This window comes from Saccharicrinis carchari, from assembly GCF_900182605.1.
Taxonomy (GTDB): Bacteria; Bacteroidota; Bacteroidia; order Bacteroidales; family Marinilabiliaceae; genus Saccharicrinis; species Saccharicrinis carchari.
The window spans coordinates 1-57671 of record NZ_FXTB01000011.1; the positions used below are offsets into that span (position 1 = coordinate 1).

48 protein-coding genes (1 of these 48 running past the window's edge) are annotated in these 57671 nt (G+C 41.6%); 23 read left to right on the plus strand and 25 right to left on the minus strand.

Features of this window, described 5'->3' with window-relative positions; genetic code table 11:
• Positions 1–1306: 1306 nt before the first annotated feature.
• The 3 genes from FN809_RS15525 to FN809_RS15535 form a co-directional block, all read right to left on the minus strand.
• A complete protein-coding gene (locus FN809_RS15525; RefSeq protein WP_142534450.1) occupies positions 1307–1762 on the minus strand; it encodes a hypothetical protein in 456 nt (151 codons plus the stop codon).
• Between the two features lie 170 nt (positions 1763–1932).
• Entirely contained in the window at positions 1933–2931 is a 999-nt protein-coding gene (locus tag FN809_RS15530; RefSeq protein ID WP_142534451.1) for a glycosyltransferase, read from the minus strand.
• Between the two features lie 99 nt (positions 2932–3030).
• Complete coding sequence (locus FN809_RS15535; RefSeq protein WP_142534452.1) at positions 3031–3810, minus strand: radical SAM protein; 780 nt, start codon at positions 3808–3810, stop codon at positions 3031–3033.
• A gap of 223 nt (positions 3811–4033) precedes the next feature.
• On the opposite strand from FN809_RS15535, the gene FN809_RS15540 reads away from it, so the two are divergent.
• The 5 genes from FN809_RS15540 (at position 4034) to FN809_RS15560 (ending at position 8297) form a co-directional block, all read left to right on the plus strand.
• Positions 4034–5170: a DNA polymerase III subunit gene (locus tag FN809_RS15540; RefSeq protein WP_142534453.1), complete on the plus strand. Its 1137-nt coding sequence runs from the start codon at positions 4034–4036 to the stop codon at positions 5168–5170.
• A 38-nt stretch (positions 5171–5208) separates the two neighbouring features.
• A complete protein-coding gene (locus FN809_RS15545) occupies positions 5209–6390 on the plus strand; it encodes a PSP1 domain-containing protein (RefSeq protein ID WP_142534454.1) in 1182 nt (393 codons plus the stop codon).
• Complete coding sequence (locus tag FN809_RS15550; protein WP_142534455.1) at positions 6377–6856, plus strand: gliding motility lipoprotein GldH; 480 nt, start codon at positions 6377–6379, stop codon at positions 6854–6856. Before FN809_RS15545 ends, FN809_RS15550 begins: the two co-directional genes overlap by 14 nt.
• A gap of 330 nt (positions 6857–7186) precedes the next feature.
• On the plus strand, positions 7187–7975 hold the full coding sequence (gene trmB, locus FN809_RS15555) for a tRNA (guanosine(46)-N7)-methyltransferase TrmB (RefSeq protein ID WP_142534456.1): 789 nt from the start codon (positions 7187–7189) through the stop codon (positions 7973–7975).
• A complete protein-coding gene (locus FN809_RS15560; RefSeq protein WP_142534457.1) occupies positions 7962–8297 on the plus strand; it encodes an MGMT family protein in 336 nt (111 codons plus the stop codon). Before trmB ends, FN809_RS15560 begins: the two co-directional genes overlap by 14 nt.
• A 165-nt stretch (positions 8298–8462) precedes the next feature.
• On the opposite strand, the gene tal is transcribed toward FN809_RS15560, so the two are convergent.
• The 4 genes from tal to accC all read right to left on the minus strand — a co-directional run bounded on the left by tal (position 8463) and on the right by accC (position 13102).
• Positions 8463–9425 carry a transaldolase gene (gene tal / locus FN809_RS15565; RefSeq protein ID WP_142534458.1) on the minus strand — a complete coding sequence of 321 codons (963 nt, stop codon included), beginning with the start codon at positions 9423–9425 and terminating at the stop codon, positions 8463–8465.
• Between the two features lie 61 nt (positions 9426–9486).
• Complete coding sequence (locus FN809_RS15570; protein WP_142534459.1) at positions 9487–11022, minus strand: acyl-CoA carboxylase subunit beta; 1536 nt, start codon at positions 11020–11022, stop codon at positions 9487–9489.
• Between the two features lie 48 nt (positions 11023–11070).
• A complete protein-coding gene (locus FN809_RS15575; RefSeq protein ID WP_142534460.1) occupies positions 11071–11586 on the minus strand; it encodes a biotin/lipoyl-containing protein in 516 nt (171 codons plus the stop codon).
• Between the two features lie 10 nt (positions 11587–11596).
• Positions 11597–13102, minus strand: a complete 1506-nt coding sequence (accC, locus tag FN809_RS15580; RefSeq protein ID WP_142534461.1) for an acetyl-CoA carboxylase biotin carboxylase subunit — start codon at positions 13100–13102, stop codon at positions 11597–11599.
• Between the two features lie 232 nt (positions 13103–13334).
• Between accC and FN809_RS15585 the strand changes: the two genes are divergently transcribed.
• The 4 genes from FN809_RS15585 (at position 13335) to FN809_RS17795 (ending at position 16180) form a co-directional block, all read left to right on the plus strand.
• Positions 13335–13841: a ferritin gene (locus tag FN809_RS15585; RefSeq protein WP_142534462.1), complete on the plus strand. Its 507-nt coding sequence runs from the start codon at positions 13335–13337 to the stop codon at positions 13839–13841.
• 311 nt (positions 13842–14152) lie between these two features.
• Positions 14153–14635 (plus strand): PaaI family thioesterase, encoded by a 483-nt coding sequence (locus FN809_RS15590; RefSeq protein WP_142534463.1) that lies wholly within the window; start codon positions 14153–14155, stop codon positions 14633–14635.
• Positions 14636–14641: 6 nt separating this feature from the next.
• Complete coding sequence (locus FN809_RS15595; RefSeq protein WP_142534464.1) at positions 14642–15922, plus strand: voltage-gated chloride channel family protein; 1281 nt, start codon at positions 14642–14644, stop codon at positions 15920–15922.
• 99 nt (positions 15923–16021) lie between these two features.
• Positions 16022–16180, plus strand: coding sequence for a hypothetical protein (locus tag FN809_RS17795; RefSeq protein WP_185957584.1), 159 nt, complete (start codon positions 16022–16024; stop codon positions 16178–16180).
• Between the two features lie 187 nt (positions 16181–16367).
• On the opposite strand, the gene FN809_RS15600 is transcribed toward FN809_RS17795, so the two are convergent.
• Both FN809_RS15600 and FN809_RS15605 read right to left on the minus strand, forming a co-directional pair.
• Positions 16368–17519, minus strand: coding sequence for a DUF4831 family protein (locus FN809_RS15600; RefSeq protein WP_142534465.1), 1152 nt, complete (start codon positions 17517–17519; stop codon positions 16368–16370).
• Between the two features lie 141 nt (positions 17520–17660).
• Positions 17661–19178 carry an NAD(P)H-hydrate dehydratase gene (locus tag FN809_RS15605; RefSeq protein ID WP_142534466.1) on the minus strand — a complete coding sequence of 506 codons (1518 nt, stop codon included), beginning with the start codon at positions 19176–19178 and terminating at the stop codon, positions 17661–17663.
• Positions 19179–19362: 184 nt separating this feature from the next.
• On the opposite strand from FN809_RS15605, the gene FN809_RS15610 reads away from it, so the two are divergent.
• The gene (locus FN809_RS15610; protein ID WP_142534467.1) at positions 19363–20883 is read left to right on the plus strand and encodes a peptide MFS transporter; all 1521 of its coding nucleotides are present in this window, start codon (positions 19363–19365) and stop codon (positions 20881–20883) included.
• Positions 20884–21014: 131 nt separating this feature from the next.
• On the opposite strand, the gene FN809_RS15615 is transcribed toward FN809_RS15610, so the two are convergent.
• The gene (locus FN809_RS15615) at positions 21015–21731 is read right to left on the minus strand and encodes a YebC/PmpR family DNA-binding transcriptional regulator (protein ID WP_142534468.1); all 717 of its coding nucleotides are present in this window, start codon (positions 21729–21731) and stop codon (positions 21015–21017) included.
• Between the two features lie 142 nt (positions 21732–21873).
• Between FN809_RS15615 and FN809_RS15620 the strand changes: the two genes are divergently transcribed.
• Both FN809_RS15620 and FN809_RS15625 read left to right on the plus strand, forming a co-directional pair.
• Positions 21874–23100, plus strand: coding sequence for an MFS transporter (locus FN809_RS15620; RefSeq protein ID WP_142534469.1), 1227 nt, complete (start codon positions 21874–21876; stop codon positions 23098–23100).
• A gap of 246 nt (positions 23101–23346) precedes the next feature.
• Positions 23347–24135 (plus strand): lysophospholipid acyltransferase family protein, encoded by a 789-nt coding sequence (locus FN809_RS15625; RefSeq protein WP_142534470.1) that lies wholly within the window; start codon positions 23347–23349, stop codon positions 24133–24135.
• A 33-nt stretch (positions 24136–24168) separates the two neighbouring features.
• Here FN809_RS15625 and FN809_RS15630 read toward each other — a convergent pair whose 3' ends face one another.
• The 4 genes from FN809_RS15630 to hpt form a co-directional block, all read right to left on the minus strand.
• Positions 24169–26004, minus strand: coding sequence for a MutS-related protein (locus FN809_RS15630; RefSeq protein WP_142534471.1), 1836 nt, complete (start codon positions 26002–26004; stop codon positions 24169–24171).
• A complete protein-coding gene (obgE, locus tag FN809_RS15635; protein WP_142534472.1) occupies positions 25962–26972 on the minus strand; it encodes a GTPase ObgE in 1011 nt (336 codons plus the stop codon). Before obgE ends, FN809_RS15630 begins: the two co-directional genes overlap by 43 nt.
• A 74-nt stretch (positions 26973–27046) precedes the next feature.
• Positions 27047–27619, minus strand: a complete 573-nt coding sequence (locus FN809_RS15640; protein ID WP_142534473.1) for an adenylate kinase — start codon at positions 27617–27619, stop codon at positions 27047–27049.
• A gap of 16 nt (positions 27620–27635) precedes the next feature.
• Entirely contained in the window at positions 27636–28172 is a 537-nt protein-coding gene (gene hpt, locus FN809_RS15645) for a hypoxanthine phosphoribosyltransferase (protein ID WP_142534474.1), read from the minus strand.
• Positions 28173–28604: 432 nt separating this feature from the next.
• On the opposite strand from hpt, the gene purE reads away from it, so the two are divergent.
• The 3 genes from purE to FN809_RS15660 all read left to right on the plus strand — a co-directional run bounded on the left by purE (position 28605) and on the right by FN809_RS15660 (position 32065).
• Complete coding sequence (purE, locus tag FN809_RS15650) at positions 28605–29111, plus strand: 5-(carboxyamino)imidazole ribonucleotide mutase (protein ID WP_142534475.1); 507 nt, start codon at positions 28605–28607, stop codon at positions 29109–29111.
• 120 nt (positions 29112–29231) lie between these two features.
• Positions 29232–30050 (plus strand): hypothetical protein, encoded by an 819-nt coding sequence (locus FN809_RS15655; RefSeq protein ID WP_142534476.1) that lies wholly within the window; start codon positions 29232–29234, stop codon positions 30048–30050.
• Positions 30047–32065 carry a ComEA family DNA-binding protein gene (locus FN809_RS15660; RefSeq protein ID WP_142534477.1) on the plus strand — a complete coding sequence of 673 codons (2019 nt, stop codon included), beginning with the start codon at positions 30047–30049 and terminating at the stop codon, positions 32063–32065. The genes FN809_RS15655 and FN809_RS15660 overlap by 4 nt, the downstream gene beginning before the upstream one ends.
• A 156-nt stretch (positions 32066–32221) precedes the next feature.
• Here the strand turns inward: FN809_RS15660 and recQ are convergent, their stop codons facing one another.
• The 6 genes from recQ to FN809_RS15690 form a co-directional block, all read right to left on the minus strand.
• Positions 32222–34402, minus strand: a complete 2181-nt coding sequence (gene recQ / locus FN809_RS15665; protein ID WP_142534478.1) for a DNA helicase RecQ — start codon at positions 34400–34402, stop codon at positions 32222–32224.
• 160 nt (positions 34403–34562) lie between these two features.
• Positions 34563–35237, minus strand: a complete 675-nt coding sequence (locus FN809_RS15670; RefSeq protein ID WP_142534479.1) for an SIR2 family NAD-dependent protein deacylase — start codon at positions 35235–35237, stop codon at positions 34563–34565.
• 150 nt (positions 35238–35387) lie between these two features.
• Positions 35388–35993: a phosphatase PAP2 family protein gene (locus FN809_RS15675; protein ID WP_142534480.1), complete on the minus strand. Its 606-nt coding sequence runs from the start codon at positions 35991–35993 to the stop codon at positions 35388–35390.
• A gap of 23 nt (positions 35994–36016) precedes the next feature.
• Positions 36017–37468, minus strand: a complete 1452-nt coding sequence (gene rpoN, locus FN809_RS15680) for an RNA polymerase factor sigma-54 (protein WP_142534481.1) — start codon at positions 37466–37468, stop codon at positions 36017–36019.
• A gap of 368 nt (positions 37469–37836) precedes the next feature.
• Entirely contained in the window at positions 37837–39276 is a 1440-nt protein-coding gene (gene asnS / locus FN809_RS15685; protein WP_142534575.1) for an asparagine--tRNA ligase, read from the minus strand.
• A gap of 90 nt (positions 39277–39366) precedes the next feature.
• Positions 39367–39981, minus strand: coding sequence for an NUDIX hydrolase (locus FN809_RS15690; protein WP_185957586.1), 615 nt, complete (start codon positions 39979–39981; stop codon positions 39367–39369).
• 7 nt (positions 39982–39988) lie between these two features.
• Here FN809_RS15690 and pyrE point away from each other — a divergent pair, with 7 nt between their 5' ends.
• Together pyrE and FN809_RS15700 are read left to right on the plus strand one after the other, a co-directional pair.
• Positions 39989–40621: an orotate phosphoribosyltransferase gene (pyrE, locus tag FN809_RS15695; RefSeq protein ID WP_142534483.1), complete on the plus strand. Its 633-nt coding sequence runs from the start codon at positions 39989–39991 to the stop codon at positions 40619–40621.
• A gap of 126 nt (positions 40622–40747) precedes the next feature.
• Positions 40748–41155, plus strand: coding sequence for an SRPBCC family protein (locus FN809_RS15700; protein WP_142534484.1), 408 nt, complete (start codon positions 40748–40750; stop codon positions 41153–41155).
• On the opposite strand, the gene FN809_RS15705 is transcribed toward FN809_RS15700, so the two are convergent.
• Complete coding sequence (locus FN809_RS15705) at positions 41152–41904, minus strand: biotin--[acetyl-CoA-carboxylase] ligase (protein ID WP_142534485.1); 753 nt, start codon at positions 41902–41904, stop codon at positions 41152–41154. The two genes, FN809_RS15700 and FN809_RS15705, sit on opposite strands and share 4 nt — an antisense overlap.
• A gap of 165 nt (positions 41905–42069) precedes the next feature.
• On the opposite strand from FN809_RS15705, the gene rsfS reads away from it, so the two are divergent.
• From rsfS to FN809_RS15720, 3 genes are read left to right on the plus strand one after another with little or no spacing between them, the layout of a single operon-like run.
• Complete coding sequence (rsfS, locus tag FN809_RS15710; RefSeq protein WP_142534486.1) at positions 42070–42444, plus strand: ribosome silencing factor; 375 nt, start codon at positions 42070–42072, stop codon at positions 42442–42444.
• 22 nt (positions 42445–42466) lie between these two features.
• Positions 42467–44542, plus strand: coding sequence for an ATP-dependent zinc metalloprotease FtsH (gene ftsH, locus FN809_RS15715; RefSeq protein ID WP_142534487.1), 2076 nt, complete (start codon positions 42467–42469; stop codon positions 44540–44542).
• On the plus strand, positions 44543–45355 hold the full coding sequence (locus tag FN809_RS15720; protein ID WP_142534488.1) for a phosphatidate cytidylyltransferase: 813 nt from the start codon (positions 44543–44545) through the stop codon (positions 45353–45355).
• Between the two features lie 76 nt (positions 45356–45431).
• Here FN809_RS15720 and ilvC read toward each other — a convergent pair whose 3' ends face one another.
• The 4 genes from ilvC to FN809_RS15740 all read right to left on the minus strand — a co-directional run bounded on the left by ilvC (position 45432) and on the right by FN809_RS15740 (position 53066).
• Positions 45432–46907, minus strand: coding sequence for a ketol-acid reductoisomerase (gene ilvC, locus FN809_RS15725; protein ID WP_142534489.1), 1476 nt, complete (start codon positions 46905–46907; stop codon positions 45432–45434).
• 501 nt (positions 46908–47408) lie between these two features.
• Positions 47409–49232 carry a PAS domain S-box protein gene (locus FN809_RS15730; RefSeq protein WP_185957587.1) on the minus strand — a complete coding sequence of 608 codons (1824 nt, stop codon included), beginning with the start codon at positions 49230–49232 and terminating at the stop codon, positions 47409–47411.
• A 5-nt stretch (positions 49233–49237) separates the two neighbouring features.
• Entirely contained in the window at positions 49238–50407 is a 1170-nt protein-coding gene (locus FN809_RS15735; protein ID WP_142534491.1) for a hybrid sensor histidine kinase/response regulator, read from the minus strand.
• A 16-nt stretch (positions 50408–50423) separates the two neighbouring features.
• Complete coding sequence (locus tag FN809_RS15740) at positions 50424–53066, minus strand: PAS domain-containing hybrid sensor histidine kinase/response regulator (RefSeq protein ID WP_185957588.1); 2643 nt, start codon at positions 53064–53066, stop codon at positions 50424–50426.
• Between the two features lie 200 nt (positions 53067–53266).
• Between FN809_RS15740 and FN809_RS15745 the strand changes: the two genes are divergently transcribed.
• From FN809_RS15745 to mutL, 3 genes are all read left to right on the plus strand, one after another.
• On the plus strand, positions 53267–56131 hold the full coding sequence (locus FN809_RS15745) for an alpha/beta hydrolase family protein (RefSeq protein WP_142534493.1): 2865 nt from the start codon (positions 53267–53269) through the stop codon (positions 56129–56131).
• A gap of 191 nt (positions 56132–56322) precedes the next feature.
• On the plus strand, positions 56323–56643 hold the full coding sequence (locus tag FN809_RS15750) for a hypothetical protein (RefSeq protein ID WP_142534494.1): 321 nt from the start codon (positions 56323–56325) through the stop codon (positions 56641–56643).
• Between the two features lie 203 nt (positions 56644–56846).
• Positions 56847–57671: the 5' portion of a DNA mismatch repair endonuclease MutL gene (mutL, locus tag FN809_RS15755; protein WP_142534495.1), read on the plus strand. It continues 1095 nt past the right edge of the window; only the first 825 of its 1920 coding nucleotides appear in the window; its start codon is at positions 56847–56849; the stop codon falls past the right edge of the window.

The window sequence follows — 57671 nt, forward strand, 5'->3', positions numbered from 1 at the left end:
ATTCTTTACAAGAGTTTTGCTCAAAGAATCACTCTACTTTTTTTTCCTTTTGTGCATTCCAATATTTTCAAAGAACTTTTGTGTCAGTGAACAGTTAACATCTGACTTCTTTTTATTTCGTCTTGAGCCGTGGCCCAGTTCTAAATCTTGTTATTCGCTTTAAACACTTGCGTTCCTCCGTTGGACTTTAGCATCTTCTTTTCTTAAAAAAAGTAATGCTTCCCATCCGGGGGATGCTCTGAGCTATTTCATTAAATCAGCTCCGTTTTAAGCGGCTGCAAAGATAACACTTTTAAATTTTAAGTTCCAAATGTTTTTTGAAATAATTTGAAGTTTATTTTTCTTACCTCTTTTACGCCAAAAAAAATACCGCCATAAAACGGTTTTGGTTCTCTCAATATGTTGTTATAACTGCTTTTTAACGCGCTGCTCCCTTAGAACTTCTCATCTTCTTATGTTGCAAAAAAGTGAGGCATTTTTTAGGGAGCGAAACAGACTCGTTAACCCATCGTGTTTCCCAAAAGCGGATGCAAAAGAACTGCTTTATTTTTAAACCTCCAAATATTAATCGCAAGTTTTTTTTAAGCAGACAAGCAAGATAACACTTAAAAGCTAAACGACCAAATGGTTAGCCTAAGAAAAAAAATATTTGCCGGAATTGAGCGACGAGACATTAGGGATTAGAGGTTAGGGATTAGAGGTTGGAAGTTAGAAGTTGGAAGTAAGAAGTTAGAAGTTAGAAGCTAGAGGTTGGAAGTTAGAAGTTAGAATTTAGGGGATTAGAGGTTGGAGCTTTGACTTTTGCAAATATGAATACACCCGACAGCGTAAGGTAGGGTTAGCAGACCGGAACCTCATTGCGTTAGGGATTGCAGCGGAAATCCTTTTTGTGTGGTACGAGCAAAAAGATTATAGCGGAAAGCCCGACCCGACAGCACAAACCGCAATTTTAAAAGAAATATTGCACGGAGGGGAACGCCCAGCGTTTCTATTTTCAGTATGCCGGGTTATTACTGCAATTAGAGGTGTACTTTGTATTTGCCAGCTATCGTGGGCGAGCGATGAGGAAAAGTCATGGGCTTGTTTTTAAGCCAAAACTAGCGTTCCAAGGTAATGCACTTGTAGAAATATGCTTTTTGTAGTTAAAGCAGCTTACTGCTACAATGGCTTACCACCAGTATAAAAAATATGCCTACAGGGTTTTAGCAGCACAAAAAAAGTACAGTTACGTTCAAACAAAGTGCAAGTACAACAGCCGGTTGGCTCTCTATAATATATAGTAATTTTTGTTAATACACCTTACTAACTATGCCATTTTCTGGGGTGCAAGTTTTCTAATGATTGGCGCCTTCATGTGCGTCCGGACTTTTGTTAATGATGTTTGGTTTGCTTCCTTATTTATACGGGGATAATTTAAAAAAGTCTCATAAAACTTAACTTGCTCAAAGTAGTTCAATTTTATTTTTGGGGGTGTAGTAAGGTAGGTTTTTATCCAAAAATTAATGGGCTGACCTGTATTTAGCATTTGTAAACCTTTAATTTTGTAAAAGTAATCCATGGCCATCTCGTTGCTCAATCTGTTGTTGGTAAAACTATGAATGCTTTGCAACACCTGTGCTTTATTTACTTGCTTATGTGTAAATAATACCTTTTCAACTTCGGGCAATGCTTTTTTTTCGGCTATTAACCTAAGGATGTGTTTATGGAATAACAACAAAGCGCATATTGTTGCAACTACCAAAACAATAATTATATATGTCATTTCTTTGTTTTTAGGAGTTATACAGGGCAAAAACCCATTGTGTCAATTTTACCTTATTTTACGGTAAATGGTTATATCTATTTGATGAATACTCCTTAAAACGAAGCCCAGCCTGAAAAGTTACACTTATATGCACAATCCTATTGATGCCCTTTAAAAGCAAGCGTAAGCTACAAATAATTAATCAACTGCACTTTTACATCTGTTTGATTGATTGTAAGGTGTTTATGGGTTAAATGTAGGGCCAGATACTCCTGTTCGGTTTGACCGGGAGTAGGAATAAGGATTGCTTTGCTTTTAAAATATTCCAAATCCATGATGGAGCTATAGCCTGAGCGGCAGATGACTGTGTGTGCTTTTTTTAAAATTGCCCGAAGCTCTAAAGTATCCAAATGAGGTACCGAGGTGATGTTTCCAACTGTTGTGTATTGTTTTCTTTCTGAGGGTTTTCCCTGAACAATAAGGGCAGATGCATGGCTGTGCGAAAGTACCGCCCTCAATTCCTCCTCCAGCTCACTGCGTAAAGGTTCAGGACCAGATAGTACAGCAACTACCTTAAAGCTGCGGTCTGTACTCACCTGTTTAGCCTGTGCAAATCGGCTGAGTGGGCCAATAAAAGTTGTATTGCGTGGCAATGCGTACTTATGACTTAAATCGCCACTGAGGGAGTTCTGCCTATCGGCATAATCAGGCACCCAGCAAGTATCAAAACGTGCAACGGCCATTTTAATGAGCAGATGAACCGGATATTCTAATATTTTTAAGGCTTTGGGTAATTTTAGCATCAATTGATGCGTTACAAAAATCGATTTTATCTTTTTATTCCACAGCCCATACCTGTTGTCAGCTATTACCACATCTATGGCTGTACACTTTATTAGGCGTTTTAGAATGCAGTGCTCGCGGAAGGATGAGTATATCATTTTTGGCACCAAGCCCAAAAGACTCCAGCATATGGTCTTGTGTCCCAGACGCACTTCAACATCGGGGATGCTAACCGTTTGCAAATCCGGAAACTCATTTGACATGAGGCGAAGTGCGTCCCCATCCCCCCCCAGAATAACCTTATTCCCTTGCTTTAACAAATCGTTAACTACGGGTATCATTCTGCTGGCATGTCCCAAGCCCCAATTTAAGGGGCAAACCAAATATTTTAGCTGTTTTTTCAATACAACTCAGTCCTAATTTTTTTCTTCGATATTCTGAAAAAATATGGCAGCTTATTCGAGCGTAGGTACTAACTATTTTTAGCCCATTCCTCAATCCAATTAACCGGATACTTGCGTAGGAATACCTAACTCCTCAACCTTACGGGCAATTTGCTTGAGCACTTGTAACGGAACTTTAATTAATCCTTCTACAGGCGTGTCGCGCTCAATTGTGTATATCATCACACTCTTAGGCCTTATATCTTTTAACAAATTAAGCCAGGGGTCAACATTTTCGTTGGTGGTATTATCCACTTCGCGACCATTATAATGCCCTTGAACAAACATGGTTTGTATTATCAGCTGTCCGTCAAACTTGCGTAGGTTGTCCACCAGCCCACTTAAGGTAAAAGCCGACTGTGGTTTATCCAGCAAACGAATTGTTTCTTCAAGTCCGGAGTCCAATTTAAGAATATTGTCGTCCACTTTTTTCAGTGCCTCAAAAACTGATGGTTTGTGGGTCATGGTAGCATTAGAAAGGACGGCTATTCGGGCCTGCGGAGAATAGGAGTTACGCAGGGCTATGGTATCCTCGATGATAGCAGCAAAATCTTTGTGGATAGTAGGCTCCCCATTGCCCGCAAAAGTAATCACATTGGGTGCTTTGCCCTTACGTTGCATATCCTTTAGCACTTTCTCCAATTCGTACTTTACCTCTTCGCGCTTGGGCATTTGAGGTATGGCTGCGGCATGGTCGCCATTAAAGCCACATTCGCAATAAATGCAATCGTAGGTACATATTTTTTTGTTAACGGGTAGTAAATTCACTCCCAACGAAACACCCAGCCGGCGACTTTTTACCGGCCCAAATATTATTTTATCGAAAAGGAAAGTTGACATGCTATTTTAATTTTTAAAACACAAAGGTACGCTAAAAGTTAAAAGCCACACCTTGTATAATGTGGTTTTCTTTATAAATCATTACCTCGGCCAAGCTCCAAAAAAGTAGCTTTTCCCTTTTTTGAGATTAGCCTGCCGTAAAGCACAGGGCGTATTATGGATAGTTTATATCTTTAGCTATTTTATTATCTTTGGCAGATTTCAAAATTAACGGAGCAGATAAATGTTGTTTAAACAAGTTGTAGGACAGGAAGATACAAAACGGAGGCTCCTGCGGATGGTGCAGGAAAACCGGGTGAGCCATTCCTTACTGTTTACAGGCCCCGAGGGCAACGGAAAATTGGCATTGGCCATTGCTTTTGCCCAATATTTAAATTGCCTGAACCCCACAGAAACTGATTCGTGTGGCGCATGTTCGTCCTGTAAAAAATATGCTAAACTGGTACACCCCGACCTTCATTTTGTATTCCCCGTTATTAAAAGCAATTCGGCAAGCAACCCGGTAAGCGATACTTTTATTGCGCCATGGCGGCAACTGGTCAATCAATCGCCCTATTTTGACTTACCCACCTGGCTAAACTGCATACGCAAAGAAGGCGACAATAAACAGGGCGCCATCTTTACAGCTGAAAGCTCGGAGATTATCCGCAAGTTAAGTCTTAAAACTTTTGAAGGCAGGCACAAAGTGATGATTGTATGGCTGCCCGAAAAAATGAATGATACCACCTCCAACAAGCTGCTTAAAATACTGGAGGAACCTTCGCATGGTACTGTTTTTATACTGGTTTCGAACAAGCCGGACGATATGATAGGTACCATTCTCTCACGTACCCAGCAATTAAAAATACCCGCCTTCGAACAAGTCGATATAGAAAACTACCTGATTGACAAATTCGATATTTCGCAGAAAGAAGCAGTGGGGGCTGCAAAAGTGGCCAATGGCAATCTGATTTATGGACGCCAGCAAGTAGAGATGAGCGAAGAGAACGAGTTTTTCTTTGATCGATTTATTACCATGATGCGGCACAGCTACAGTCGCAAAGTAAGCGACCTGCTCAAATGGGTAGAAGAAATGAGTCGCCAGCCGCGAGAAAGACAGCGTAATTTTTTAAATTACGCCATTAACATGATACGCGAAAATTATATCATGAACTTTAAACAAGATGATATTGTTTATCTCACTCCTCATCAACTGGAGTGGTCGAAAAAATTTTCGCCTTTTATTAATGATAAAAATGCGATGACGATTGCCGAAGATTTTGCTTTGGCCGACTCGCACATAGGACAGAACGGGAACAGCAAAATTGTCCTGTTCGATTTGGGGCTCAAATTGATCATTTCGATTAAGGAGGGCAATTAATATATACGCAAGGCTATGGCCTTTTAAAAAAAGTAAAAATGGAAGAAGTACAGTCAAAGTGTAGCACATGCTCTGACCGGTGCGGCAAATTAGATGTTTTTGATTGGTTGGCCGATTTACCCGACAGTGGCAATGTTTCAGATATAGTAGAAGTTCAGTTTAAAAACACACGCAAAGGTTATTACAGAAACAGCAATGGATTACACCTGCTAAAAGGCGATGTGGTGGCCGTGGAAGCCTCACCGGGTCACGATATTGGAACGGTAGCCTGCACCGGAGAAATTGCCGTGATGCAAATGAAGAAAAATCGTTTAAACATAAAGGACTACGAATTTTTTAGAGTGTACAGGCATGCCCGACCAGTTGATTTTGAAAAATGGGAAGAGGCAAAGAAACTGGAGCACGAAACAATGATTGAGAGCCGTCGTATTTCCCTGAACCTCAACCTAAATATGAAGATTGGGGATGTGGAATACCAGGGCGATAAAACCAAGGCCATTTTTTATTATATCGCCGACGAAAGGGTGGATTTTCGTCAACTGATAAAGGTACTGGCCGACAGGTTTAAAGTACGTATTGAAATGCGCCAAATAGGTGCGCGGCAAGAGGCAGGCCGTATAGGAGGTATAGGCCCTTGCGGTCGCGAACTCTGCTGCTCTACATGGATCACTAATTTTGTTTCGGTAACCACTAATGCAGCGCGTTACCAGGAAATATCGCTGAACCCTCAAAAATTAGCTGGACAATGCGGAAAGCTGAAGTGCTGCTTAAACTATGAGCTGGACGCTTACATCGATGCCCAAAAAGATTTTCCGCGTACAAACATCCCACTCGAAACAAAGGACAGTACTTATTATCATTTTAAAACTGATATATTTAAGCGATTGATGTGGTATTCCACTGACAGACACATGGCTGCTAACCTTACAGAGCTTTCGGTAGATCGTGTTAAAGAGGTGATACGTTTAAACCGCAAAGCAACAAAACCCGAAACATTATTGGATAAGAAGGTAAATGCAGCACTTAAAGAGACGAAAGCTTTAGATTACGAGAATGTGGTGGGCGAAGATAGCATATCGCGCTTTGATGAACCAAAAAAGCAAGGGGATAACAGAAACAGGAAAAAACGTAAAAAAAAGTCAAACACCAGAAATACCAGTAGAAACAACCCCAGGAATAATCCCAGAAATAAAAATAGGGACAACAATGCAAAAAATTAATTTAGCGATATTCTGCGCATTTATTTCGCTGACAGGCCTGTTATCGTGCGGGCCAAACATGGTTTACGAAAATACCGTACCCCTACCACCAACGGGATGGCATAAGGATACCGTGGCGGTTTTTAAAAGTAATGTTACCGATTTAAATAAGTCCTATCATCTATTGCTGGAGGTTGAAAATACCGATGCCTATAGCTATAGCAACATATGGTTTTTTGTAGACGCCATTTCGCCATCGGGACATGTACAACGCGATACAGTAGATTGCCCACTGGCAAATGATGCCGGACAATGGTATGGTAAAAACAGTTGGGGGTCAAAAGTATTCTCGAGCATGCACCCTTATAAACTGAACATACGTTTTCCGGAAACCGGCGTGTACAAGTATTACGTGGTACAAGGGATGCGTGATACTGTTTTATCAGGTGTGGCCGGTGTAGGTATAAAAATGATGGAGGTGGAATAACAATGGAATGCTAACAGTTGAATCATTGCTGTTGACAAACAGGGAAGGCATTTGACTAATCAGTTAATACAAGTTGGTTAGTGAGTGGATACGCTTACAATAAATCCACCTCCTCCAATGTTTTCGCGGTAAGCTTCTCCACCTTCGTATCGCAATTACTTCAAGGATCCGGGCCATACACTTGCACCAGAGCATATCAAAGAAGGTAGTGGTTGCGAAGCGGCAGCGTGAGTTATATACTATCAGCCGGGGTGGTTTAATTGATATAAATTTCTCAATAAACAATTATGATTTTCTAATTGTGTTATTTTCTAAACTTTAAAATAAAAAATGGGTAAAAACAAACTATATAAGTTTGCGAAGTTAGAAACTTACGCACATGTATTTCAGGCTAAATTTGATGAGGCCAACAGGGAAGACTTTTATTTGAAAGGCAAATGGAACAAGTCCTTCTTTAAAAACGACAACCCTATTGTGCTTGAGCTGGGCTGTGGGAAAGGTGAATATACGGTAGGGATGGGCGAATTGTTTCCCGACAAAAATTTTATTGGTATAGATATAAAAGGTGCCCGAATTTATACCGGAGCCACCCAGGCTTTAAAAAAAGGCATGGACAATGTGGCCTTTATTCGAGCTAAAATTGAATTGATTACTTCCTTTTTTGCCCAGGGCGAAATTGATGAAATCTGGATTACCTTTCCCGATCCGCAAATGAAGAAAACGCGTAAGCGTTTAACTTCGGTTCGCTTCCTGAATTATTACAGGCAACTGCTACAACCCGGTGGCATTATCCACCTTAAAACCGACAGTAAGTTTTTATACACCTACAGCAATGCGGTAGTTAAAGAGAACGGACTAAAGGAAGAAGTAAACACAACAGATTTATACAATAGTGATGCAGTAGATAAAGTGCTGGCCATTAAAACATTTTACGAGTCGCAGTTCCACGAACAAGGCATCCCCATTAAGTACATTCGCTTTTCCATCCCCCCGGGAAAAGAATTAATCGAACCCGATATCGAAATTGAGTTCGACGAGTACAGAAGTTATAACCGGGGAAGTAAAATGCCGGAAGAAGCTAAGACCCCAAAAGCTAACAGCCCCTATGGTGGAAGGTGATTTTTTTAAGCAAGTACATCAGGTGGTCCAACTAATTCCTTACGGCCGAGTAACATCGTACGGAGCCATCGCCAGCTACCTGGGATCGGCCGGAGCAGCCCGGATGGTGGGTTGGGCCTTGCACAAAAGTGGTGCTTCGGCCAAACCTATCCCTGCCCACCGCGTACTCAACCGGAATGGGCTGCTAAGCGGCAAGGCAGCCTTCCCCGGCGAAAACATCATGCAGCAATTGCTTGAAAGTGAAGGGCTTACCGTCGTAAATAATCAGGTGAAGGATTTTGAAAAATATTTTTGGGATCCAAAGGAACTGGATGACTTGTAAGTGCTTATCAAGCTATGCGGTACGAGGTCATATTTACGAAATCCCTGTAAAAAACGAATCGTTATTAAGTTATTAAAATTGCCGATATGGCCACATTCGCCCCTCACCAGTTGGTTCACAGCAGATAACTCTTACCACAAAAATCATCTTATCAAAAAATACAACCTAAATCTCCAACATCTCTTTAATCCTATTTTCGAGCTTAAGCGTATCCGCTGCAAAGTTCCGGATGCCCTCTGCCAGTTTTTCGGTGGCCATGGCATCTTCGTTCATCATCCACCTAAAGCGGAGCTCGTTCATCTCTATTTTTTTTATTTCCTTTTTTTGTGCAGCTGCAACTGAAAGCTTTTCGGAAACAGGTGAGGAACAGTCCTCCAACTGCTTCATTAAATGGGGAGAAATAGTTAACAAGTCGCAACCAGCCACCTCAAGTATTTCGCCAATATTTCGGAAGCTGGCTCCCATCACTTCAGTATCGTAGGCAAATTTTTTGTAGTAGTTGTATATTTCCGTAAGCGACAAAACACCCGGATCGTCCTTGGGTTCGATATGATCAAGGCCCCTTTCTTTTTTATACCAATCGTAAATCCTCCCTACAAATGGGGATATGAGCTGTACCCCTACCTGGGCACATGCTACGGCTTGTGCCAAACTGAACAGAAGCGTGAGGTTGCAATGTATGCCCTCCTTTTCAAGCTCACCGGCGGCTAGGATCCCCTCCCAGGTGGAGGCTAACTTCACCAGTACCTTGCTTCGGGGTATACCCCCAATCTCATACAGGTCAATTATCTCGCGTGCCTTTGCTATGCTACCCTCCGTATCAAAGCTTAATCTGGCATCCACTTCGGTAGATACCCTTCCCGGAACAATCTTTAATATCTCTGTGCCAAAGTTAACGGCAACCTTATCCATAGCAAGGCTAAGCTGTTGATCGGGCACATCGGCCTTATTTTGCGCATATTTAACGGCTTCGCTTATTAAAGGCCGATATTGAGAAATGCCGGTTGCTTTAAGAATGAGTGATGGGTTGGTAGTAGCGTCCTGGGGTTTAAACGATTTCATGCTTTCAAAATCACTGGTATCGGCTACTACCGTGGTCATTTTTTTTAGCTGTTCCAATGCATTCATGTTATAATACTTTATTGGGTAGAGATGAATGATAATTATATGGCTACCCTAAATATACGTATTATAACGGCATGTTACCATGTTTTTTAGGTGGATTTGCTTCACTTTTATTTTGCGTCATATCCAAAGCCTGTATGACTTTTTTACGGGTTTCGCGCGGCATAATTATTTCGTCTATATAACCCAATTCGGCAGCCCGATAAGGATTGGCAAAATTCTCTCTGTAATCCTCCACCTTTTGGGCTCTTTCCTCTTTGGCCTCATTCCGAAAAATTATATTTACTGCTCCCTCGGGTCCCATAACGGCAATTTCGGCCGTGGGAAAAGCCAGGTTAACATCAGCCATCAAATGCTTGCTCGACATTACATCATAAGCTCCTCCATAGGCTTTACGGGTAATCACCGTTATTTTAGGCACGGTTGCTTCGGCATAGGCATACAATAGCTTGGCACCGTGTTTAATAATACCACCATGCTCTTGCGTTATGCCGGGTAAAAACCCGGGTACATCCACAAAGGTAACCACAGGGATATTAAACGAATCGCAAAAACGCACAAAACGTGCTGCCTTTACACTGGAATCAATATCGAGCACTCCTGCCAAAAAAGCCGGCTGGTTGGCCACAATACCTACCGATCGACCGTTGAAACGAGCAAATCCGGTAATCATATTTTTTGAGTAAAGTGGCATCACCTCAAAAAAATGCCTGTCGTCCACCACGGCGGTTATTAGCTCCAGCATGTTGTATGCTTTGCTGGAATCCGAAGGAATCAATTCCTGAAGCTTCTCTTCCTCCCTGTCGCTTTTATCACCGGTAGGCACAATAGGCGTTTCTTCCATGTTATTGCTGGGAAGAAAGCTGAGCAACTCACGTATCATTAAAAGGGTATGTTCGTCATCATCACCCACAAAGTGGGCTACACCGCTTTTTGCGTTGTGGGTTACCGCCCCACCCAGACTTTCCTTGCTCACATCTTCGTGTGTAACGGTTTTTATAACCTCAGGCCCGGTAACAAACATGTAACTCGAGTTTTGCACCATAAAAATAAAATCGGTTAGGGCAGGTGAGTACACGGCTCCGCCTGCGCAGGGCCCCATAATGGCCGATATTTGGGGTATTACGCCCGAAGCTTTCACGTTAAGATAAAAAATGTCGCCGTAGCCCGCCAAGCTTTGCACTCCTTCCTGAATCCTGGCACCCCCGGAATCGTTAAGACCAATTAGCGGGGCACCCATCTTGAGGGCCAGCTGATGAACCTTTATAATTTTTTTGGCATTGGTAATGCTCAACGACCCACCAAAAACGGTAAAATCCTGAGCAAAAACGTACACCAAACGCCCATCCACTTTTCCGTATCCACTCACTACACCATCGCCGGGTATATGCTGTTTTTCCATACCAAAGTTAACACATCTATGGGTTATCATCTTGTCCAGCTCAACAAAGGTACCCCGATCCAAGAAAACGGCTATGCGCTCCCGTGCAGTAAGTTTGCCTGCACTATGCTGTTTATCGGTTCGCGATTTTCCGCCTCCCTGCTCTGCCGCTCTGTTTTTATCTTCATACAGTTTATATTTATCCTTTAATGATTGCATGATGTTATTTTATAGGTTGAACAAACTTTAGCGGTATTAATGCTCGTATTATTCTTGCGGGTCAATTTCCACCAGCGTTATGCCGCCATCTACGGTATCGCCCTCCGCAACATTAATTTTACGCACTATGCCCGATATAGGCGCTTTAAATTCGCTTTCCATTTTCATGGCCGAAACTACAAGAGCGGTATCTCCCTCATTTATAAAGCTGCCCACACTAACCATAATGCGTACAATGCGGCCCGGCATAGGCGAAATAATCTCCCGATCGCTGCTTTTAGCATTATTGCGCGAAGCCACGTTATACCGGGTAGAAGGGTCGATGACCTCCACTTTAAACTGATCGTTACGGGTATTCACTTTGTAATGGTTGGGGTGATTGTCCTCAATCATCTCCAGATTGATAGAAGTTCCATTGTGCAGTATAGAATAAACCGACGACTCAACCTGCAACACATCAAGGCTATACGCTTTACCATCGATAAGCACATGGTAAATACAGCCTTCTTGTTTTAGTACCTCAATTTTTACTTTTCTGTCTTTAACTTTTAATTCTAAAGGCATAAGGGGATATTTAAAATCTAAGCATATTTCTTTTTTTACCGAATTCTTTCCATGGCGACGGCTTATTGGTCACGTTGTCGCGCACTTTATATTCCTGCTTTTTCATAAAGTCCAGGTAAGCTACAAACATGGCAATATCCTGCGATTCGTAATCGCATGGTTCCTCTATATGCAGATATGGCTTGTTTTTTTCGATAAAGTGCGTATCGTAGGTACCATTTCTGAAATCCGGGGTTTCCATAATCTTTTCCAAAAAGGGGATGGATGTTTTTACGCCGGTAATTTTGTATTCGTACAACGCCCTTTTCATCCGGTCGATAGCTTCGTTGCGTGTTTTAGCCCAAATGATAAGCTTGGATATCATGGGGTCGTAGAAGATAGGAATTTCATATCCTTTATAAACGTAACCGTCTGTTCGCACCCCCAAGCCCAAGGGTTCTGTAATATGCTTTATCACGCCCGGGTTAGGCATAAAGTTATTTTTCGGATCTTCGGCATAAATACGGCACTCAATAGCATGACCATGCATAAGCACCTGATCCTGTGTATAACTTAGCGGATTGCCATCGGCTATCCTTATTTGCTCCTTTACGATATCAATACCAGTTACTCGCTCTGTAATGGGATGCTCCACCTGCAAGCGGGTGTTCATCTCCAAAAAGTAGAAATTATGCTTATCGTCTACCAAAAACTCAATGGTTCCGGCACCTACGTAGTTAACCGATTGGGCAGCTTTAATGGCATACTGACCCATTTTAAGTCGCAGCTCGGGGGTCATGTGGGGCGATGGCGTTTCCTCCACCACTTTTTGATGCCTCCGTTGCACGGAACACTCGCGTTCAAAGAGATGGATGGTATTGCCATATTGGTCGGCTAAAATCTGAAACTCGATATGGTGGGGTGATTCGATGTATTTTTCGATGTAAACCGTGTCGTTACCAAACGAAGACAAGGCTTCGGATTGGGCCATATCGAAGGAGGACTGAAGTTGCGACTCGTCCGTTACCAACCGCATACCTTTACCGCCACCACCGGCCGACGCTTTTATCATAATGGGATAACCAATCTCTTTGGCAACAGAAGTTAAATCCTTGGTCTTTGACAACGGCTTTTCGGTTCCGGGAACAACAGGCACACCGGAACGCTGCATTAGTTTACGGGCTGTAACTTTATCTCCCATATCCAGAATGGCCTGGGGCCCCGGGCCTATAAAAATGATTCCCATACCCAAAACTTCCCGGGCAAAATCTGCGTTTTCGGATAAAAACCCGTAACCCGGATGTATGGCGTCAGCCTTGGTTTCCTTTGCTACCTTTAAAATAGCATCTATTTTTAAATAGCTTTCGTTTGAAGGCGAGGCACCAATACAATAGGCTTCATCCGCATATCTTACGTGCATAGAAGTACGGTCGGCTTCGGAAAATACCGCCACGGATCTAATACCCATTTCGCGGCACGATCGCATAATACGCACTGCTATTTCGCCCCGGTTGGCCACTAAAATTTTTTTAATCATCCAATTGATTTTTTACGACCGTTTAATATATGAACTTATTTTTAAAATTAAATACTTACAAGTCTTTTAATATGTATCATTTCGAATATTCCCTATCGCCGAAGTAGTAAAAACTAAACCAAATGATATATAAATAGTTCAGGTTAAATACTAATTCTGTTTGATTATGCATTCTAAATGAATTATCGTAAATTTGAAATTCAGAATAAAAATAATCGTAAAAACAATAGTTATGTTAAAAAAAACGGTAGAAGATAGTTTAGTAAAACAAATAGAGAAAGAAGCCTATTCCTCCAACTTGTATTTGTCGATGGCATCGTGGGCCGAAACCAACGGATTCGAGGGAGTATCGAAGTGGATGTATGCCCAGGCAGAAGAAGAGAAGATGCACATGCTCAAGTTTATGAAGTATGTAAACGAAAGAGGCGGAAAAGCTGTTATTCCAGCCATAAAGCAACCACCTACAAATTATAAAAACGTACAAGAAGTTTTTGAGCAAACTTTAGAGCACGAACGTTATGTTACCGCAAGTATCAACGAAATTGTAGGCGTGTGCCTCGACGAGAAGGACTTTACAACCCATAATTGGATACAATGGTTTGTGAATGAACAAACGGAGGAAGAAGCTTCGGTTATGGCCATTATTGACAAACTTAAGCTACTCGATGGACATAACCTATACATGTTCGATCGCGATATTGTAGGTATGAGAGGTGATGTGCCGGCCAGCCAGGAATAGACGGCGTTAGGCATACGAAGTGTCGGTGTTGGCTAATCCGTATGTGAGAGGCAAACAGCGATGGCTTTTCTCCCTCCTATTCGAGTGCGGGATGCGGATAGATCGTTCTCAGTAACCAAATACAAAAAGCCGGAAAGGAGAATGTTCTCTTTTTCGGTTTTTACTTTATTTAAGAGAAAAACGTTTACTGTTCGCATGATTAATTTGGCACAAGCTGAAATAATAAAGTCGCAGCATTTGCCCTGCCATATGCAGGAGGATTATGAATTAAAATAAGTCCATACATCAGCGTTCGGCTAACCTTAAAAAATATGAAAAAAATTGTCAATCCATTCGTCAACAATCCGCAACATCAACATAAATGTTTCGGTTGTTCCCCCCAAAACCCCATTGGCTTACAGTTAGAATTTTGGGATGCAGGAGAAGAAATAATAGCAAAATGGCTACCCAAAAAACAATTTGAAGGATATATGAACGTGGTGCACGGTGGCATACAGGCCACGCTGCACGACGAAATAGCCAGTTGGGTGGTTTATACCAAGTGCCAGACTATGGGGGTTACTTCCAATATGGAAGTTCAGTACAAAAAGCCGTTGATGATAAGTGGTGAAGAGATAACCATAAAAGCACGCTTAGAAAGTCCCAACCGCAGGTTGGTTAAGATAAATACCCTTATTCAGGATTATCAAGGTACCGTTTGCTCCATTGCAACGGTCACGTATTTTTTGCTTTCGCAGCAAAAAGCCAAAATGGAATACAACTATCCCGGTATTGAAGCGTTTTACGAAAAATAATTTTTAATGGGTTTTAAAAATCGCTTCAGGCAAAACATACCTCAAGGAATTGTTCCCTCGGCTTTGTACCTTGGCAAATGGATATTGCTGTGCGGTTTAGTGGGTTTGCTGGCTGGTTCGGCATCTGCCATATTTTTAATTGCCTTGGAGTGGGCCACCGATTTCAGAGAGCATAACATTTGGATAATCGCTTTGTTGCCCTTGGGTGGGCTCGCGATAGGTATGACCTACTATTATTTGGGACAATCCGTAGTGAAAGGTAACAACCAAATATTGGAAGAATTCCATAGCCCCAAAAAAATCATCCCCTTAAAAATGGCTCCATTGGTGTTGTTTAGCACGGTAGCTACACATATATTTGGTGGTTCGGCCGGACGAGAGGGGACAGCCATACAAATGGGGGGTGCTATTGCCGACCAGTTTACGAAGATATTCAGGTTAAATTCTTCTGACAGAAAAATACTATTAATTACCGGTGTTAGTGCCGGCTTTGCCTCCATATTTGGCACCCCTTTGGCAGGTGCCGTATTTGCCTTAGAAGTTTTTGTGGTAGGGAGGATGCGTTACGATGCGATTGTACCCAGTTTTTTGGCAGCCATTTTTGCCAACGAGGCAGCACAGCTATGGCCCATACATCATACCACTTATTCCATCCCTGTTGTACCAGATTTATGGGCTCCTCAGCTTTTATGGGCTTTACTGGCAGGCATATGCTTTGGATTGGCCGGCATGTTGTTTTCCAATGCTACCCATTTTTGGGGCGCTCTTTTTAAAAGAACAATTAAATACCCCCCCTTTCGTCCTTTGCTTGGCGGAATAGTAATTGCTTTAGCTGTTTGGGCGGTGGGAACTCGTTGGATTGGACTGGGTATTCCGGTCATCGTGGAATCATTTAACCATCAATTGCCTTTCAGCGATTTTCTACTCAAAATATTGTTCACCGCTTTTACGCTGGGTGCCGGTTTTAAAGGAGGTGAAGTAACGCCCTTATTTTTTACCGGTGCCACACTGGGCAGTGCGCTGGCACTATTTATTCCTCTGCCTGTGGCGCTGCTTGCAGGCATGGGTTTTGTAGCCGTTTTTTCGGGGGCAACCAATACGCCTATCGCTTGCACTTTAATGGGTATTGAACTATTTGGAGCCGACGCCGGCGTGTTTATAGGTATAGCCTGCGTTACGGCTTACCTCTTTTCGGGGCATACCGGTATTTACGGCGAGCAAATTATCGGAAGCCCTAAAAGCCTATTATTCGGTTCCGACAAAGGAAAAAAAATAAATGAATTGTAAAAACATAAGGTAGCACCCCTACCCACCTGAGTAGTTATTATAAGAATAAACCACACCATAGTGGCTTAGTGCGTGGTATTGCGTTAACTAATATAAGGAATGCACAATAAAATTTATGCACAACGCTTCCTAATCATGTGGTTTGTACATGTAACAGGCAATTTTTTAAAAATATTCGATGAGGACGAAGCGCCTATTAAGGGGGCACCTACCTTATCGAACCCAGCTACATACTTTAAAAGGTACTATCCCTTATAAAAACCCGCGCTTATATTATACCAGACAAGCTCCATGTGTAAACATCTCCCACATACCTATTGTTAACGAAGCCGCTGCCTCCTTTGATTCCGAATCGAAAAACGGATATTGAATTTCTTAAAATAACTTATGGCAGGCCGCACCATTGCTTTGCCTACCATGCGCAACGCCCTATTGCGGATACCGTTTACTGCTTACTACCCACTGAAATGAGTGCTCCCGTAACCGGTGAAACATCAATCACAACACCTTCTTTTTCGAGGATAGACGGCGGCATGGAAACCACTTGACCATATTGCGCCAAAGCAACTTTTTGGGAAGCTATGGTGATGTTTCTATCTACAATATGCACTGTACCCCATGATGGCACTGTATAAAACAAGCCGTTTCTAACCGCATCTTTTGAAGGTTCGGCTTGTGTGCTTTTAGGATTCTCCTTTTGTGCTATATCGAGTTTTAAATAAATAGGTGTTCCGGTTATATCCATGGCATCTACCAACCCTTTTTGTTTGTTAAGACGGCACAATACATGGTTGGCATAACTACTTTGTATATCGGGGGTAAGTTCAAAACGTTGTGTTTGGATCGTCGAAATTGTTTTACCACTAAAAAGAGATACAAAATCCTTTTCTTGTTTTTCGATCTCCTTCAGGATAGTTTTGTAAGCCTCCCCATCGGGTGGCAAGTTCTCCAACTCACCCGATAGCAATTCTATCCGGCTTGTACGCAACTTATAAACCATATTTGCGGCTTCCTGCGCCATGGCAGCCGAAGAAGTTTTATACAACAAATCTTCATTTAATGCCACGTTATCAAAATTAATATCGGCCAGCATAGGAACTGCCGGATTCTTAATCTCGGGAAGCTTTGTGGTGAACACCGGGGCATTGTTAATACCTGTTAGCACGCCTTCAGGGTTTAAATTAAACTGGTGTGCCGAGGTGTTACCTGTAGCAATCACACTAAACCGCTTGCTCTCATCGGCTTTGCCGGATGTACTTATACGTACCTCTTTAATAATCCACTCCTCACTATCTTCGGCAATAGCCTTATCCAAGTTTAAAAAGCGCTGCGAATAGCGATAATAAGGACCCGCTTTCATAATGCGCTTTTCCATAACAATATCCACCTGTATAACAGTTTTTGGAAGCATGTACATGAGTGATTGACCGTCATCCGCCACCAGAGTGGCCGGTTTGACATCTACCGCTACCGATCCTCTTTTTTGCGAAAACAGTGCCGATGACACGCAAAGGCTAAGTATCAGGCCAAAAATCAATCTTTTGGAATTATTCATTTCTATGTTTTTTAGTGTTTTATCAAAAAGGTATATAATCATTGTTTGTTATTTTACTCTTTAACAGCACGTTGTGCTACTTTATTATCTTCACGCTATTCGCTCAATACTATACGTTATACCTACTACGCTGCAATTCTAACTATTCGCTTTACGCTCACTGTTTTTCGTTCTCTTTACACTTCACCCAATCTTTTTAAACGCAGCTCCCAGGCAACTTATTATATCCAAAGCGGTCATCGACTCTGTCGATTCCTTCTTCAAAGCCAGGTCACCTGCTTTGCCATGAAGATAAACACCAACAACAGCAGCTTCTTCAGGACTATAATTTTGAGCCAATAGCCCTGTAATAATACCTGTCAATGCATCACCACTACCAGCTGTGGCCATCCCCGGATTACCCGTTGTGTTAAAATAGCATGTGCCATTGGGTGTACAAGTTACCGTATATGCCCCCTTTAAAACGGTAAACACTTGATATTGCTGACAGAACTTTTTCAAGCGACTGAGTTTATCCATATCGTTATTCCACACACCAACCAGCCGCTCAAACTCCTTTGGATGTGGGGTGAGAATGGCATTTTCAGGCACTTTCCCGAGTAAGTGCTTGTTTTCGCTCAATATATTTAACCCGTCGGCATCAATTACAAGTGCCTGACTGTTCATATTATCGAGCATAGTTTCAAAAGCCAATACCGTGTTTCTTTTTTTGTTTAAGCCGGGGCCGATTCCAATAGCACTAAAAGTATTTAAATCCGGAAATTCGGTAAAAAACATGTCGGAGCGATCGATGCTGGTCATGGCCTCAGGAACGGCACTTTGTATAATCCCATAACCCCAATGCGGAACATGAGCGGTAAGCAGGCCAACACCTGAACGTAAACAAGCTTTGGAAGCAATAATAGAAGCTCCCATTTTACCATAAGATCCGGCAATGAGCAAGGCATGCCCATAATTTCCTTTATGACTATGCAAAGGTCGTTTTTTACGGAGCTTTTTGATTTGCTTTTTACTTACCACGTAATGTGAACAAGGCTGCTCCCGAATAAAATTTCGCGCCAGGCCAATATCTAGCACATGCCATTGCCCTACATGGCAACCGCTCTCGGGCATAAAGAACGACAGCTTTGGCATTTGGAAGCTTAGGGTAGTATGGGCGCGGATAATTGAATTTCCTTGTGCGCTGTTTTTATCGTACTCGGCAAACAAACCTGATGGAATATCAATGGAAACAACCTTATTGGGCAACTCATTTATCGCATCCACCACTGATTTGTACAAGCCTTCTAAGGGGCGGCTTAACCCCGAACCAAACAAAGCATCAACAATAATGGCATCTTTTTTAATTTGGCCAAAATCAACTTCGCCTATCTTCTTAACCGTGCTCAGACAAGTAGGATTTGTTTTTAGCAGTCGGTCTAAATTGATAGATGCATCGGCACTTAGTTTAACGGAAGTTTTTACCAGAATCACTTTTACTGTGTATGCAAAATCGTCCAATACTCTGGCAACAGCTAATCCATCGCCACCATTATTTCCCGTTCCGACAAAAATACAGAACCGTTTGTTATAAAACTTTTCCATCAACTCACTAGCAACATGTTGGGCAGCGCGCTCCATTAAGTCGATGGATGATATAGGTTCGTGTTGGATGGTATATTGGTCGAGATCCCTGATTTGCTGAGGTGCTAATATTTTCATTTTATACAAACAAATACGTTATCAATTAATAAATTACCGAAATAAAAAACCATTAAAATAGCGAACATGAGAAAAAACACTATAATTGATGTCTCGTTTTTTTTACATTTGTGGCAATATCACAAATATAGCGAACAATAAGGTTTCAAACATAAACAATATACAATAATTAGAACTATTAGAGATGAGTAACGAAGACAGAGGATTTTTTGGTCACCCCATGGGACTGTCCACTCTTTTTGCCACCGAAATGTGGGAGCGATTCAGTTATTATGGCATGCGTGCCTTATTAGTGCTTTTTTTAACCGCCTCATTGGCCAATGGAGGCTTTGGGCTCGACAGGGAAGAAGCTTTTACCATTTACGGGATATTTACCGGATTAGTATTTGTTACCCCCATGCTGGGTGGCATTTTAGCCGATAAGTTTTTCGGACAGCGAATGACCATTTACATGGGTGGTTTGACTATGGCTGTAGGACAATTTATGCTGTCGGCAGCAGCTATTGGAGGCGACAACCTGGAATCACGTCAATTTTGGTTTTACGCCGGACTGGGGGTGCTCATTCTGGGTAACGGTTTCTTTAAGCCCAACATTTCGACCATGGTGGGCGACCTGTACGATAACAACGATCCCCGCAAAGATGGTGGTTTTACCATATTTTACATGGGTATTAATTTAGGCGCATTTATCGCTCCCTTTGTAGCGGGATATCTGGGCGAGAAAATTAGTTGGGAATATGGTTATCTGGCCTCAGGCGTAGGAATGCTTATTGGTGTTTTATGGCTGATATTACGTTCCGAAAAAACATTGGGACATATTGGTCTGCCACCCAAATCAGATAAGAACCGTACGCATCTAAAGGGAATAGAATGGGGCCAGGTGATTGCTGTAACTGCTGTATTGATATTCGGAACTATTGGCTTTATGCAAGGATGGGCAGCCCTGTCTGAAGGTGCACAAAGCACCATACCTAAGGTGGTAGGTATTGTTGGTGGTCTTTATTTGGTCATATCAATCTTCCGTGGAACCAAAGGTCGCGACCAATGGGAACGTGTAGCCGTTATCCTGGTTCTGGCCTTTTTCAACATCTTTTTTTGGGTGGGCTTTGAGCAGGCCGGTACTACCTTTAATCTTTTTGCAGACGAAAATACCGACCGGATGATCGGTAGCTTCGAGATACCCGCTTCGTGGTTTCAATCCATCAATGCCATCTTTATTGTTATTCTGGCACCTCTGTTTTCTATACTTTGGTTAAAGTTAGATAAGTTTAAATTGAACCCTAAAACACCATTTAAGTTTGGGTGGGGTATGCTGTTGCTCTCCGTTGGAGCCGCCGTTATGGCTGTGGCCGATACCATCTCCAAGGGTAGCGGTACAATGACATTGGTATCGCCATTATGGCTAACTCTTGTTTACCTGATCTTTACCATGGGCGAACTTTGCATATCGCCTATTGGCTTATCGATGGTTACCAAATTGGCTCCTCCTAAGTTGGTTTCAACGCTCATGGGTGTATGGATGTTCTCTTTTGCAGCCGGTAACTTTGGCGCCTCTCAAATGGAAACCCTCTCTAAATCGATGGAAGTTAGCATAGGGCAACCTGTAAACGTATTTTGGTTTGTATCGGCAATTACCGGTATAGCTACCGTATTGTTATTTATTCTGGCTCCCTGGATTAGCAGGATGATGCACGGAATTAAGTAATGACCATTCTCATTGAAATAAAAAAAGCCCGCCAAATAAATTTGGTGGGCTTTTTTTATGATTAGGTTCTACTCAACAAGGTCAATCAACCCTGCACCGAATACAGGTATATCTCACCTATTAAGCACTTTCTACAATCCCGCAACGGTATGATAAATATTAGTTACGTCTTCGTCTTCCTCAAACTTGGCCAACATTTTTTCAAACACCACGGTTTCCTCCTCGTTTAGTTCTTTGGTAGTAGTAGGTATTCTTTCAAATTCGGAGCTGATAATTTCAAAATCGTTGTCTTCCAAATAAGATTGGATGGAGCCATAGCTTTCAAAGGCGCCATAAATAATTATTTTGCCGTCTTCCTCAAATATTTCGTTTGCTCCTGCATCAATCATATCCAGTTCCAGCTCCTCCAGGTCAATTCCTTCCTTGGCCTCTACCTTAAAATGGCACTGATGCTCAAACATATACTCAACACTTCCGGTAGTACCCAGAGATCCTCCGGCTTTGTTAAAATAGCTACGTACCGCCCCTACCGTACGCGTGTTGTTATTAGTGGTTGTTTCAACCATTACGGCAACACCAAAGGGTCCGTAACCTTCGTAAACTACTTCCTTCCAGTCGTCATGGTTTTTTTCGGTAGCCTTTTTTATGGCCCGCTCCACATTGTCCTTGGGCATGTTGGCCGCTTTGGCATTCTGGATTAACATCCTTAAACGCGGATTGGCTTCCGGATCAGATCCACCGTCTTTTACTGCTACAGTGATTTGTCGTCCTAACTTGGTAAATGTTTTTGCCATGCTTGCCCATCTTTTGAGCTTTGTGGCCTTACGGTATTCAAATGCGCGTCCCATTATTTTGTTTTTTTGCTCACAATTTTATGAGGTCACAAATTTATCATTCCTATGCAAAAAAATCAATAATGCTCAAAGAATAATTTAATGAAACTAAAACGATAGTAAGTTTGTACTGTATTTATATCTTTATGCATCTATTATGAAAAACAAATTAAAATGGCTACCCCTTTTTATCACCAATTTCGCCGGTGTTTTAAACGATAACTTGTTAAAAACGCTTATCGGATTCGTGTGTGTACTGTGGATTGGCCCGGACAGTAAAGCCACTTTAGTTTCTGCTGCTGCTGCATTATTGGTGCTTCCTTACATCTTTTTATCGCCATGGGCGGGCAAATTGGCCAGGGAACATCCCAAAGCTACCATAATTAAAGCGGCCAAACTGGCCGAAATACCCATCATGACGCTGGCTGCTTTAGGATTTATAACCAGCAACATATATGTAGTAATGGGTGCCATGTTTTTAATGGGCGTTCAAAGCTGTATCTATTCGCCCAGCAAATACGGAATTATACGTGATATTGGTGGCATTAAAGGTATTTCGTTTGGCACCGGTGCCATGGAGATGCTTACCTTTGTTGCCGTGTTGACCGGCACCTTCCTGGGCGGTTACCTTTCGGATCTCCACCAGTACTTTAACCGTACCGTTGTTTTAGTCACACTCTGCACTTCGTTTATCCTATTGGCTCTTGCCGGTTGGCTGTCCAGCTTAGGCATACAAGTACACGAAACAGCACCCGAAGACGATTCGAACGACACCCTAAACCCCTTTATTTTCCCTATTAAATGGTTTCGTTGGAGCAAACAATTAAAAGGGCTCAATACTACTGTTTTGGGTCTTTCCTTATTTTGGTTCATCGGCTCTATGGTTCAGATGAACCTTTATATCTACTGCGAAGAATATCTGCATTTATCCAATACATCAACCGGTACCATAATGGCTTTAGTGGCTATAGGCATAGGGGCGGGATGCTATGCCGCAGGGCTTATCTCCAACCATAAAGTAAACACCAGGCTGGTTCCCGCAGGTGGTGCAGGAATGGTAGTGAGCATGTTGGTTATTTTTGTATTAAAACCGGATACCTTCCTTTTTACCGTTCTCATTATTATTTTTGCCTTTTTTGCAGGCCTTTTTAAGATACCGCTTAATGCATATATGCAGGACAGGGTTAAAGGAAGAGAGCTTGGGCCGGTAATTGCCTACAACAATCAAATGGTTTTTGTGGCCATTTTGCTGTCTGCCGGCGTATTTTCATTGGTTGAAAACATATTTAATGCACGTATCGTGTTTTTAACCGTCCTGCTTATCACGCTTGTAATTACAATAATTGTTTACGTCAGACTCCCGGGAGCAAGATGGAAAAGATAGAGGGTAAACTGATAGAGGTGAGGGGTGGGAAGTTAGGGGTGAGAGATTAGAGGTAAGAGGTGAGAAGATAGAAATTAGAAGTGAGAGGTTATAAATAAAGTAGCTAATTAGTTGTTATCTGTAAATGATCGTTGAAGAATAAGGGTAAAATCCCGGCTATTGTGTAGTTAAGCTGTTTATGTATGAACAAAAATATTGTAACTGTATGTACTTACCTATCGATTTAATTCACTCGGAACCCAAAACATGAAAGAAAAGCATTTTATAGTAAAAGGAATTGCACAACTGATTTTTTTACTGGGTCGTCTTATGCTATCGTTGCGATACAAAGTAGAGCTTTCGGAATTAAACTGTATCGATAAACACAGGCCTGTTTTATTTTTGCCCAACCATCAGGCTGTTGTGGATCCTATGTTATTGGTGAGCAATGTATATCTGCACAAAAATGTGGTTCCCGTAATTACCTCGGCTTATTACGATTTGCCGGTACTCCATACGTTTTTTAAGCGATGGGGTGCCGTGCGCGTTAGCGATTTGGGCGCAGGCAGCAGAAATACAAATGTTTTAAACGACATTAAAGCAGCATCTTTAAACGCCTTTAAATACAAACGAAGCATGGTAATTTATCCGTCGGGCCAAATTGCAGAGCAAGGATTTGAGCGTATCCTAAACAAAAAGTCGGCTTATGAAATAATTAAAGATATGCCCAACAATGTACAAATAATAGGTGTTAGGATAGACGGACTATGGGGCAGCATCTGGTCCAAAGCCTACACCGGCAAGTCGCCCCATTTTGTACGCTGCCTGCTAAAGGGGATAAGCTATACCTTGGTGAATCTGCTGTTTTTTATGCCCCGAAGAAAAGTCAATTTAGCTTTTGAAGACATCACTCCTACGGCTAAAGAAAAGGCAGCGCATGCGAGCCGACAGGAATTCAATATGTTTTTGGAGCAGTTTTACAATGTAAATGGAGAAGAGCAACCAACTTTTGTTAAACACTATTTTTGGATGTCGACAAAAAAAACTTCCCGATAAGCCCCACTTATTAGCAACCCTTCCCTTTACCAGTTACGCTTGAATCGGCTTTGAAATTATGCCCATTTCTTTCATCAAAAACGTAGCATTATGATTTTGTGTAAGTCCCGGGTAAAGTTTATAATCAAAAATTAATTCGTTGTCTTTGTTTTCCACTTCAAAACAACGGTTTACAATTTTACCTTGGGTACTCTCCTGGAGCACACCCAGCTCCAGATCGTGTGTGGCAATCATACCATAGGCATTTAAGGAAAGAAGGTGCTTAATGAGCTCCATAGAACCGTACGTTTTATCTTTGGAGTTAGTTCCTTTTAGTATCTCATCAAGGATAATAAACACATCGTTTCCGCTTTTCAGTTGCCCAATAATATACTGTAGCCTTTTTAGTTCGGCATAAAAATACGATTCATGTTTGGTAAGCGAGTCGGTAGTTCGCATATTAGTAATCATTCGCATGGGTTTAAAAACCATGCTGGTGGCGCATACGGGCATACCGCTCCGTGCCGAAACCATATTTAATCCTACGGTACGTAAAAATGTACTTTTACCCGACATGTTGGCTCCGGTAATCAAGGTGAAAATGGAATCCTGAAAATCATAGTCGTTACAAACCCGTTCTTTCCTATCCAACAAGGGGTGGCCAAGGGCTGTAGCTTTTAGCATAATATCAGGATGTGGCTCGGGGAATACAAAATCGGGGTGGTTATAGGCATAACCCGCCATGCTATTGAGCGCATCTATCTGGTGCACAACATAAAGCCACTGCGCCATTTTATGGCCATATTTTTCAAGCCATTTTTCAATTTTACCCACATATTTAAAATCCCAAAGTAAAAAACCGTTCAGTAAAAAACCGGCAATCATACCATTTCGTTGGTCGAACTGGGCCATGTACCTGCTTAGTTTATTAATTATCTCCGATGCGTTCTCTTCTTCCTCCGAAAGGGCGTTTTGCAGTTGTAACAATTGCGCCGATGAAAAACTTTCGTTGGCAATCAAATCAGTTAAAACCGCATATTTTTGCAATAATCCGGTGAGTGAGCTAAACCGTTGATTGACTTTATTGAGTGCTTTTAAATTGGCTCCTACAAGGGCCAGGTTAAATAAAAAAAGCATGGTGGGCACCACGGCCGGAAGACCAATAAAAGTAAGGCCCAATGCTATAAACAGCAACCAGGGAAGCGCAAGTACAAGGTAAGTAAACCATGCCCCTTTACTTTTTATAAAAGATGAGTAGCTTTTAAAGGCGTCTATCTTTTCGATATCAACCCGGGTCTCTTCCAGCATTTTACCTTTGGCATAAAAATGCTGGCGAAAATCTAGTTTTTTGCTCAGCTCTTTAACCGCCTCCTGCTCACGCAGAATATCCTCCGTTTTGATGTGCGGCGAAGTAAGTTTGTTTTTAAGCACTCGCTTACCTTCCGAAGTGGAGGTTCTGTTGATGTATTGAAAAAAAGAGCCCTCTCCAAATAAATCCAGATCGTGCGAGTAGTTGTGCGTAGGGTCAATAAACTCGCTCCCTGATTCAAAAAAAAGCCAATCCCCTTGCAAGGCTTTCTCCTCGCTCTGATTCAAATAATGCATCAACTGATATTCGGCCTTTAGGCGTTTGTAATTGTTAAAGCGCTTTATTAACACGGCAAAACAAACGGCAAAGCCCACAAAAAGAACCACTGCGGCGATTTGCGAAAAATCGTAAATATAAATAGGAACACTTACAAGGAGCACAAAAATTAACAGACGTATCCAACCCGAAAAAATGATCTTCCGAGAAAAAACGTTAATACAGGACTGATACCGCCTGGCCAACTCGGCATAGTGTTCTATTAGTCTATTATATCTTTGTTGGATTCCTCCAGCGTTTTCCATATCATGTCTTTTAATTCGATGATTCCTACATTGGCCACGGAAGATATAAAGGTATAGGGAATATCAGGCAAATCGCTTTTCATTTCCGCCATAAGCTCAGCGTCCAGCATATCACATTTGGATATGGCCAAGAGGCGTTGCTTGTCTAATAGTTCGGGATTATAATTTTTTAGCTCGTTGAGCAATATTTCGTATTCTTTTTTTATACTATCCGCATCTGCCGGCACCAAAAATAATAAAATAGAGTTACGTTCAATATGCCTCAAAAAACGTATACCCAAGCCCTTACCCTGGCTGGCTCCTTCGATAATACCCGGTATGTCGGCCATTACAAACGATTTATGATCGCGATAGCTCACCATGCCCAGGTTGGGCACAAGTGTGGTAAAAGGATAGTCGGCTATTTCGGGTTTAGCAGCCGAAACAACCGATAATAAGGTTGATTTACCCGCATTTGGAAATCCCACCAATCCCACATCAGCTAATATTTTCAGCTCCAGTATAACCGCAATATCAATGGATTCCTGTCCTGGTTGAGCGTAACGTGGTGTTTGGTTAGTAGCTGTTTTAAAGTGCATATTACCTCTGCCCCCCATTCCGCCTCTGGCCAATACAAACTCCTGGTCCTCATCCGTTATTTCGCACAGCACCTCTCCGGTTTCGGCATCTTTGGCAATGGTACCCAGCGGCACATAGATGGTTTTGTCCTCACCTTGGGCGCCGGAGCTCCCTTGTCTGCCACCCGACATGCCGTGTCCGGCAAAAACATGACGCTTAAACTTAAGGTGGAGCAAAGTCCAGAGGTTACGGCTGCCTTTAATAATTACATGTCCACCCCGGCCTCCATCACCTCCATCTGGTCCTCCTTTAGGCACGGATTTTTCGCGGCGCATGTGTTGGGAGCCAGGGCCTCCTTTTCCTGATCGGCAAAATATTTTTACGTAATCTACAAAATTGCTACTGGCCATAAGCTGATAAATTAAAAATAACAAGCCACGGCAAGGTAATACCTCCGTGGCTTCAATGGTAAATAAACAGGTAACTACCTGGCCGAATCGATAGCCTCGGCTATAGACTCAAAAATACTTTCCACAGCACCCACACCTTTTATAGCCTTGTACACCCCTTTACTTTTATAAAAATCGATAACCGGCTTGGTTTGTTTCTCATATACCGCTATTCTTTTTTCAATCGTTTCGAGGTTATCATCGGAACGGCCGGACACCTCGCCTCTTTTTAGCAGGCGTTGTACCAGTTCCTCTTTAGGCACCTCCAGATTCACCATTACCGACACCTTGGTTTTGTGCTCGTTTAAAAGCTCATCCAAGGCTGTGGCTTGCGCCTCCGTTCGGGGGAAGCCGTCAAAAATAACACCATTGGTATGGGTCAGAGATTCTATTTTGGTATCGATCATACCAATAATGGTATCATCGGGAACCAACTCTCCTTTATCAATATAACTTTTGGCAATGATTCCCAACTGGGTGTGCCCGCTTATCTCGGCTCTTAGTAAATCTCCGGTAGAAATATGAGCTAAATTGTACTTTTTAATAATATTCTCGCTCTGGGTTCCTTTACCCGATCCGGGAGGGCCAAAAATAACTACATTTAACATTTCAATAAAAATTTATTTATTCAACAACGGTATATATGTCGGGCAAATTTCGTCCGTAACCATCGTAATCCAATCCGTATCCTACAATAAAATCATTTGGAATTTCTATCCCTACGTAATCCACCTCAATATCGCCGGTAAATGCTTCGGGTTTAAAAAGCATACTAGCCACCTTAAGGGCTTTTGGATTAAACTCCGACAATTCTTCCAGTACTTTTTGAATGGTTATTCCGGTGTCGATGATATCCTCCAAAATAACAATTGTTCTACCTTCAATTTTTTCGGTTAAGCCGATGATTTCCTTTACGTTGCCCGTGGTTTCCGTTCCCCGATACGACGAAAACTTAACAAAGCTTATCTGGCATGGGAAATCTAATTTCCTCATTAAATCCGAGGCAAACATAAACGAACCGTTTAAGACACAAACCAATAAAGGATCTTTATCGCTCAGTTCTTTGTTCATTTTATCTGCAATTTTTGCAATCGCTCCGTCAATTTGTTCAAACGGTATAGAAAGCTTAAACTCTCTGTCTAATAGCTTTATACGCTTCATTAAATAGGGATTTTTTTTATTTAATGCGCAAAAGTACAAAAAAATACCGTGCACAGGCTATTTTATCCCATAACTTACTATTTTTGGACCGGTTTAAACTTTTTTTCATCTCTTTTGTCTGGTAAAAGATGGATTTATTTTGTTACCGCCGGTTCGTATAAAAACCAAAGAATTGAGGGGGTCAAACCTTGTTTCAGGAATTATTTCAAGCCCCGGTAACGACTAAGTTTGACATACAGAAATAAAATTAGGGGGCAGGCTGCCGATTTTTAATTCGTTATTGATTTCTTCAAAAATTAAAGTCCAGCTATTTCGGGAATAACCCCTTAAAAAAGAGGGGGCATGCGCTGCACTTTTTTATATTTTTGACATCCTTTGAATAGGTCCGGTAAAAGAGACGGGTTAATAAATTTACACAAAAAGAAGAAAATTATGCAAGCAACAGTTAGTATTATTATGGGTAGCACATCCGATTTGCCTGTTATGGAGAAGGCAGCACAAGTGCTTAACGATTTAAAAATTCCGTTCGAAATAAATGCTTTATCGGCACACCGGACACCACAAGCAGTAGAAAAATTTGCCAAGGGCGCCGAAGAACGCGGCATAAAAGTAATCATTGCTGCTGCCGGCATGGCTGCTCACCTCCCCGGTGTTATCGCCTCCATGACCAAACTGCCTATTATAGGGGTCCCCATAAAGGCATCGCTCGATGGTTTAGATGCCCTTTTAGCTATAGTACAAATGCCCCCCGGAATTCCGGTAGCCACGGTAGGCATAAACGGGGCACAAAATGCCGGTATTCTGGCTGCTCAAATGTTGTCCCTGGCAGATAGAGAGTTAGCTGAACGCGTAGCCGGTTTTAAAGAAAACCTTAAAGATAAAATTGAAAAAGCCAACAAGGAGTTGAGCCAGGTTAAATACGAGTTTAAAACGAATTAACCCCACCCAGCTATTTTTGGTTAAAAAAATACATTTTATAGCCACATAATTTGCTAAGGTATTATAAATAAGGTAACTTTTGAATATAAATCTTTAAGTTACCTTATTTATACCTTACGCATGCGCCTACTGCTCTGGCTAATATTTTTATTTGTGCCGCACCCTTTGTTTACACAATCGGCATTTGTAAATTCACCTACGTCGATGGGGCGTGGTGCTACAGGAGTAACAGGGGCCGATACCTGGAGCCCTATCCTTAATCCTGCCGGCACATCGGAGGCAGTTGGTCCAAGTATTTCGCTATCCTATCATCTACCTTATTTTGTAAATCAATTAAGTTCCAAAAATTTACTTGCCGTGCTGCCTTTCCGCTTTGGGGTGCTCTCAGTCAATGTACATCAGTACGGTTATCCGCTCTATCAGGAAAACAAACTAAGTATGGCCTTTGCCCGTACTTTGGCACCCCATCTGCACGCCTCTTTTCAACTCAATTTTCAAAACAACCACCTGTCGCAATCCGGTGCAGGCAGTCAGCTTTTTGCAGGCCTTGGCATTTTATACAAACCATTAAACGCGGTTCGGCTGGGCTTTTTAATCTCTAATCCGGAACAATCCAGCATCTCCATAATGGAATCCACTTCCAACATCCCCACTTTGTTCGTACTCGGTTTTAATTGGAGTGCCTCTACCCATTTTGACATTTCGTGCGAGGTAGAAAAGCAGAGCCGCTTTGACATGTTATATAAATTGGGCCTGGAGTACAATATAAACCAACAAGTTTGGATAAGAACCGGCATCCTCGGCAAACCGATAAACTACACCCTGGGTTTAGGATTTGATGTAATGGGCATTATGCTTGATGCAGGCATGGCACATCACGAAGTATTGGGAATATCATCTTGTTTTGGGATAAGCTATCAATTTAAAGCGAAGCAATGAAAAAGTTGTACTTCATCACGTTTTTGCTGCTAAGTTTTCTCTGTCTTCGTGCTCAAGTTGCAGAAAGCCCGGAAAGGATAATCGGGAATTTGATGGAATCGCTTAGCGAAAATGAGATAGACTTGAATGGGCAATCTCAAATTTTTGACGAACTACTACAGTTGTATGAATCTCCGATTAATTTAAATAGCGCAAGGATAGAGGATTTGGAGAAATTGATATTTCTGAGCGACATACAAATTCAAGCTATTGTAGAGTATATAAGTAAGATAGGACCTTTGCAATCAAAATATCAGCTGCAGGCAGTGGGCGGGCTATCGCAACTGGATATTGAAAGGTTGATGATGTTTACAAAGCTAGAATCTATTGAATCCGAAGCTGTGTATAAAAATCGCCTAGACGGACAGGTGCTGTTGCGAAACCAATTTAATTTGGAAAAAGCCAAAGGCTATATTCCCGATAGCATGGCCACTCGTTATCTCGGCAACAGGCACCATTCCTATGCCAAATTTCAACTGCAATACGGGGAAAATTTTTTTGGCGGTTTGGTGATGGACAAAGATCCCGGCGAGGAAACACTTCCCATAGATTTTACATCGGGCTACTTAATGTATGAAAGCAAAAAGCTTATAAAGACCATGATAGTAGGCGACTTCCACGCCAATTTTGGTCAGGGTGTGGCGCTATGGACTGGCACAAGCATGGGCAAAACATCCGAGCCTTTGCGCATACGCAAGCGGGGCCAAGGTTTTAAAAAATACTCATCGGCCAACGAAAATGGCTTTCTTAGGGGTGCTGCTATAACATTTGCACACAAAACGGCCGAGCTGTCGTTGTTTATATCTAAAAAAAAACGTGATGCCGATTTAGAATATAATCCGGATTCAACGCATGTTATTGTTAATTCCATGCCGGAAACCGGTTATCATCGCACGCCAAGCGAAAAAAGCAAAAAAAACACCTTAGGACAATCCGCCTATGGAGCCAACCTCAACTACCGTTTTAAAAATATATCCCTTTCTGCGGGAGGATTCTTTCAAGCGTACGACGCCGATTCCATAGCGGTTAAAGCAATGTATCAGCGCACGGCACAGCAAAAAGTAAAAAACACGCAATACTGGCTGTCCTATCAATATGGTACTGGAAAGGTGCTGGCTTTTGGCGAGCTGTCCATAAATGGCAGTAACAAAGGAGCCATCATAAACGGACTTCAATTTAAACCTGCCAACAATGTTTCCCTGGCTCTTTTGCACCGATATTTCTCCATTCATTACTATTCGCCTTGGGTAAATGCCTTGTCCGAAAACTCTTTGCCTGGCGGTGAGTCGGGCTTTTATCTTGGGATGAGTATTTTCCCTGTTTCAAAGCTTAACATCTCGGGGTATGTAGATGTGTTTAAAACCAATTGGCTAAAATATAATATCGATAAGCCTTCGCAGGGCTATGATGTTTCGATTAGAGCGGATTATATTTTTAACCCGAACTTTAAGCTTTATGTGCGTTACCGCGAAAAAGACAAATACAAGAATCAAAACATTGATGGCGCTCCCGATTATCCTATTGTAGTAAGTAACACCAAAAAAATCCGTTTACACACCGATATAATGGCAAACCAAAACTGGGCATTGCAAATGCGGGTAGAAAAATCGTTTTATAAGGAAGAAAATCAAAACAATACCTATGGTACCTTGGCTTATATGGGATTAAAATATGCAACAAGTACCGGACGACTGAACTGCTGGCTGCGCTATCTGGTATTCGACACGGAAGATTACGACACCCGATTGTACACCTACGAAAACGATTTGCTATACAACTTTTATACGCCGGCCTTTCAGGGAGAAGGCTCCAGAGCTTATTTTATATTAAGTTATGAGATGCTGAACAACTTAAAAATATGGCTAAAGGCCGGAAGAACCAGCTACACGGACAGGGACAAGATAAGCACCGGTTTGCAAACTATCGACGGTAACAACCGCACCGACCTAAAGATGCAAATGCAGTTTAAATTTTAGGTACTTCGTGTTAAATACCATACCGATCCATTGCAGATTAAGCATTACCGCTTCCTATATCCATCTGCATGGTATGCGCCGCGATGTGAACAACTTACGGGGAGTAGTATCCCAAATATGCTGCACATACCGTCTTTACCCTATCGCGTTAAAAATTTAATTACCCACTTCGCTCAAAAATTTAACTCTTACCAGTCTTATATTTTCCTCGGGATATTCATCCTCGCCTAATTCTTCCAGTGCACTACTAATATCATCGGTTTCGGCATCTTCTTTAAAATACATAAATATGTCGTCCCTTCTGTCGTCATCCATTACCTGATCGATATAATAATCGATATTAACACGCGTTCCGGAATATACGATAGACTCCAGTTCTGATAACAATTCATCCATATCTATACCCCTTGAACTGGCAATATCGTCGAGCGGAATCATGCGGTCGATGCTTTGTATAATTGCAATTTTATTCTTCGATTTGTTGGCTACTGATTTCACCACCATATCTACCGGCCTTTCAATTTCATTCTGCTCTACATGGTTTTTAATCAGCTCAACAAACTCTTTTCCAAATCTGTTTGCCTTGCCTGAACCTACACCCGGAATATTTAACATCTCCTCCAAGGTTATAGGATAATGGATGGCCATGGCCTCCAGCGAAGGATCCTGGAAGATAACAAAAGGGGGCAAGCTTTTCTTTTTCGCTATTTTTTTTCTTAAATCCCTAAGCATACTAAACAGCTCGGGATCTACGGCTGCAGTACCCCCACCGGAATCCTCATCCATGTCGCTGCTTTCGAAATCGTGTTCCTGGGTAATCATAAAAGAGCGTGGCTTTTCCAAAAACTCTTTTCCGTCGTCGCTTACTTTTAATATACCGTAATTTTCAATTTCTTTAATCAACAGTCCTGCCACTAACAGTTGTCGTATAACAGCATTCCAGTATTTTCCTTCCTTTTCCTTACCTGCACCAAACAACTCATGCTTATCGTGCTCATATGATTTGATGGCCGAATTGTCTTCTCCCGTTAAAAAAGCCGCCATATAGTCGGCCTTAAATCTTTCTTTTAATGCCAATATCGATTTGAGCATCAAAATCACATTTTCTTTTCCTTCGCTTTGTTCTTTTGGGTTGCAACAATTGTCGCAGGTATCACAATTTTCAGGATGGTATTTTTCGCCAAAATAATGCAGCAATATTTTGCGTCGGCATATCGAAGATTCGGCATACGAAACCGTTTCAAACAGCAGTTGTCTGCCAATTTCCTGTTCGGCTATTGGCTTACCCTGCATAAATTTCTCGAGCTTCTGAATATCTTTATAACTATAAAAAGTAATGCATTTACCCTCCCCACCGTCGCGTCCGGCACGTCCGGTTTCCTGATAGTAACCCTCCAGGCTTTTGGGGATGTCATAATGCATCACCAACCTCACATCGGGCTTGTCTATGCCCATCCCAAAGGCAATGGTGGCCACAATAACATCCGTTTCCTCCATCAAAAAAGCATCCTGATTGGCTGCCCGGGTGCTTGCATCCATTCCGGCATGATAGGCTCGCGCTTTTATGCCGTTAACGATGAGTGCCTGGGTGAGCTCTTCCACTTTTTTACGGCTCAAACAATATATAATGACCGACTTAGCCGTGTTATCTTTTAGTATTTTAATGATTTGTCGGGTAGCATGTTTTTTACTTCTGACTTCGTAATAAAGGTTGGGACGGTTAAAGGATGATTTAAACACCATCGATCCTGCCATGCCAAGGCTTTTTTGAATATCACTTTGAACCTTGGGCGTAGCTGTTGCAGTAAGGGCAATAAGTGGCTTTGAACCGATCTCTTCTATAATGGGGCGTATCCTGCGGTACTCGGGTCTGAAATCATGCCCCCATTCGGATATACAATGCGCCTCATCAACTGCATAAAACGAAATATCAACACGTTTCAGAAACTCTATATTATCCTCTTTGGTAAGCGATTCGGGAGCTACGTAAAGCATCTTGGTTTTTCCGGCCAGCATATCCTCCTTAACATTGGCAATGGCTGCCTTGGTAAGCGATGAATTTAAGAAATGTGCAATACCATCATCTTCACTAAAATTGCGCATGGCGTCCACCTGATTTTTCATCAAAGCAATCAATGGAGAAATAATGATTGCCGTTCCGGGTAGAATGAGTGCCGGCAGTTGATAGCATAATGATTTTCCACCTCCTGTGGGCATTAAAACAAATGTATCCTTCCCCCGTAGTACATTCTCAATTACATCTTCCTGGTTCCCTTTAAAGGTGTCAAAACCAAAATGTTTCTTAAGGTGAGCCTTAAGATCAACCTTTTCTTTCATAACAATAGCATTATCCTTATTTATTACCGTTGTAACGGACAGGAGATTAAAAAGTTTCTTTAATATCCTTAAAACAAAAATACCTTTTCTTTAAGACATATCAGCACAAATTGATAAAAAATTAAGATGTGCTATTTTATGTGGCAATAGGAGCCCTACTTCAGTCTGTCGATAAACTCTGTAGCCCTTCGGATGCTTTTTTACGGATAGCGGTAATATTACCCGCGGCAGAAAATTTAGGCGTATCCGGATCAATAACAACAATTGGCACTGTTTTTTTAATAAAATTTAAAAGTCCGGCTGCCGGATAAACTTGCAAGGAAGTGCCTACCACTACCACCATATCGCCTTGCTGAATAAGACTTATCGCTTGATCCATAGCAGGCACCGCTTCGCCAAACCATACAATATGCGGTCGTAACTGACTGCCTTTTTCGCAATAATCACCAAGTTTAAGCTCCCCACCTTTTAATGTATACACCAATGATTCGTCTACGGTGCTGCGTGCTTTTTTAAGTTCGCCGTGCAAATGAAGCACTTTTGTAGAACCGGCTCTTTCGTGCAGATCATCTACATTCTGAGTTATTATTTGAACATCGTAATCTTTTTCGAGCCCGGCAATAAGCGTGTGTCCCTTGTTGGGTTCACATTGCAGCAGTTGTTTGCGTCGTTGGTTGTAAAAATCCATCACCAGCTGAGGATTTTTTTCCCAGGCCTCAGGGCTGGCTACCTCGGTAACATCGTAGCGCTCCCACAGTCCGCCCATGTCTCTAAAAGTCATAATACCGCTTTCGGCACTCATGCCCGCTCCTGAAAACACTACTATTGATTTCATTTGTCTAAAACTTTAATTTCAATTGTAACATATGGAACTCGCCACATTTTAACAATAGCCTCCCCCCCCTTAGAAGGGACAGGTTAGGTAAGAAGAAGCTCTCAGCGTCCGCTCCGGCCATTCGGGGGCTCGTTTCAGAAAAAACTACACTTATAGCAGCACAACGCTACAAATGGTTATTGCTCCCAGCAAAAAGCCGACATACACTTGTTTTGGACTATGTGCACCCAGGATCAGCCTGCTGCTGCCCAATAATCCGGCGAGTAGCAAAATAGCCAGCATCCACAATTGCGTGTTCACTCCATACTTGAGCCACATAGCCAACAAGGCGCCCAATAAACCACCAATGCCCACCATATGAATACTAATTTTCCAGAAAAATGAGATGAACAAGGACAACAAAACAGCAATCAAAGTACCCAAATAAAAAAAGGCAATAAACGCGGGGACCTGAAATTTTTTAAGAAAAAAATAACCCAACATAAAAAAAGCTGCCGTGGTTAATAAAGGTATCAACCTTTCACGTGGCGTTTCCATATGCATAGATTTTATAATGCCCACCTGCAAAAAAAGAGGCATAACACTTAAGGGCAAAATACAGGTGCTAATCAACACAATGATAGCGATCAGCCGGCGGTATTCAAATGGGATAAAGGTAACATGACTTTGTGTGCTAAAAATAACCAACAAGCCCATGGTGGGTATGAGCAAAGGGTGCAATAAAACGGACAGCGCCGAAGCAATTTTTTTTATCATTCCGTATATTTAATTAAATGTATTTACAACTCTTTGCGCAGCCTGGCCACCGGAATATTTAACTGTTCGCGGTATTTGGCTACCGTTCGGCGTGCAATGTTATACGATTTTTCTTTTAAGATGAGTGCAAGCTTATCATCGGTCAACGGCTTTTTTTTGTCCTCATTTTCGATACAATCTGATAGTATTTTTTTTATTTCGCGCGTAGATACCTCTTCTCCGGTATCAGTTTGCATCCCTTCTGAAAAAAAGAATTTAAGCGGAAATATACCAAAATGGGTTTGGATGTACTTGCTGTTTGAAACCCGCGATATGGTGGATATGTCCAAGTCGGTTATTTCAGCAATATCTTTTAATATCATTGGTCGCAGCTTTGTTTCGTCACCTTCGATAAAATACTCCTTTTGATACGTCAATATAGCATTCATGGTGAGCATCAGGGTATTTTGCCGTTGCTTAATGGCATCGATAAACCACTTGGCCGAGTCGAGCTTTTGTTTGACAAACATGACGGCCTCCTTTTTATCCTGAGAGCGATTTTTTTTATTGGCAGAGTAATCCTGCAACATATTGGCGTATGTTCGGCTTATCCTCAATTCGGGTACATTGCGCGTGTTCAGGCTTAATTGAGGTTCGCCGTCCTTCATCTCCAAAATAAAGTCGGGGATAATATATTGAATTGCCTTGTGCACCGGATTACTGTATGAGCTTCCGGGCTTGGGATTCAGTCTTAATATTTCATCCATGGCGTCTTTAATCTCGTCATCATCGAGATTTAAACGTTTGGTGATTTTATCGTAATGCTTTTTGGTGAACTCATCAAAATGGTTTTTGATGATATGATAAGCATTGTTGAGGGCAGGGAAAGTACGATCCTTTTTTTCGAGTTGCAACAACAAACACTCCTGTAAATCGCGTGCTCCAACGCCGGGTGGTTCAAAATCATGAATTACCTTTAACACTTCCAGGGCTTCGTCTTCTTCCACTTCAATGTTTTGTCCGAATGCAATATCGTCAATTATCTCCTCTATTTCACGTCGCAGATAACCATCTTCGTCAATGTTACCTACAATTTGCTCCGCAATAAGCAGCTGTCTCTCGCTGAACATGCGCATATCTAACTGCCTGCTTAGGTGCTCATGAAAAGTAGTTCCGTCGGAAAACGGGATATCTTCGTGTTTATCGTCTTTCGAGAAATTTCGTGCCTGCAATTTATAAGCCGGTATATCTTCGTCCTGTATATAATCGTCGATGGAGAGTTCATCTTTTTCGCTTTCCTGCTCTTTTACCTCGGGCTCTTCGGCATCATCCTTGTCGCGCCCTTCGCCATCAAGCTCCAAGACCGGATTTTCTTCAATCTCCTTTTTGATACGTTGCTCAAGTTGCGCCGCAGGAATCTCCAGTAACTTTATCACCTGTATTTGTAAGGGTGACAATTTCTGAAGCATCTTTTGTTGTAAGCTCTGTTTTAACATATCGTCCTTTCTTCAACTTGTTTATGATAATGCAAATCGCAATAATCGTCAAAAACTAAAAAAGCTGGTATTTGTGCTACGCGCACCATTGCACACCAACCTAACAAAATTACGACAAATCGGCTAATAAAACGCCACAGCAGCTTTATTTTTTATAGGACCCCGGCACCTGTACTTTCATTGACTTTGTTTTTGAAAGAAAAAAGCAGCTCACCTGCCGATAAACTGCTCTTCTTTAATGTTATATGTAGTATAATAACTTTTTTGAGATTAAAGACAAGTGAATTTTCCATCGGCTACCTATCTAATTTGCCAATAGCAACTACCTACCACCTCTCAGGCATTTTAATCATATCGTCGTATATCCACTAAAACTCTGCATTTTTGGGTGAACGCGGGAAGGGTATTACGTCACGGATATTAGTCATCCCGGTTACAAAAAGCATTAAACGTTCAAATCCCAGTCCAAACCCACTATGTGGAACCGAACCAAAACGGCGTGTATCCAAATACCAATACATCTCTTTTTCGGGCAAATTAAGTACTCGCATACGCTCCAGTAATTTATCATAATTATCTTCGCGCTGTGAACCACCGATGATCTCGCCTATCTGTGGGAAAAGCACGTCCATGGCTCTTACTGTTTTACCGTCGTCGCTCTGTTTCATATAAAAAGCCTTAATCGACATAGGATAATCTGTAAGGATAACCGGCTTTTTAAAATGTTTCTCCACCAAAAAGCGTTCATGCTCGGCCTGCAAATCGCTTCCGAAACCCGTAATCTGATATTGAAATTTACCTTTTTTATGTGGCTTGGAGTTCATTAATATATCAATAGCCTCGGAGTACGTAATACGTGCGTAATCGTTCTCTACCACAAATCGCAGTTTCTCCAACAGTTCCATCGAACGCTCGTCGGCTTTTTTGTTTTTTTCTTCCTCCTGTAAACGCTTGCTCAAAAAGGCCAAATCTTCGGCACAATGCGCCAAGGCATAATTTATCAGGTATTTGGTAAACTCCTCGGCCAAATCCATATTGTCGTTCAGGTCGTAAAAGGCCATTTCGGGTTCAATCATCCAAAACTCTGCCAGGTGGCGTGTTGTATTCGAGTTTTCGGCCCTAAAGGTGGGTCCAAAGGTATAAATATCGGACATACCCATGGCGGCCAATTCTCCCTCTAACTGGCCGGATACGGTAAGATGGGTAGATTTACCGAAGAAATCCTGACTATAATCAATTTCTCCATCCTCCGTTTTCGGTGGATTATTTAAATCGAGTGTGGTTACCCTAAACATTTCGCCGGCTCCTTCGGCATCGGAGGCAGTAATAATGGGGGTATGAATATTATAAAATCCTTTATTTGAAAAGAACTGGTGCACTGCAAAAATCATTGCATGACGAACCCGCGTTATAGCGCCAAAGGTATTGGTACGGAAACGCAGGTGCGCAATTTCACGCAAAAACTCCAGCGAATGTTTTTTGGGCTGAAGCGGATAATGATCGGGACTGCATTCGCCGATAACTTCGATTTCAGCGGCTTGTATCTCCACATTTTGACCACTCCCTTCCGACTCGTTCAATGTACCATTTACCGAAATAGCAGAACCTGTAGCGATGCGACGGAGCAGCTCATCCCCAAATTTTGTAGTGTCGGCAACAATCTGCAGGTTATGAATAGACGAGCCATCGTTAAGCGCGATAAAATTAACAAACTTATTGCCTCTTCGGGTTCTCACCCATCCTTTTACATTTACTTCTTTACCAAATCCTGTTTCTTTCAGAAGGTGGGCTACTTTTGATCTGCGAATATGTTCCATTAGTTATTGATAGTTTTTTTAAAGGTCACGAAATTAATCAATTGTTTGCTAAAGATGTAAATAAGAGCCCAATTATTTTTTTCATTTCAGATTTACCTCGGCCAACACTTCCTTTATACTGGCATAAGTGTTGCGGTATATCTCATCCATTTGGTTGACAGACCTCCATACCGTTTGCGTTATATCTTCCTCGGTTTGCGGCTGCGGAGTCCTGTTGCCCAGGTACTTCATTTGATACCAATACGTTTTTTTTAATATCAACTCCCCTTTCTGCCGATAGGTATGATAGGTGGGACTTAAGTCCTTTATAATCTGCAGGGGTGCTATGCCACACTCCTCCTCCACTTCCCGAAGAGCCGTCTCTTTCATCAACTCTCCATTTTCGGCCTTGCCCTTGGGTAAATCCCATACGCCCAAACGATGGATAAGCAATATCTTGTTTTCGGCATTAAACACTACGCCTCCCGCTGCATCAACCCGTTTAAAACATTTGGTAAATTCCACCATTAGCTCTTCAAGGTTGTGATGATAAATAAAAGCTTTACTTATTTCTTCACGTCTCTCAAAATTCAATATAAAATCGTGCAACTCTTTTTGATTAGAATATTTAAATATACCGCCAAAATCGGCACTTAAGTCGCGTTCTATATCGTCGGTCAACAAAACTATTCTATCCTTAAAAAAAACTTTATACATTTGTGCCATGGAAAATACATCTGAAAAAATAGCTGAACAATTGCTACAAATTAAGGCAATTAAATTACAACCAACAAACCCATTTACCTGGGCTTCGGGCTGGCATTCGCCCATTTATTGCGACAACCGGAAAACCTTGTCGTACCCCGATGTTCGTAATTATATCAAATTGCAATTTGTTGATATGGTAAATAAACTGTATCCCCAGGCGGATGTAATTGCCGGAGTGGCTACCGGAGCCATAGCGCAGGGTGCTTTGGTGGCCGATGTTCTAAAAAAACCTTTTGTTTACATCCGATCGTCGGCCAAAGGACACGGCATGGAGAACCTGATTGAAGGCGATATTACCCCGGGCAGTAAAGTGGTGGTGGTGGAAGATTTGATATCAACCGGCGGAAGCAGTCTGAAAGCGGTAGAAGAACTGCGCAAGGCCGGCTGCGAGGTATTAGGTATGGTGGCTATATTTACCTATGGTTTTAAAACAGCCGAAGAAAACTTTAGTAAAAAGGCTGTCAAACTGAACACGCTGAGTTCGTACCAGGCTTTAATACAAGTAGCAGCTGCAACGGGTTATGTGTCGGAAGAGGATGTAAAAACATTGAGCAACTGGAGATTAAACCCTGCCAATTGGGGAAAATAATCCGTTTTTAACGACCTGTTTAAAAACACGAATGCACTTATCCACTGGTTAGCATTTTTTATAAGCGATAGCGGATGGGTGATTTATGATATTTAAAATCAAAATACAGCCAAACTAATTTAAACAATGACAACATTCGAAAGCGACATTAAAAGTGCCCCGCACGATCAGGAAAAAATTTTTTCTTTTATCTCCAACTTTAATAATTTTAAAAATCTGGTTCCTCAGGATAAAATAAAAGATTGGCAAAGTACGGAAGAAACCTGTCGCTTTAAAGTGGATGGCATTGGTGAGGCAGGGCTTAAAATAATTGATAAAGAGCCCTGCAAAACCATTAAATATTCTACCGACGGAAAAGTACCTTTTAATTTTTTCCTTTGGGTACAGCTTATACAGTTGGCCGATAAGGATACCCGAATAAAATTAACCTTGAAAGCCGAATTAAACCCCATGATGAAAATGATGGTGACCAAGCCAATAAATAAATTTTTAAATCTGCTGGGCGATTCCATTGCCGGGCATCACTATGATTAATCTCGCATAACAAATTCCACCTCTTTAAAAGCATAGCTGCGACGTTGGCCCTCATCTGTTTTTAAAAGCATATGTCCATAATCGTTAATGCCGGTAATACGTGCTTTAAATTCACCATTTTCATCTCTATAGCAATAAAGGCCATTTTTCCGGTATAGTTGCGCTAAGTACAGCCTGTTAACAGAATCGGGACCTGCGGTTCTTAAGGTATCCAGGTATTTTACAATGTTGGGTAAAATTTGGTTCAACAACTTACCCGGATCCAACGCTTTACCCCTTATAGCTTTTAATGAAACCGGATTAGGTGCATCACTTACAAAAACGGTTTGATTAACATTTAAACCTATACCCACCACCGAAGTACCAATTCTATTTTGGTAGAGGGCATTTTCAATTAAAATACCTCCTACTTTTTTATCCTGATAATAAATATCGTTAGGCCATTTTATCGTAAAACCAGAAGAATAAGTCTTTAAAGCATCCAGTATGCCTAAGGAAACCGCTTTTGAAATCAGAAACTGGTCTTGTATTTGCACATAAGCCGGTTTAAGCAAGATACTGAAGGTAAGGTTTTTTCCGGCTTCGCTTTCCCAGTGGTTTCCGGCCTGCCCTTTGCCAGCGGTTTGGCTATCGCACACCACAACAGTATACTCCTCCATAGGATCCGTTTGATGTAGCGACTTAAGCGTTTGGTTGGTAGATGCCAGGGCCGGGAATCGTAATATATTAAAATACTTAATGTTTGACATGCTTTTTTCGATATAAATGCGTCAATATGTCACCATGACAGGTAAATTAATTTCAGGAGCAAAAGTACTTAGTAAAACCGGATATAAAAATGCCGTATCTTCATGTTTTTGTAGTAAATTAGCCGATTCAAAAAAAACACAATTGCAAAAAAAGATATAAGATTAATGACAGAACAGGAGAACAAGCTAACTGAACAATTGGTAGATGCAGTTGTTGGGGGTATTCAAGAGCAAAAGGGCACAAATATTGCTATCCTCGACATGCGTAAAATAGAGGGCAGCATTTGCCAATATTTTATTATTTGCGATGGTGGCAGCAACACCCAAGTAGATGCAATTAGCGATTCAGTTTATGATTATGTGAGCAAAAAACTGGATCAAAAACCTTATCACATCGAAGGAAAAGAAAATGCAGAATGGGTTTTAGTGGACTATGTGGATGTTGTAGTTCATATATTTCAGCAACCCACACGCGCTTTTTACAACCTGGAAGGTTTGTGGGCTGATGCCAAACGAACCAACATCGAGAATTTATTTTAAGTAGTTATTTATTTTTTTCCGAATGAGCGAAGAGCAAAAACTAAAGAAAGAACCCGTTAAGGAAACCGGAGGTAATACCAATCCTAAGTTTCCTAAGTTTAACGGGTATTGGATATACGGCATCATCTTACTTTTATTGATTTCATTTTTTATGGTGAAACAGGAGGGTGTAGTAAAAAAAATGCCGTATAGTAAGTTTATCGAAAAAGTATTGCCTTCGGGTGATATTGAAATGCTTACTGTTATTACCAATGAAAACGCCTTAGAGGTGGTCATCAAAAAAAACAAACTCGAAAATTACAAAGATGAGTTTGGCGACACCTATTCTACTTTAACCGAAGGCACACCCCACTTTTTTGTTAAAGTACCATCGGTAGATAGTTTTGTAGAAGACTTGCGCCGTGTTGAACAGAGCCAAAACATTTCGATACCCAATACCTACGACCAGCGATCGAATTATTTTAACGAAGTACTGGGCTTTTTATGGCCATTGCTATTGCTACTTATCATCTGGATTTTTATTTTCAGGAAGATGGGAGCCCAGGGTGGAGCCGGTGGAGCCGGAAATATTTTTAATGTAGGTAAGTCCAGAGCGAAAATTTTTGACAAGGAAGCCGAGATAAAGGTAAACTTTACCGATGTAGCCGGTTTGGCCGAGGCCAAGCAGGAACTGGAAGAGATAGTAGAGTTTTTAAAGAAACCGGAAAAATTTACCAACCTGGGAGGTAAAATACCTAAGGGAGCCCTTTTAGTGGGCCCTCCCGGAACAGGTAAAACATTGCTAGCCAAAGCCATTGCGGGCGAAGCTAACGTACCCTTCTTTAGCATGTCAGGATCAGATTTCGTGGAGATGTTTGTAGGCGTGGGTGCCTCACGTGTGCGCGACCTGTTTAAAAAAGCCAAGGAAAAAGCACCCTGCATCGTTTTTATTGACGAGATAGATGCCATAGGGCGTGCACGAGGCAAAAACCCCAACATGGGGGGTAACGACGAACGCGAAAACACCTTGAACCAGCTACTAACCGAGATGGACGGTTTTGGCACCAACTCTGGCGTAATACTATTAGCAGCCACTAACCGTGCCGATATCTTGGACAGGGCCCTGATGAGGGCGGGCCGTTTCGACAGACAAATTCATGTAGAACTTCCTGACATTAAGGAACGTAAGCAAATTTTTGAAGTACATTTACGTCCGCTTAAATTATCTAAGGAAGTAAAGTCATCATTCCTGGCCAAGCAAACACCCGGTTTTTCGGGAGCCGACATAGCCAATGTATGCAACGAAGCGGCATTAATAGCAGCACGTGGAGATAAGGAGATAGTTGAAAAAGAAGATTTTTTAAATGCTGTAGACAGAATAGTGGGCGGTCTGGAAAAGAAAAATAAGATTATATCTAAGGACGAGAAAAAAGCCATTGCGTATCACGAGGCAGGCCATGCGGCAACAAGTTGGCTCCTGGAACATGCCCACCCACTGGTAAAAGTAACCATCGTGCCACGCGGAAAAGCATTGGGTGCAGCCTGGTATCTTCCCGAAGAACGGCAGCTCACCACCACGGAGCAAATGTTAGACGAAATATGTTCGGCATTAGCTGGAAGAGCAGCCGAAGAGTTAGAGTTTGGCAAAATATCCACCGGAGCACTTAACGATCTGGAAAAAGTAACCAAACAGGCTTACGCAATGGTAACCTATTATGGCATGGGTAAAAAACTGGGCAATGTTAGTTATTTTGATTCGAGAGGACAAAACGAATACGGTTTTACAAAGCCGTACAGCGAAGAAACCGCACAAGCCATAGACCAGGAGGTATCGGCCATTATTGAAGAACAGTACCAGCGTGCCAAAAAAATACTCATGGAAAACAAGGATAAACATGCCCAGTTGGCCAATTTATTGTTGGAACGCGAAGTTATCTTTAGTGAAGATCTGGAAGCTATCTTTGGAAAACGTGTAAACAAGCACGTTATTCAGTTTGATGAAAACGGGGGCAATGTGGACGAAGATGATAATGGTAAAAAAGAAAGCAGCGCTGGTAAAGGCACAGCAGCGGAAAATAAAGATACCATAGAGCCGGAAAACAAAAAACAACCTTTATAGATGAGTAATTTTTGGCAGCGCCTGCTTACGGGCCTTCTATTTGTGATTGTAGTGGCAGGCGGAATATATTATCATCCACTCACTTATTTCGCGATATTTTTTCTGGTGATTATAGCCGGTGTGTATGAGCTGAATACATTTTTATCGAAAGCCGGCATAAAAATAGATTTTATAAGCACCCTGGGCATTGCTATCTTTGGCTACGTAGCCTTTTTTTTGGTACATTCCGGCATTTCAAAAGCTTCTATTTATTACTTATTTATCCCATTGGTATCCGTACTTTTTATTAGGGAGTTGTTTAAGGACATCATTACACCTTTTACAAATATAGGAGCCGGACTGTTGTGCGCCCTGTATATTGGAGCACCCTTTGCCTTAATGCACAGTTTGGCTTTTACACATGGTAACTATAACTTCAAATTACCCCTATCGGTTTTTATTTTAGTATGGATAAACGATACCGGTGCATATTTGTCGGGGGTAAGCATTGGCAGGCACAAGTTTTTTAAACGCATATCGCCTAAAAAAACATGGGAAGGAACTATTGGTGGTTTTGTGATTACCCTACTTGCTGCCTATGTTATTTCCTTATTCTGGGATGATTTAAACGGGATACAGTGGGTGGTTTTTGGTGGGATAATATCCGTGATGGCCGTGTTGGGCGATTTAATAGAGTCGATGTTTAAGCGCTGTATTAACATCAAAGATTCGGGTTCTTTTTTTCCCGGACACGGCGGACTCTTAGACCGTTTTGATGCGGTAATATTTGCCTTACCTATGGCGGTATTTTACATTGAGTTTTTTGTGCGGTAGTAGCTTTTAAAAGTATAAAATAGGTATTGCAAAAATAAGGCCCCGGCAAATTGCCGGGGCTTTATTGCTTAAATGCCTACAAAATTTCTTTCATAGCGGTCATGGCATCGCGCAACTCGGCGCCTATCATTTCAACATCATGAAAACGTATGGCCTCATTAATCTCCACCAGTTCTTTATTGCCCACTCCGGCATCAACACCCGCATTAAAATTTTCACCGATAAGCCGGGTATCCACTTTCGACATAAAATCCGTTAACAGGGGTTTACAAGCATGGTCGAACAAATAGCATCCGTACTCTGCGGTATCGGAAATCACCCGGTTCATCTCAAACAATTTTTTACGTGCAATGGTATTGGCAATCAGCGGAGTTTCGTGTAGCGACTCGTAATAGGCACTTTCTTCTTTTATGCCGGCTTCGGTCATTGTTTCAAAAGCGAGTTCCACACCGGACTTCACAAAAGCGACCAGCAAAGTGCCATGGTCGAAATATTCCTGCTCGCTTATTTCTACATCCGCGGCAGGTGTTTTTTCAAATTCTGTTTCACCTGTTTCTGCACGCCAGGCCAGTAAGTTTTTATCGTCGTTGGCCCAATCTTCCATCATAGTAGCAGAAAACTTTCCACTCATGATGTCATCCATATGTTTTTGGAATAACGGACGCATAATATCTTTCAGTTCCTCGGCTAATTTAAACGCTTCTATTTTGGCCGGGTTCGAAAGGCGATCCATCATATTGGTGATACCTCCAATTTTTAGTGCTTCGGTAATTACTTCCCAGCCATATTGAATAAGCTTAGAAGCATATCCTTTATCTATACCCTTTTCAACCATTTTATTGAACGACAGGATAGAACCGGTTTGTAACAATCCGCACAATATGGTTTGCTCTCCCATTAAGTCCGATTTTACCTCCGCCACAAACGAAGAAAGCAGTACGCCGGCATGATGCCCGCCTGTACCCACAGCGTAAGCTTTCGCAATCTCCAGGCCGTCGCCATTCGGGTCGTTTTCGGGATGTACTGCAATAAGGGTAGGTACACCAAAACCGCGTTTGTACTCCTCGCGAACTTCCGATCCGGGTGATTTAGGCGCTACCATAATAACGGTAATATCTTTACGAATCTGCATTCCCTCCTCCACAATATTAAAACCATGCGAATAGGAAAGAGTGGATCCATTTTTCATTAAGGGCATCACTTCGGTTACTACAGCCGTGTGTTGTTTATCGGGGGTTAGGTTTATAACCAAATCGGCAGTAGGAACCATTTCTTCGTAAGTACCTACCTTAAAGTTATTTTCGGTGGCATTTTTCCACGACTGGCGCTTCTCCTTGATGGCACCCGGACGCAAGGTATAAGAAACATCCAAACCTGAATCGCGCATGTTTAGTCCCTGATTTAATCCCTGTGCACCGCACCCTACAATCACTATTTTTTTGCCTTTTAGTTTTTCAACCCCATCGGTAAATTCCGAGCTGTCCATAAATTCACAAATACCCAGCTGGTTCAACTGCTCTCGCAAAGGTAATGTGTTAAAATAATTCGTCATTTTATTATGTTTTTAGATTATTTAATATCCTGTGTTTATGCGTATCTTATCTATCCGCATTAAGTATTTTTTTTATTGCCCTACAAGGTACATAAGATACCCATGCAAATCAACAGATAAATACTTAAAACTGTTTCGTACAAAAACAGCTAATTTAGGTACTTTTGGTGGATTATTAAAAATAAGGCAACTACATGGCCATGTAGCATGATAGCGCAGGTGTTCTCCGGCAAGCGCTGCAAGCCTCTTGCATTTTTATTCGGTGGATCGCTATTTATAAAGCTCCAATGTTTATGGGCAGGAATAAATGACTCTAAGCGGATTTGCAATGATTGCTTACCTTTTTTTAAAAAAGCGAAAATAAAATCCTTAACCTGGCGAATAAATTCTATGTACTATATTAATAATAAAGTCAATACACTGCTCCCCGTATACTTACCTCTCTTGCGGTTTACTACCCGACCGGCATACATACGACCTGAAATTGAAGTATCTTTTTACTTATCCTTTCATACGTTGTTTCTCTACCATAATCCAAGCGGTATCTAATAGCAACATCAACTGCTCGGCATGAAACTTTGTGTAGGAGTTGTTTTGTGTAGCCAACCAAAATAGCGCCACCACCTTATTGTTTGCGATGACAGGCAGGGTGATTGATTTTAACAATTCGTCTTTGAGGTTTTCCGATTTTTGAAAGGGATAATATTGTGTTGGTTTATTTTCAATTACTGCCCTTCTGAGCTGTAAAGCCTTATTTAAGCAGTCCATGTTATCCACATGTTGGCTTTGGCTTGCATAAGGATGGGTGAGTTGTACATTTTGCGACCAATTGTTGAGATAAAACAATCCCTTTTCGATATCGCAATGATACACCGCTCCTAAATCGCTATTGGTAAATTCTATACTTTGCTTCAGGGTAAAATCAAGCAGATCGTTGATAGAAGAGGCCTTATAATGGATGATATTGTCGAGCCCCACTAATCGTTTGTTTATCTGCTTTATCTTGTATTCTGCTTTTATGGCTTTAGTGGTATCTAAAGCAATAGAATGCAGAAACGCCTGGTTGTTTACCTTAATAAGGCTAGCAATAACATTTACGTTGCGAATGTGCCCCGAAGCAAGACGATGCTCAAACCTAAAAACACTTTGCTCTTCCTGCTTGGCAAGTTTCATTTTGGCCGCTATCTCTTCACGGCTTAACACATTGATTTGATCCATACTCATACCCAACAAGCTTTCTCTGCTGTATCCGTAAAACTTTACTGCGGTATCGTTAACATCTATAATTTCTGTTGTTTCCGGATCAACGATATACATAACGGCTTTACTCTTATCAAAAACTTTTTTAAATCGCTTCTCACTATCGGCTAAAGCCAGGGCAGTTTCTTTTTTATCGCTTACATCCAGATAGGTGCCCATCATTCTTAGCGGCTTACCATCTTCATCCCACTCTACCACACTACCTTTTGAGTGTACCCAAACAAAATGGCCTTTTTTATGTTTTTGCCTACTTTCTACATCAAAATAATCCAATTCTTTAGCAAATACACGTTCCATTATTTCCTTCACTCTTACTTTATCTTCGGAGGCAAAAAAATCATAAACCATAGCTTCACTTATTGGCTCAAGCTCGTCGATGGTATAGCCCAGTATTTGCGCCCATCGTTCATTAACGAAAAACTCGTTGCTTTGAATATTCCAGTCCCATGTACCAGCGTTTGTTCCTCTTAAAATACCCTCGGTCCGGTTTTTTTGTACCAGCAGAGCCGCTTTTGCTTTTTCACTTTCGGTAATATCGTTATATACAACGGCAAAAAAGTTTAGTTGTGGCGAATAGGCGTGCAGCTCATAATATTTATCCAGTTTTTCCACATATTCCACATATTTTTTTACTCCACCCGATAGCGCTACCTCGGCAAACATTTGTCGCCACTCATACGCACAATGCGCAAAAATTTCATTTCCTTTTTTATCTATGAGCTCATCGCGAGAGAGATTGTACAGTTGTAAAAGACGAGAATTGACATCCCGTATTATATAGTCTACAGGTTCCTTATCTTCGTTAAATACCAGCTCATATAATCCAAAGGCTTCGGGTAAGTTATTAAACAGACTCTTGTAAAGGTGTTGGCTTGTGATAACTTGTTTTTTTCTTATCATCCGATGGTCTGCTTCACTCTTGGGGCCAACACTGTGTGCGTTTAAAACACGCCGGCTGGCTTGCAATACTTTGTTTTTCTGTTTTATTTTCCCGCATAGCAAAGCGTACCTTTGTCTCTGTTTTCTTTTTGCTTTACGATATGCGCTGTTTTTAGAAATAGGCATAAATATTAATTCATTTTGCATGGCAAATAAACCGTGGTTACGGTACCGGCATTTTCCGCCATATTTCCAAACTCTAAAGTTCCATTGTGCAATAGAATAATCATTCTGGCCAAATAAAGTTCCATGGCATTGTTGCGTTCAAAGGTATAGTTTTGATTGCTCACCGACTTAAAAAAATGATTGAGCTCCTTCCCTTCGTAAGGACTTCCTGTGTCCACAATTTTTACTTTAATTTGTTTTTCCTCGCACGACACAATAACCTTTATAAATCCTTTGCGGGTAAAAATCATTGAGCAATCGAGCAAGGCACACAGGGCATTTTGTATAAATTCCCGGTCGGCTTCGGCGATGGCTTCTATGCATTCCATTGTAAAACGGCATTGTATATTTTTTGCCTTTACTTTTTCGGAAAATCCACTCACAATTGATTGTATCAAAGGCAGCATATCCAACCGTTCGAGCTTAAGCTGCGATATTCCCTTTAGCTGTAAATTAGATATTTGCAATGCCGCATAGGAATATTTCTCGAGATTAGAGACAGATGAGTCCAACAAGGTAACAATTTCCTGTATATGCTTATCGTGGGTATAAGTATTCAGCAAGTTAATAGATCCCATGATACCGTTTAAGGGCGTGCGCAGCTCATGACTTATGGAGTTCAGAAAATCATTTTTGGCTACATCCAGCTGCTTAAGGTTCTCGTTGGCCTCTTTCAAACGCTGGTACGATTCGTTAAGTTCCTCCGTTTTTTTTTCCACCTCGGAAGATAACCAACCATTAAGGTCGAGGATTTTTTCTCTGGATTTTTTAAGTTCAATATGGGTAGATAAACGAGCTAAAAGTTCCTTCTGGTTAAATGGCTTAGTAATAAAATCAACCCCACCCCGCTCAAAGCCCTCGGTAACACTTTCTACATCGGTTCGGGCTGTTAAAAAGATAACCGGTATATCGGCGTGGCGAGCATCTTTTTTAATTGTCTCGCAAGTTTCGAACCCGTTTATTTCGGGCATCATAACATCCATTAATATGGCATCAAAAGTAGCCACTTGCAGCCATTTAATGGCACTTTTTCCGTTAAGTGCCACCTCTACGGAATAGTTATTTTCGGCCAATAGTGCAGCCAGTACCTGTAAATTTTTTGGATTGTCGTCAACAATCAATATTTTGTTGTTCATTGTATTTTGCCGCTAATTAGGATTCAACTTCAGCGTTTAATTTGTCGCTTAGTTTGTCAATAAAGAGATGGAAGTTACGGATCATTTTCTGAATAGTTTCAAAATCAAAGGATTGGATGGCAGCCTCCAATTCTTGCTTATACTCCTCTAAGGGTGACCATGGTATCTGCTGCGTCGCCTTATCTATCTGAGATATAAACATATTTAATTTTTCTGAAGATAATATCTCATGTAAACTATCGCATAAGGGTACTACCGAAGTTTCTAATTGCTGCTTTAACTTACGCCTGTCTGTCTTGTTCAAACTAAATTCCTCATCTGTTATTTGCACACGTGCTTTATCCTGCTTTTGCTGTGGGCTTATAAATTTTGCTATCTCATTGACGAGATCCTGTTGGGTAATGGGCTTAGATATAAATCCATCGAACCCTGCTTCCTTTATTTTAAGTAACTCCTTAACATCACTGGATGAAGAGGTAGCTATAACGGGGATATATTTCGTTTTCTCGTTTGCTTTTATTTTATTAAAATATTTGTATCGGTTAATTTTAGGCATGCGAATGTCCATAATGATTAAAGCGGGGTTAACCTCCTGTACTATTTCAATCATTTGTTTTCCGTAAATACAAGATGTACAACTTAATTTCAGATTTTGCCCCTGAGCGCACAGCACATCCAGATTGGTTTGCACACTATCCACAATCATCACCCTCTCCCCGTTAAAAACCACATTGTTGCTTTGCTTATCCTCCAGCTCACAAAACAGATCGTTGGTCGCCTCCACATCGGGTATTGATATAGAAAAAGTACTTCCTGTATTTACTTCACTCTCCATGGTTATAACACCGCCCATCATACGCACCAATTTTTGAACAATGGACAAACCCAAGCCTGTTCCCTGCTGATCTTTTTCGTTGGGGCTTTTATCCTGAACAAAAGGATCAAATATATATCGCTGTTTGTTTTTAGCTATCCCCACACCGGTATCCGATACTTTAATCAATAGCTTTCCTTTATCCCGGGTATCACTAAAAGTAAATGCACAAGTAACACTCACTTGCCCCTGCTTTGTAAATTTTAGGGCATTACTGATTAGGTTGAGCAATATTTGGTTCATTTTTAAAGGATCTATAAAAATAAACTTAGGGAAATCTTTTTGCGGACGTACCACGAATTCAATTTGTTTTTCGGTAAATGCCAACGAAAAAGTTTGTTCAATCTCCTTAAGCAGGGATATGAAGTCCGTATTTTCCTTTCGTATTACCATGTGACCCGCCTCAATCTTTTCTAAATCCAGCAAATCACTTATCAAGGCCAGCAATACCTTGCCACTGGTTTTAATTGAATTAAGGTAACCATTAAAAGGCGGCTCTTGCATGTGCTTACTCAGCAGTTCGGAAAAACCTATGATCGCATTCATGGGGGTGCGGATTTCATGCGACATATTGGCCAGAAACATTGATTTTGCCTCATTTGCTTGTATGCTTTTATTGCGTTCTACCAGCAATGCGTTCATCAGCGCCTTGGTTTCCGAAATATCACTTAAAACACCTGTTATAACGCTTACACCATTACAATCCGTAATCAGCTGTCCTCCAAAGCGCAGCCACACATAGGTGTTGCTTGTATTTAAAAGGCGGAACTCCATGGTCAATTTCTTATCCTGAGATTTTGCAGCATAAGCCATTGATTCGCGTATATATTCCAGGTCGTGGGTATGTATACGTGTTTTAATCCAATCCAATTCTAACTTTCCCTTGTCTAAAACATAGCCGGTTATATCTGTAAATATTTTATTGGTCAGCAGGGTTTGTGAACGAAAATTATACTCAACGTAAGCAATATTGCCAGATTCCATGCTAAACTCCAGCCTATCCTTGAGCTCGGCCAGCTCATGTTCGCTTGAAACACGATCCGTTACGTCCATCCTCACTTCGGCCATATGCCAAACATTGGGTTTATACTCATACGGAAAGGCAACCACTTGAATGGTTTTGTCTTTGTTTCGATACCTGAAGGTAGACTTTGTTTTAATCACCTTTTTTCGGGGACATTGAGCGCACAAGGTATTGTTGTCGGCAAAATGATGGTAACATTTATCGTGAATGTTGTTAATATCCTCATGGCTGTGAAAAATAATATCGCCATGCTCATTGCTGATAGATAACACGGTATTGGTAGCCATCAAAATATTGTGCAGCTGTTTGTTCAGTATGGTTTGCCCATTTTTGCAGCTCTTGAGCGCAGAAAAATAATGCATAAACCCATTCAACTCTTCAGTATCCTGGTTTTGTTGGCCTGCATTATGTGCTCTCTTCAGCTCGTGGAGAGCCACCTGATCGCCTACTGTTTTGCAAAATACCGATACTGTACTACTTACCTCATCCAATACAAAACCGCTGTCAAAAAACAGTACAATGGCACCCCAGGTTTTACGGTTTCCGGGCACAACAGGTGCTATATATTGTGTTAGCTGTTTCCCATTGCCAATAATATTTGGCTCATTAAATCCTTCGTCCAGACCAAAAAACTTACTGCTTATTACTTTATCCAGTCCGTAAGGATGATTATTTTCCTTTGTAGAAGCCAAAATACGCAGGCTTGGCCCCATACTTTTAGACAAAAAAACAAGCGATGCTCCCGTTAATTTTTGTAGCATTAACATTTGCTGGTTCCAGCTAACTGTAAGGCTAATGTGTGCTGATGTTCTTATCGTTCCCGGCATATGCTAATTACTCCACACCATAGTTAGTACCTAAAAAATAATTGATTCTAAATTGTTAATGTGATACGGAACTTTGCCGAAAATTGTTTCCTTTTTTTATATATTTCGATTTCTAATTTTTATAGCCTTCCAATATGATTAAGATTACTCTAACTTTTTTGCTGCTTGCGTTTACGATAGGCACAACCCAATCACAAAATAAAAAAGCACTCTCCGTAGATGATTACGATATATGGAAATCTCTACGCGGAGCCATCTTATCCAACAACGGTAAATGGGTATCGTATCAAATTAACCCACAAAAAGGCGATGGTTACCTGTATCTGTACAATACAGAAAACCAGCAATTGGACTCCGTGGCACGAGGTACCGCTGCTGTTTTTTCGCCTGAAAATAATTTTTTGGCTTTTAAAGTGGTGCCACAAGCCGATACTGTAAGAACCTTGAAGCTTAAAAAAACCAAAGACGAAAAGATGCCCAAGGACACCCTTGTAGTTTGGAATTTAATAAGCGGCGAAAAAAAAAGCTATCCGCGTATAAAAAACTTTACTGTACCCAAAAAAAAAGGTGATTGGCTGGTAGCTCATTTTCATAAAAAAATATCCAAAGAAGGGCAGGATACGGATAGCTTACTTAGAGACAGTACACACCTGGCGATGGACTTCCCTAAAACAGAAAGCACAATTATTAACAACGATTCTACAACGAAAAAGAAGAAAACACCCACAAAATTCAAAAGCAAAGGTACCCAGCTTGTTTACCTAAACCCCATTAATGGCGATAGCATTTCGTTTGCTGACGTGGTAAAATATAGTGTACCAAAATATGGCGAAGGCATTTTTGTGGTGCAATCTGTTGGCGATTCTATTGAAGAAACAAAAATAAAACGCCTTGCTACCACGCAGTTAAAAACAGACAGCCTGTTTCATAAACAGGGGAATTTGAGTGCCTTAAGCTGCGACGACCATGCCGGGCAGCTCGGTTTTTTGTTTAGTCCTGATACAGCCAAAACTAAAACCTATCGCCTGTACCACTGGCTGCACAAAAAAAACCAACTTAACATGGTTGTAGACACCATGCATCCAAAATTACCACAAGGCTGGAGTGCACATACAAAAGGCAAGCTTTGGTTTTCGGAAAAAGGGGATAAATTATTTTTTGGCAGCGGAAAAAGACCCAGTGAAGAAGCTAAAGACACCTTGCTAAAAAGCGAAAAAGTGTTTGTAGATATTTGGAACTGGAAAGATAAGCGCCTGCAGCCCATGCAAAAAAAGAATCTGAACAAAGACAAAGACAGAGCCTATAAAGCAGTTTACCTTATAAAACCCGGCATTGTTACTCAACTGGAAACCGAAACATTTAATTCGGTAAGCATATTAGAAGATGGGAACTGGGATTATGCCGTTGTCACTGATGATACGCCCTATCTCAGGGCTTCGTCGTGGAGTGGTGTTTGGGCCAAGGATTTTTACCGGATAGATTTGGCTTCGGGCGAGCGCTCCCTGATACAGAAAAAAATAGCCAACAAATACAGCTTTTCGCCTGATGGGGATTTTTTATGTTGGTACAACCCCACGGACAGCACATGGTACCTGAATAACCTAAAAAACAATACAAAAACACCCATCAGCAATAACATAGAGCTCCCATTTTACAATGAGCTTAACGACGTGCCCAATTCACCACGCGCGTATGGGGTGGCAGGATGGAGCCCCGGAAGTTCGGAAGTATATATCTACGACCGCTTCGATATCTGGAAGTTCGACACTCGCTTAAAAAACCAAGCCTTAAACCTAACACAAGGTATGGGAAGACAACAGAAAACCAGATTCCGTTATGTAAACCTGGACAAGGACAATAAATACATAAACGAAAAAGAAGGTGTATTACTCCATTTCCTTAACGAAGAAAACAAAAACCAAGGCTATGGATGGCTAAAGAATGGCAGCTGGGAAAGCTGCATCCACGAGCCTGCCAACTTTTCAAAACCCATAAAAGCCAAAAACTCAGATCAAATGATTTGGCGAAAAGGAGACTTTAGGCAGTATCCCGAACTATATTACAGCACATTGCAGTTTACCGCCACACAACTCATCTCCAATACCAACCCTCAACAAAGTTTATACAACTGGGGTAACATACAATTAATCAATTACAATGCTTTGGATGGAAAAGAATACCAGGGTTTATTGGTTACACCCGAAAACCTTGATCGTTCGAAAAAATACCCCATGATCGTATATTATTACGAGCGCGACTCCGAAAGACTCCATCGCTACTACTCCCCTGCGCCCAGCCGCTCCACCGTTAACTGGACCATGTATGCCAGCAATGGCTATGTGTTGTTTATACCTGACATTGCTTATCGCACGGGTGATCCCGGATTGAGTGCCTACGAAGCCATTATGGGTGGCGTGATGTCCGTAACGCAGCGGTTCGATTTTATCGATAGTAATAACATCGGCCTTCAGGGACAAAGCTGGGGTGGGTATCAAACCGCCCATATGATTACGCGCACCAATATGTTTAAAGCTGCTATGGCGGGCGCTCCGGTGAGCAACATGACCAGCGCCTACGGGGGGATACGCTGGGGTACAGGCAGCAGCCGTATGTTCCAGTACGAACGCACCCAATCGCGGATAGGCGGTACGCTATGGGATAAATTTACAAAGTATGTAGAAAACTCACCCGTATTTTATGTGCCACAGATAGAAACGCCCTTACTGATGATGCACAACGACAACGACGGGGCAGTACCCTGGTACCAGGGAATCGAAATGTTTGTAGCCATGCGCAGGCTTAACAAACCGGTTTGGATGCTCACGTATAACGATGAGGAGCACAACTTAACACGCAGAGCCAATTCCATAGACCTGAGCATACGCATGAGGCAATTCTTCGATCATTATCTAAAAGGAAAGCCAGCGCCCGTGTGGATGGAACACGGAATTCCTGCCGTTGAAAAAGGGCATAATATGGGCTACGATTTAGTGGAGTAATTTTAATAGGTTTGTATAAAAAAGCGCATTTTTTTTATTAGCACGAATTATTACTTGTATCTTTGTATTTTGTTACGAATAGGGTAGCTTTTAAATCCTTAACTGCTAAGCAATTCGGCAAAACACTTGGTAACCTGACACTTAGCCTCCCAGTATTGATGGAGTTGGCTTTGTTACTAATTTATTAAGCCATGAAATTTACTTTTATAAAAACAGCGCCTCACCGAACTTTTAACCACAATCCTATTTATTACGATCCGGCAAAGGAGGAGAGGGAGAAAAGAAATAAACGCATCAGGAGCGAACTTGGACAGGAAATTGAGAATGACAAGGAGAGCATTGAGGACCGAGTGAGAGGTCAGATGCGCCGAAAAATCAAAGGTAACTTTGATGTAGCGCGGAAAGAAAAAAAGCGATCCAACATTCGACTGGCCATCATCCTCCTTGGTTTGATAGTGGCGTTTTATTACTTGTTAATGTCGAGTGCCGAGTGGATACTCAAATATATGTAATGGCAGCCCACTACCTGCCCGGATTGTAATACATACCCCAGCGTGAATTCAAGGCTTCGCTTGCTGCCACCAATGGGCATAAGTGCAGAGTAAGCCATTAATCGTTGCCTAATACACACATTGCAGTCCTTATAAAAGTTCAGCATTCAATCACATAAAACATCTGTTAGTCAGATGTTTTATTCTATATAAGCATTTCATTTATGTCAGATATAATTCAACTGTTGCCTGATTCAGTGGCCAATCAAATTGCCGCCGGCGAAGTGATACAACGCCCTGGTTCCATGCTAAAAGAATTGGTGGAGAATGCCATTGATGCAGGCAGTACCGATATTAAAATAATTGTTAAAGATGCCGGAAGAACACTCGTGCAGGTTATCGACAATGGCTGTGGCATGTCGGCAACAGATGCACGCCTGGCCTTTGAGCGTCATGCCACCTCCAAAATAAAAAATGCCAACGACTTGTTTGCCATCCGTACCATGGGTTTTAGAGGCGAAGCACTGGCCTCTATCGCAGCGGTAGCACAAACCGAACTAAAAACTAAAAAACAAGGCGACGAACTGGGCACTCATCTGGTGTTGTCGGGATCCGAAGTGCAAAAACAAGAAGTAACCAATTGCCCCACCGGAAGTAACTTTATTGTTCGCGATTTATTTTTTAACGTGCCGGCGCGTCGTAGATTTCTAAAAAAAGACAGCACCGAATTACGACATATCATCACCGAATTTCAGCATGTGGTACTGGCCAACCCCGACATTAGCTTTAGTCTCGAACACAACAACATGTCAATGTTTCAGCTTCCGGTATCCAACCTTAGGCAGCGCATTATAAACATGACTGGAAAAAACATGAACAACCAGCTGGTACCCGTCGAAACCAACACCACACTGATTAAGATACACGGTTTCATCGGTAAACCACAGGCAGCGCGCAAGTCCTCGGGCGATCAGTTCTTTTTTGTGAATCAGCGCTATATGCGTCACCCCTATCTGCACAAAGCCGTCACCGAAGCCTATGCCAACCTG

Coding starts and splice junctions, on each gene's coding strand:
- FN809_RS17795 (WP_185957584.1), top strand. CDS start 16,022: ATGCACAATAAAATTTATGCACAACGCTTCCTAATCATGTGGTTTGTA.
- FN809_RS15735 (WP_142534491.1), bottom strand. CDS start 50,407: ATGAACAACAAAATATTGATTGTTGACGACAATCCAAAAAATTTACAG.
- accC (WP_142534461.1), bottom strand. CDS start 13,102: ATGATTAAAAAAATTTTAGTGGCCAACCGGGGCGAAATAGCAGTGCGT.
- tal (WP_142534458.1), bottom strand. CDS start 9,425: ATGAATGCATTGGAACAGCTAAAAAAAATGACCACGGTAGTAGCCGAT.
- ilvC (WP_142534489.1), bottom strand. CDS start 46,907: ATGACGAATTATTTTAACACATTACCTTTGCGAGAGCAGTTGAACCAG.
- FN809_RS15630 (WP_142534471.1), bottom strand. CDS start 26,004: ATGGAAAACGCTGGAGGAATCCAACAAAGATATAATAGACTAATAGAA.
- FN809_RS15745 (WP_142534493.1), top strand. CDS start 53,267: ATGATTAAGATTACTCTAACTTTTTTGCTGCTTGCGTTTACGATAGGC.
- FN809_RS15655 (WP_142534476.1), top strand. CDS start 29,232: ATGCGCCTACTGCTCTGGCTAATATTTTTATTTGTGCCGCACCCTTTG.
- pyrE (WP_142534483.1), top strand. CDS start 39,989: ATGGAAAATACATCTGAAAAAATAGCTGAACAATTGCTACAAATTAAG.
- trmB (WP_142534456.1), top strand. CDS start 7,187: ATGGGTAAAAACAAACTATATAAGTTTGCGAAGTTAGAAACTTACGCA.
- FN809_RS15600 (WP_142534465.1), bottom strand. CDS start 17,519: ATGATTATATACCTTTTTGATAAAACACTAAAAAACATAGAAATGAAT.
- FN809_RS15550 (WP_142534455.1), top strand. CDS start 6,377: ATGCAAAAAATTAATTTAGCGATATTCTGCGCATTTATTTCGCTGACA.
- hpt (WP_142534474.1), bottom strand. CDS start 28,172: ATGAAGCGTATAAAGCTATTAGACAGAGAGTTTAAGCTTTCTATACCG.
- FN809_RS15740 (WP_185957588.1), bottom strand. CDS start 53,066: ATGCTACAAAAATTAACGGGAGCATCGCTTGTTTTTTTGTCTAAAAGT.
- FN809_RS15585 (WP_142534462.1), top strand. CDS start 13,335: ATGTTAAAAAAAACGGTAGAAGATAGTTTAGTAAAACAAATAGAGAAA.
- FN809_RS15660 (WP_142534477.1), top strand. CDS start 30,047: ATGAAAAAGTTGTACTTCATCACGTTTTTGCTGCTAAGTTTTCTCTGT.
- FN809_RS15525 (WP_142534450.1), bottom strand. CDS start 1,762: ATGACATATATAATTATTGTTTTGGTAGTTGCAACAATATGCGCTTTG.
- FN809_RS15595 (WP_142534464.1), top strand. CDS start 14,642: ATGGGTTTTAAAAATCGCTTCAGGCAAAACATACCTCAAGGAATTGTT.
- FN809_RS15640 (WP_142534473.1), bottom strand. CDS start 27,619: ATGTTAAATGTAGTTATTTTTGGCCCTCCCGGATCGGGTAAAGGAACC.
- FN809_RS15690 (WP_185957586.1), bottom strand. CDS start 39,981: ATGTATAAAGTTTTTTTTAAGGATAGAATAGTTTTGTTGACCGACGAT.
- FN809_RS15570 (WP_142534459.1), bottom strand. CDS start 11,022: ATGCAATCATTAAAGGATAAATATAAACTGTATGAAGATAAAAACAGA.
- FN809_RS15545 (WP_142534454.1), top strand. CDS start 5,209: ATGGAAGAAGTACAGTCAAAGTGTAGCACATGCTCTGACCGGTGCGGC.
- FN809_RS15675 (WP_142534480.1), bottom strand. CDS start 35,993: ATGATAAAAAAAATTGCTTCGGCGCTGTCCGTTTTATTGCACCCTTTG.
- recQ (WP_142534478.1), bottom strand. CDS start 34,402: ATGAAAGAAAAGGTTGATCTTAAGGCTCACCTTAAGAAACATTTTGGT.
- FN809_RS15730 (WP_185957587.1), bottom strand. CDS start 49,232: ATGCCTATTTCTAAAAACAGCGCATATCGTAAAGCAAAAAGAAAACAG.
- rsfS (WP_142534486.1), top strand. CDS start 42,070: ATGACAGAACAGGAGAACAAGCTAACTGAACAATTGGTAGATGCAGTT.
- FN809_RS15625 (WP_142534470.1), top strand. CDS start 23,347: ATGAAAGAAAAGCATTTTATAGTAAAAGGAATTGCACAACTGATTTTT.
- FN809_RS15615 (WP_142534468.1), bottom strand. CDS start 21,731: ATGGGACGCGCATTTGAATACCGTAAGGCCACAAAGCTCAAAAGATGG.
- FN809_RS15610 (WP_142534467.1), top strand. CDS start 19,363: ATGAGTAACGAAGACAGAGGATTTTTTGGTCACCCCATGGGACTGTCC.
- FN809_RS15605 (WP_142534466.1), bottom strand. CDS start 19,178: ATGAAAATATTAGCACCTCAGCAAATCAGGGATCTCGACCAATATACC.
- FN809_RS15700 (WP_142534484.1), top strand. CDS start 40,748: ATGACAACATTCGAAAGCGACATTAAAAGTGCCCCGCACGATCAGGAA.
- FN809_RS15575 (WP_142534460.1), bottom strand. CDS start 11,586: ATGCCTTTAGAATTAAAAGTTAAAGACAGAAAAGTAAAAATTGAGGTA.
- ftsH (WP_142534487.1), top strand. CDS start 42,467: ATGAGCGAAGAGCAAAAACTAAAGAAAGAACCCGTTAAGGAAACCGGA.
- FN809_RS15750 (WP_142534494.1), top strand. CDS start 56,323: ATGAAATTTACTTTTATAAAAACAGCGCCTCACCGAACTTTTAACCAC.
- FN809_RS15540 (WP_142534453.1), top strand. CDS start 4,034: ATGTTGTTTAAACAAGTTGTAGGACAGGAAGATACAAAACGGAGGCTC.
- FN809_RS15590 (WP_142534463.1), top strand. CDS start 14,153: ATGAAAAAAATTGTCAATCCATTCGTCAACAATCCGCAACATCAACAT.
- FN809_RS15620 (WP_142534469.1), top strand. CDS start 21,874: ATGAAAAACAAATTAAAATGGCTACCCCTTTTTATCACCAATTTCGCC.
- FN809_RS15720 (WP_142534488.1), top strand. CDS start 44,543: ATGAGTAATTTTTGGCAGCGCCTGCTTACGGGCCTTCTATTTGTGATT.
- purE (WP_142534475.1), top strand. CDS start 28,605: ATGCAAGCAACAGTTAGTATTATTATGGGTAGCACATCCGATTTGCCT.
- FN809_RS15705 (WP_142534485.1), bottom strand. CDS start 41,904: ATGTCAAACATTAAGTATTTTAATATATTACGATTCCCGGCCCTGGCA.
- obgE (WP_142534472.1), bottom strand. CDS start 26,972: ATGGCCAGTAGCAATTTTGTAGATTACGTAAAAATATTTTGCCGATCA.
- FN809_RS15560 (WP_142534457.1), top strand. CDS start 7,962: ATGGTGGAAGGTGATTTTTTTAAGCAAGTACATCAGGTGGTCCAACTA.
- FN809_RS15670 (WP_142534479.1), bottom strand. CDS start 35,237: ATGAAATCAATAGTAGTGTTTTCAGGAGCGGGCATGAGTGCCGAAAGC.
- rpoN (WP_142534481.1), bottom strand. CDS start 37,468: ATGTTAAAACAGAGCTTACAACAAAAGATGCTTCAGAAATTGTCACCC.
- FN809_RS15535 (WP_142534452.1), bottom strand. CDS start 3,810: ATGTCAACTTTCCTTTTCGATAAAATAATATTTGGGCCGGTAAAAAGT.